The sequence below is a fragment of the Actinoplanes awajinensis subsp. mycoplanecinus genome, from assembly GCF_001509495.1.
In the GTDB taxonomy this organism is placed as follows: Bacteria; Actinomycetota; Actinomycetes; order Mycobacteriales; family Micromonosporaceae; genus Actinoplanes; species Actinoplanes palleronii.
Genome location: NZ_LLZH01000331.1, coordinates 112,114 through 167,964, shown reverse-complemented (window position 1 = coordinate 167,964; position 55,851 = coordinate 112,114). Strand labels below are relative to the sequence as shown.

The 55,851-nt window shown below is 72.2% G+C and carries 52 protein-coding genes and 1 pseudogene (1 of these 53 only partly in view); 28 read left to right on the top strand and 25 right to left on the bottom strand.

All coding sequences use genetic code 11. The features are described 5' to 3' along the window. Positions 1-27: 27 nt before the first annotated feature. Complete coding sequence (locus tag ADL15_RS46235; RefSeq protein ID WP_083972564.1) at positions 28-747, bottom strand: YceI family protein; 720 nt, start codon at positions 745-747, stop codon at positions 28-30. 11 nt (positions 748-758) lie between these two features. Between ADL15_RS46235 and ADL15_RS46230 the strand changes: the two genes are divergently transcribed. Genes ADL15_RS46230 through ADL15_RS46215 form a run of 4 tightly spaced genes read left to right on the top strand, consistent with a single transcriptional unit; the run spans position 759 to position 4,146 of the window. Next, complete coding sequence (locus tag ADL15_RS46230; protein WP_067706243.1) at positions 759-1,643, top strand: hypothetical protein; 885 nt, start codon at positions 759-761, stop codon at positions 1,641-1,643. A gap of 33 nt (positions 1,644-1,676) precedes the next feature. Then, entirely contained in the window at positions 1,677-2,513 is an 837-nt protein-coding gene (locus ADL15_RS46225) for a universal stress protein (protein ID WP_067706241.1), read from the top strand. Then, entirely contained in the window at positions 2,507-3,193 is a 687-nt protein-coding gene (locus tag ADL15_RS46220) for an SRPBCC family protein (protein ID WP_232344964.1), read from the top strand. Before ADL15_RS46225 ends, ADL15_RS46220 begins: the two co-directional genes overlap by 7 nt. Next, the gene (locus tag ADL15_RS46215; RefSeq protein WP_067706239.1) at positions 3,190-4,146 is read left to right on the top strand and encodes an Acg family FMN-binding oxidoreductase; all 957 of its coding nucleotides are present in this window, start codon (positions 3,190-3,192) and stop codon (positions 4,144-4,146) included. The genes ADL15_RS46220 and ADL15_RS46215 overlap by 4 nt, the downstream gene beginning before the upstream one ends. Positions 4,147-4,151: 5 nt before the next feature. On the opposite strand, the gene ADL15_RS46210 is transcribed toward ADL15_RS46215, so the two are convergent. Further along, positions 4,152-4,694 carry a carbonic anhydrase gene (locus ADL15_RS46210; RefSeq protein ID WP_067706237.1) on the bottom strand — a complete coding sequence of 181 codons (543 nt, stop codon included), beginning with the start codon at positions 4,692-4,694 and terminating at the stop codon, positions 4,152-4,154. 64 nt (positions 4,695-4,758) lie between these two features. Here ADL15_RS46210 and ADL15_RS46205 point away from each other — a divergent pair, with 64 nt between their 5' ends. Next, positions 4,759-5,229 carry a MarR family winged helix-turn-helix transcriptional regulator gene (locus ADL15_RS46205; RefSeq protein WP_198171300.1) on the top strand — a complete coding sequence of 157 codons (471 nt, stop codon included), beginning with the start codon at positions 4,759-4,761 and terminating at the stop codon, positions 5,227-5,229. A 6-nt stretch (positions 5,230-5,235) separates the two neighbouring features. On the opposite strand, the gene ADL15_RS46200 is transcribed toward ADL15_RS46205, so the two are convergent. Then, the gene (locus ADL15_RS46200) at positions 5,236-7,767 is read right to left on the bottom strand and encodes a bifunctional acetate--CoA ligase family protein/GNAT family N-acetyltransferase (protein ID WP_067706405.1); all 2,532 of its coding nucleotides are present in this window, start codon (positions 7,765-7,767) and stop codon (positions 5,236-5,238) included. A gap of 405 nt (positions 7,768-8,172) precedes the next feature. Here ADL15_RS46200 and ADL15_RS46195 point away from each other — a divergent pair, with 405 nt between their 5' ends. Further along, positions 8,173-8,712 (top strand): hypothetical protein, encoded by a 540-nt coding sequence (locus ADL15_RS46195; protein WP_157442022.1) that lies wholly within the window; start codon positions 8,173-8,175, stop codon positions 8,710-8,712. A gap of 109 nt (positions 8,713-8,821) precedes the next feature. Here the strand turns inward: ADL15_RS46195 and ADL15_RS46190 are convergent, their stop codons facing one another. Beyond that, positions 8,822-9,976, bottom strand: a complete 1,155-nt coding sequence (locus ADL15_RS46190; RefSeq protein WP_083972561.1) for a carboxylate-amine ligase — start codon at positions 9,974-9,976, stop codon at positions 8,822-8,824. A 381-nt stretch (positions 9,977-10,357) separates the two neighbouring features. Between ADL15_RS46190 and ADL15_RS46185 the strand changes: the two genes are divergently transcribed. Further along, positions 10,358-10,738 (top strand): hypothetical protein, encoded by a 381-nt coding sequence (locus ADL15_RS46185; protein WP_067706233.1) that lies wholly within the window; start codon positions 10,358-10,360, stop codon positions 10,736-10,738. Between the two features lie 80 nt (positions 10,739-10,818). Then, the gene (locus ADL15_RS53710; protein ID WP_157442021.1) at positions 10,819-10,959 is read left to right on the top strand and encodes a metal-sensing transcriptional repressor; all 141 of its coding nucleotides are present in this window, start codon (positions 10,819-10,821) and stop codon (positions 10,957-10,959) included. An 11-nt stretch (positions 10,960-10,970) separates the two neighbouring features. Here the strand turns inward: ADL15_RS53710 and ADL15_RS46180 are convergent, their stop codons facing one another. After that, a complete protein-coding gene (locus ADL15_RS46180) occupies positions 10,971-11,363 on the bottom strand; it encodes a DUF302 domain-containing protein (protein ID WP_067706231.1) in 393 nt (130 codons plus the stop codon). Positions 11,364-11,620: 257 nt separating this feature from the next. Here ADL15_RS46180 and ADL15_RS54775 point away from each other — a divergent pair, with 257 nt between their 5' ends. Next, complete coding sequence (locus ADL15_RS54775) at positions 11,621-11,872, top strand: DUF1614 domain-containing protein (RefSeq protein ID WP_198171299.1); 252 nt, start codon at positions 11,621-11,623, stop codon at positions 11,870-11,872. Positions 11,873-11,916: 44 nt separating this feature from the next. Here ADL15_RS54775 and ADL15_RS46170 read toward each other — a convergent pair whose 3' ends face one another. Continuing rightward, entirely contained in the window at positions 11,917-12,702 is a 786-nt protein-coding gene (locus ADL15_RS46170; RefSeq protein ID WP_067706227.1) for an ATP-binding protein, read from the bottom strand. Between the two features lie 311 nt (positions 12,703-13,013). Here ADL15_RS46170 and ADL15_RS46165 point away from each other — a divergent pair, with 311 nt between their 5' ends. Continuing rightward, positions 13,014-13,631: a nitroreductase/quinone reductase family protein gene (locus ADL15_RS46165; protein WP_157442020.1), complete on the top strand. Its 618-nt coding sequence runs from the start codon at positions 13,014-13,016 to the stop codon at positions 13,629-13,631. Between the two features lie 156 nt (positions 13,632-13,787). Here the strand turns inward: ADL15_RS46165 and ADL15_RS46160 are convergent, their stop codons facing one another. Then, a complete protein-coding gene (locus ADL15_RS46160) occupies positions 13,788-14,198 on the bottom strand; it encodes a PNPOx family protein (RefSeq protein WP_067706399.1) in 411 nt (136 codons plus the stop codon). Positions 14,199-14,383: 185 nt separating this feature from the next. Here ADL15_RS46160 and ADL15_RS46155 point away from each other — a divergent pair, with 185 nt between their 5' ends. The 6 genes from ADL15_RS46155 to ADL15_RS46130 all read left to right on the top strand — a co-directional run bounded on the left by ADL15_RS46155 (position 14,384) and on the right by ADL15_RS46130 (position 19,230). Further along, a complete protein-coding gene (locus ADL15_RS46155) occupies positions 14,384-14,728 on the top strand; it encodes an STAS domain-containing protein (protein ID WP_067706222.1) in 345 nt (114 codons plus the stop codon). A 509-nt stretch (positions 14,729-15,237) separates the two neighbouring features. Then, the gene (locus tag ADL15_RS54770) at positions 15,238-15,966 is read left to right on the top strand and encodes an ATP-binding protein (protein WP_067706220.1); all 729 of its coding nucleotides are present in this window, start codon (positions 15,238-15,240) and stop codon (positions 15,964-15,966) included. A gap of 254 nt (positions 15,967-16,220) precedes the next feature. Next, positions 16,221-16,688, top strand: a complete 468-nt coding sequence (locus ADL15_RS54765) for an ATP-binding protein (protein WP_067706218.1) — start codon at positions 16,221-16,223, stop codon at positions 16,686-16,688. A 230-nt stretch (positions 16,689-16,918) separates the two neighbouring features. After that, complete coding sequence (locus tag ADL15_RS46140) at positions 16,919-17,695, top strand: ANTAR domain-containing protein (RefSeq protein ID WP_198171298.1); 777 nt, start codon at positions 16,919-16,921, stop codon at positions 17,693-17,695. Between the two features lie 51 nt (positions 17,696-17,746). Next, positions 17,747-18,517, top strand: coding sequence for a GAF and ANTAR domain-containing protein (locus tag ADL15_RS46135; protein WP_067706214.1), 771 nt, complete (start codon positions 17,747-17,749; stop codon positions 18,515-18,517). After that, entirely contained in the window at positions 18,514-19,230 is a 717-nt protein-coding gene (locus tag ADL15_RS46130; RefSeq protein ID WP_067706212.1) for a GAF and ANTAR domain-containing protein, read from the top strand. Before ADL15_RS46135 ends, ADL15_RS46130 begins: the two co-directional genes overlap by 4 nt. An 80-nt stretch (positions 19,231-19,310) precedes the next feature. On the opposite strand, the gene ADL15_RS46125 is transcribed toward ADL15_RS46130, so the two are convergent. Further along, positions 19,311-21,428: a transglycosylase domain-containing protein gene (locus ADL15_RS46125; RefSeq protein WP_232344971.1), complete on the bottom strand. Its 2,118-nt coding sequence runs from the start codon at positions 21,426-21,428 to the stop codon at positions 19,311-19,313. Positions 21,429-21,899: 471 nt separating this feature from the next. Here ADL15_RS46125 and ADL15_RS46120 point away from each other — a divergent pair, with 471 nt between their 5' ends. Further along, a complete protein-coding gene (locus tag ADL15_RS46120) occupies positions 21,900-23,690 on the top strand; it encodes a hypothetical protein (protein WP_157442018.1) in 1,791 nt (596 codons plus the stop codon). Positions 23,691-23,992: 302 nt separating this feature from the next. Then, positions 23,993-24,679 carry an esterase/lipase family protein gene (locus ADL15_RS46115; RefSeq protein ID WP_198171297.1) on the top strand — a complete coding sequence of 229 codons (687 nt, stop codon included), beginning with the start codon at positions 23,993-23,995 and terminating at the stop codon, positions 24,677-24,679. A 149-nt stretch (positions 24,680-24,828) separates the two neighbouring features. Here ADL15_RS46115 and ADL15_RS46110 read toward each other — a convergent pair whose 3' ends face one another. Beyond that, on the bottom strand, positions 24,829-25,323 hold the full coding sequence (locus tag ADL15_RS46110; protein ID WP_067706207.1) for a hypothetical protein: 495 nt from the start codon (positions 25,321-25,323) through the stop codon (positions 24,829-24,831). A gap of 295 nt (positions 25,324-25,618) precedes the next feature. Between ADL15_RS46110 and ADL15_RS46105 the strand changes: the two genes are divergently transcribed. Both ADL15_RS46105 and ADL15_RS46100 read left to right on the top strand, forming a co-directional pair. Continuing rightward, positions 25,619-26,545, top strand: a complete 927-nt coding sequence (locus tag ADL15_RS46105; protein ID WP_067706392.1) for an ABC transporter ATP-binding protein — start codon at positions 25,619-25,621, stop codon at positions 26,543-26,545. Continuing rightward, positions 26,542-28,119 (top strand): ABC transporter permease, encoded by a 1,578-nt coding sequence (locus ADL15_RS46100; protein ID WP_067706206.1) that lies wholly within the window; start codon positions 26,542-26,544, stop codon positions 28,117-28,119. Before ADL15_RS46105 ends, ADL15_RS46100 begins: the two co-directional genes overlap by 4 nt. A gap of 54 nt (positions 28,120-28,173) precedes the next feature. Here the strand turns inward: ADL15_RS46100 and ADL15_RS46095 are convergent, their stop codons facing one another. Next, positions 28,174-28,677: an HXXEE domain-containing protein gene (locus ADL15_RS46095; protein WP_198171296.1), complete on the bottom strand. Its 504-nt coding sequence runs from the start codon at positions 28,675-28,677 to the stop codon at positions 28,174-28,176. A 236-nt stretch (positions 28,678-28,913) separates the two neighbouring features. On the opposite strand from ADL15_RS46095, the gene ADL15_RS46090 reads away from it, so the two are divergent. Together ADL15_RS46090 and ADL15_RS46085 are read left to right on the top strand one after the other, a co-directional pair. Beyond that, positions 28,914-30,119, top strand: coding sequence for a BACON domain-containing protein (locus tag ADL15_RS46090; protein WP_157442017.1), 1,206 nt, complete (start codon positions 28,914-28,916; stop codon positions 30,117-30,119). Positions 30,120-30,147: 28 nt separating this feature from the next. Then, complete coding sequence (locus tag ADL15_RS46085) at positions 30,148-31,401, top strand: esterase/lipase family protein (protein ID WP_067706388.1); 1,254 nt, start codon at positions 30,148-30,150, stop codon at positions 31,399-31,401. Positions 31,402-31,508: 107 nt separating this feature from the next. Here ADL15_RS46085 and ADL15_RS46080 read toward each other — a convergent pair whose 3' ends face one another. The 4 genes from ADL15_RS46080 to ADL15_RS46065 form a co-directional block, all read right to left on the bottom strand. Then, positions 31,509-31,736, bottom strand: a complete 228-nt coding sequence (locus ADL15_RS46080; RefSeq protein ID WP_067706201.1) for a hypothetical protein — start codon at positions 31,734-31,736, stop codon at positions 31,509-31,511. 570 nt (positions 31,737-32,306) lie between these two features. After that, a complete protein-coding gene (locus ADL15_RS46075; protein ID WP_067706199.1) occupies positions 32,307-33,587 on the bottom strand; it encodes an alpha/beta hydrolase in 1,281 nt (426 codons plus the stop codon). A gap of 50 nt (positions 33,588-33,637) precedes the next feature. Continuing rightward, complete coding sequence (locus tag ADL15_RS46070) at positions 33,638-34,387, bottom strand: ABC transporter permease (RefSeq protein WP_067706197.1); 750 nt, start codon at positions 34,385-34,387, stop codon at positions 33,638-33,640. Next, on the bottom strand, positions 34,384-35,295 hold the full coding sequence (locus tag ADL15_RS46065; protein WP_067706195.1) for an ABC transporter ATP-binding protein: 912 nt from the start codon (positions 35,293-35,295) through the stop codon (positions 34,384-34,386). Before ADL15_RS46065 ends, ADL15_RS46070 begins: the two co-directional genes overlap by 4 nt. Before the next feature lie 133 nt (positions 35,296-35,428). Between ADL15_RS46065 and ADL15_RS46060 the strand changes: the two genes are divergently transcribed. Further along, positions 35,429-36,367, top strand: a complete 939-nt coding sequence (locus ADL15_RS46060) for an alpha/beta hydrolase family esterase (RefSeq protein WP_157442016.1) — start codon at positions 35,429-35,431, stop codon at positions 36,365-36,367. Between the two features lie 54 nt (positions 36,368-36,421). Here ADL15_RS46060 and ADL15_RS46055 read toward each other — a convergent pair whose 3' ends face one another. The 3 genes from ADL15_RS46055 to ADL15_RS46045 form a co-directional block, all read right to left on the bottom strand. After that, positions 36,422-38,233 carry an amino acid transporter gene (locus ADL15_RS46055; RefSeq protein WP_232344962.1) on the bottom strand — a complete coding sequence of 604 codons (1,812 nt, stop codon included), beginning with the start codon at positions 38,231-38,233 and terminating at the stop codon, positions 36,422-36,424. Positions 38,234-38,367: 134 nt separating this feature from the next. Then, complete coding sequence (locus tag ADL15_RS46050) at positions 38,368-39,513, bottom strand: cation:proton antiporter (RefSeq protein WP_067706188.1); 1,146 nt, start codon at positions 39,511-39,513, stop codon at positions 38,368-38,370. A gap of 95 nt (positions 39,514-39,608) precedes the next feature. Further along, positions 39,609-39,968, bottom strand: a complete 360-nt coding sequence (locus ADL15_RS46045; protein WP_067706186.1) for a cupin domain-containing protein — start codon at positions 39,966-39,968, stop codon at positions 39,609-39,611. Between the two features lie 669 nt (positions 39,969-40,637). On the opposite strand from ADL15_RS46045, the gene ADL15_RS46040 reads away from it, so the two are divergent. Then, positions 40,638-42,929 (top strand): heavy metal translocating P-type ATPase, encoded by a 2,292-nt coding sequence (locus tag ADL15_RS46040; RefSeq protein WP_067706184.1) that lies wholly within the window; start codon positions 40,638-40,640, stop codon positions 42,927-42,929. Between the two features lie 15 nt (positions 42,930-42,944). Here ADL15_RS46040 and ADL15_RS56195 read toward each other — a convergent pair whose 3' ends face one another. The 3 genes and pseudogenes from ADL15_RS56195 to ADL15_RS56730 form a co-directional block, all read right to left on the bottom strand. Further along, positions 42,945-43,613, bottom strand: a complete 669-nt coding sequence (locus ADL15_RS56195; RefSeq protein WP_394326998.1) for a dienelactone hydrolase family protein — start codon at positions 43,611-43,613, stop codon at positions 42,945-42,947. A 210-nt stretch (positions 43,614-43,823) separates the two neighbouring features. After that, positions 43,824-44,345, bottom strand: a pseudogene (locus tag ADL15_RS56190) (phosphoribosyltransferase); the annotation flags it as partial. Positions 44,346-44,376: 31 nt separating this feature from the next. After that, positions 44,377-45,171 (bottom strand): sigma 54 modulation/S30EA ribosomal C-terminal domain-containing protein, encoded by a 795-nt coding sequence (locus ADL15_RS56730; RefSeq protein WP_067706180.1) that lies wholly within the window; start codon positions 45,169-45,171, stop codon positions 44,377-44,379. A gap of 345 nt (positions 45,172-45,516) precedes the next feature. Between ADL15_RS56730 and ADL15_RS46025 the strand changes: the two genes are divergently transcribed. Both ADL15_RS46025 and ADL15_RS46020 read left to right on the top strand, forming a co-directional pair. Continuing rightward, positions 45,517-45,807, top strand: a complete 291-nt coding sequence (locus ADL15_RS46025) for a hypothetical protein (protein ID WP_157442015.1) — start codon at positions 45,517-45,519, stop codon at positions 45,805-45,807. Between the two features lie 76 nt (positions 45,808-45,883). After that, complete coding sequence (locus tag ADL15_RS46020) at positions 45,884-47,260, top strand: MFS transporter (RefSeq protein ID WP_067706175.1); 1,377 nt, start codon at positions 45,884-45,886, stop codon at positions 47,258-47,260. 4 nt (positions 47,261-47,264) lie between these two features. Here the strand turns inward: ADL15_RS46020 and ADL15_RS46015 are convergent, their stop codons facing one another. Both ADL15_RS46015 and ADL15_RS46010 read right to left on the bottom strand, forming a co-directional pair. Further along, positions 47,265-48,131, bottom strand: a complete 867-nt coding sequence (locus tag ADL15_RS46015; protein ID WP_067706173.1) for a universal stress protein — start codon at positions 48,129-48,131, stop codon at positions 47,265-47,267. A gap of 67 nt (positions 48,132-48,198) precedes the next feature. Then, entirely contained in the window at positions 48,199-48,711 is a 513-nt protein-coding gene (locus ADL15_RS46010) for a nitroreductase/quinone reductase family protein (RefSeq protein ID WP_067706386.1), read from the bottom strand. Positions 48,712-48,972: 261 nt separating this feature from the next. On the opposite strand from ADL15_RS46010, the gene ADL15_RS46005 reads away from it, so the two are divergent. After that, on the top strand, positions 48,973-50,208 hold the full coding sequence (locus tag ADL15_RS46005) for an ABC transporter ATP-binding protein (RefSeq protein WP_067706171.1): 1,236 nt from the start codon (positions 48,973-48,975) through the stop codon (positions 50,206-50,208). Between the two features lie 76 nt (positions 50,209-50,284). Here ADL15_RS46005 and ADL15_RS46000 read toward each other — a convergent pair whose 3' ends face one another. Then, complete coding sequence (locus tag ADL15_RS46000) at positions 50,285-51,718, bottom strand: DUF4389 domain-containing protein (protein ID WP_067706169.1); 1,434 nt, start codon at positions 51,716-51,718, stop codon at positions 50,285-50,287. A gap of 202 nt (positions 51,719-51,920) precedes the next feature. Between ADL15_RS46000 and ADL15_RS45995 the strand changes: the two genes are divergently transcribed. Further along, on the top strand, positions 51,921-52,925 hold the full coding sequence (locus ADL15_RS45995) for an Acg family FMN-binding oxidoreductase (protein WP_083972557.1): 1,005 nt from the start codon (positions 51,921-51,923) through the stop codon (positions 52,923-52,925). Between the two features lie 6 nt (positions 52,926-52,931). Here the strand turns inward: ADL15_RS45995 and ADL15_RS45990 are convergent, their stop codons facing one another. Then, positions 52,932-54,248 carry a serine/threonine-protein kinase gene (locus ADL15_RS45990; protein ID WP_067706167.1) on the bottom strand — a complete coding sequence of 439 codons (1,317 nt, stop codon included), beginning with the start codon at positions 54,246-54,248 and terminating at the stop codon, positions 52,932-52,934. Positions 54,249-54,266: 18 nt separating this feature from the next. Next, on the bottom strand, positions 54,267-55,851 hold the 3' portion of the coding sequence (locus ADL15_RS45985; RefSeq protein ID WP_083972556.1) for a bifunctional polysaccharide deacetylase/glycosyltransferase family 2 protein. 593 nt of this gene lie beyond the right edge of the window; 1,585 of the gene's 2,178 nt are visible here — the last part of the coding sequence; its start codon lies off the right edge, out of view — the gene reads right to left on this strand; it ends in the stop codon at positions 54,267-54,269.

Sequence of the window (55,851 nt, the reverse complement as noted above, 5' to 3'; positions counted from 1 at the left end):
GGTCGTGTTCATCGGCTGCGGTGGGGATCAGCGGTGCCGCATCTCCAGGAGCCACTCGGCGGTGCCTTCGGCGTCGAGCGAGCCGAGCGGGCCGTAGTTGCGGGGCGCCCGGATGCCCCAGTCGGTGAACACGACCGGGATGGCGCCGGCGAGTTCCAGCCGGTCGGCGCTCCGGCGCGCGGAGACCTGGGCCACCACCGGACGGGTGACGCCGTGCAGAGAGAGCCGCCCCGCGACCGGCGCGGTGACGGTGGTGCCGGTGCCGAGACCGGTGGCGGCCACCGGACCGGTCAGGTCGAAGGTGGCGACCGGCGCGTCGGTCACCCCGGCGCTGGTCGCGAACTGCGGCTGGGTCTTGCCGTTCACCAGCAGGGTGCGCAGATCCATGCTGAAGTGCGCGACGGTGAGGGTGTCCCGGACGAACGTGGCCGTACCGGTGATCTCGCCGGTCCGGCCGGCGATGCCGCTGCGCGCGCCCAGCACGGTCTGGACCACCCGGAATCCGCCGGTGGAGCCGCCGGCGACGGTCCAGGTGCCGTCCAGGGCCGTGGCGTCGGGGGCCGCGCCGCCCGGCGGGAGGGCCAGCGGCGGCGTCCCCGGCCCGGGGCGTGCGGCGAACAGGGCGAGGCCGCTGAGCAGGACGAGCACGGCCAGCGTGATCAGGATGATGCGGGGCCACCTGCGCCGCCGTCGCGGGGAGGTGTCGTCACGTCCGGGTGTCGAGGTACTTGAGATATCGTGTCTCATAGGAGGACGGTATGAACCAGGCGGACGAACGGGCAGGGCCGTTGGGCCCGTCTTCGCGGCGGCGCAGGATCAGCGACGGCGAGACCGCCCGGCGGATGCTGCAGGCGGCGATCACCCGGGTGAACAGCGCGGGTCTGACCGTCAGTCTCGACCACATCAGCTTCGAGGACGTCATCCGCGAGGCGGGGGTGTCGCGCAGCACGGCGTACCGGCGCTGGCCGTACAAGGATCTGTTCTTCGCGGACCTGTTGCGCGAGCTCGCTCGCGGCGCCGCGCCGGCCTCGACCACCGGCACCGCGGCGTTCGAGCGCGCCCTGGCCGACGGTCTGCTCGCGGCGGGCCCGGCCCTGGACCGCGCGGACCGGCGGCACGCGCTGCTCACCGAGGTGCTGCGGCGCAGCGCCGACGCCGACTTCGACGCGGTACGTGCCGCGACCGAGTGGCACACCTACCTGGCCCTGCAGGCGACGTTCCTGGGCCTGCCGGACGGTGCCCTGCGCGAGGAGATCCGTGCCGGTCTCGCCGCCGCCGACCGGGGCTTCGTGGAACGCATCGGGCGCTCCTGGGCCGCGGTCTGCGCGGTCTTCGGCTACCGTCCGCGCCCGGGGTCCGGCGCCGGGTTCGCGACGATCGCCTTGCAGGTGACCGCGTCTCTGCGTGGCTTCGTCACGATGGCCACGGTCGATCCCGAGGCGGTGACCGCCCGGCTCGTCGCGGACCCGTCGGGTACCGGCGCCGCCGAGTGGACGGCCGCCGGGCTGGCTGTGGCCGCGATCGCCTTCACGTTCCTGGAACCCGACCCGGAGTTCGTGTGGAGCGCCGACCGGCTCGCCACGCTCCTCGGCGAGCTCGGCGCGGAGCGGTCCGCCGCGGTTTTCCGGGACCTTCGGCTCTGACCCGGGCCCGGCCGCGGTGGGCATGGTGGTGGCATGTATCGGTCGATCGCGGTCGGGGCCGGCGGCACGGGCAGCTGGCAGGCGCTGTCCTGGTCCGTCGAGGAGGCGGAGCGTACCGGCTCACGGCTCGTCCTGGTGCACGTCTGCGAACCGGGCTCGCCGCTCGACCGGGGGGACACCGAACCGGCGCCGGCCGAGGTCGAATTGGTCGATCCCGGGCTGGCCCGCGCGCTGATCAGCGTCCGTGCCCGGCTCGGCGGCCGGCGTGCGGTGCTCAAGGTCTACAGCGGCGACCCCGCGACCCGGCTCGTCGACGCCTCGACCGGAGCGGGACTGCTGGTGATCGGTGCGGGCGGCGGCGACCGGACGGTTCGCCAGATCGTGCGGCACGCCCTCTGTCCGGTCGTGATCGTCCGGCCCGGCGCGGCCGGCACCACGGACCGGACCGACCGGGTGGTCGTCGGGGTGGACCGGAGCGTCGCCGGCCGGATGGCACTGGAGTTCGCGGCCGGCTTCGCCGACCAGCACCGCCTTCCGCTCACCGCCGTCCACGTCGTGGAGCCCGGCCGGGAGGGCCGGTCCCCGGAACGGATCGGGCCCGCGGACGGGCCGGAATTCCTCGCCGGTGTCCTGCAGCCGTGGACCGCGAAATACCCCGGACTGGCGATCACACCGGTGGTGCTGCCGGGTCCGGTCGCCGACGCGCTGATCCAGGCCGGGCACGGCGCGCCACTGCTCGTCGTCGGCGACAAACGCCGCGGCGCCGTCGGGCGGATCCGGACCGGCGATGTCCCGCTGACCGTGACCATGGACGCCCCGTGCCCGGTCGCGGTCGTTCCGATCGACCAGCGTGAGGAAGTGCCATGGTGAACGACGTTCCCGCCGGCATGCGGCGCGCGGTCCGCGGGACCGTGCTGTGGCGAGGACTCGGCGTCGCGGCCCTGCTGGTCGTGGCCGCTTGCTCGCCACCGGTGCGCCGCCGGTGCCTGACCTACGGTGCGACCGCCGAGGAGGCCGCCGCAGCGCTGCCCGGCGACGATCTGCTGCCGCGTCCGGACGTGGTGTCCACCCGGGCCGTCACCATCGGCGCCGCGGCGTCGGCGGTCTGGCCGTGGCTGGTGCAGATGGGCAGCGGGCGGGGCGGGGCGTACACCTACGACTGGATCGAGAACCTGTTCGGCCTGGACATGCACAGCGCCGACGAGATCCTGCCGCAGTTCCAGCGCCTCGCCGCGGGCGACGTGCTGCCGCTCGGGCCGGACGGGCCGGGCATGCGGGTGGAGATCTGCGATCCGGAGACCACGCTCGCCTTCCGATCCGACGACGGGCGCTGGGTGTGGACCTTCCATGTGCGTACGAATGAGCAGGGCACCCGACTGATCAGCCGCAACCGGATCGCGTCCGGAGCCGCCCCGTGGCTACGCCGCGTGATCCAGCGCGCGGTGATCGAGCCGGGCAGCCTGATCATGGAACGCCGGATGCTGCGCGGCATCCGGGACCGCGCCGAACGTGGCGCGGCGCCGGTCCCGGTCCCTGCGCGGTCGTCATGAACGACCGCGAGCTGCTCAGCGGCTGTGTCGAGGCGGCCACGCTGGCGCCGTCGCTGCACAACAGCCAGCCGTGGCGGTTCCGGATCGTCGGGGACAGCGTCGAGGTGCGCGCCGATCGGTCCCGCCAGCTGCAGGCGCTGGATCCGGACGGCCGGGAACTGATGATCAGCCTGGGTGCCGCGGTGTTCACCCTGCGCGTCGCACTGCGCGCGGCGGGCTGGATTTCCGGTACGTCCCTGCTGCCCGACCCCGGCGACCCGGACCTGGTGGCCCGGGTCAGCCCGCTACGGCCGCAGGAGCCGTCAGCGGACGCTCGCCGGCTGGCCGCCGCGATCAGCCGGCGGCACACCAACCGTGGCCCGTTCGCCGACGCCGTCGTGCCCGCCGACGCGATCGAGGAACTGCGTGCGGCCGCGTCGTTCGAGGATGCCGAGCTCATCGTGGCCACCCCGGCCAGCCGCCTGATCATCTGCGGGCTGGGCCGGATCGCCGAGGAGCGACTGCGTTCCGACGGCGGCTACCGCGCCGAACTCGGACGGTGGACCCGAGGGCCGCGCGGCCGGCGCGACGGCATTCCGGCCACCGCATTCGGGCCGTGGGATGCGATGGAACGGCTCCCGGTCCGTGACTTCGGCCTGGTGCACCCGCAACCGTCCGGCCGGAGGGAGCGGTTCGAGCCGTACCCGACGATCGCGGTGCTCACCACCGCCGGCGACCGGACCGCCGACTGGCTGCGGGCCGGCCAGGCGCTGCAACGGGTGCTGCTGGTGGCGACCCGGCTGGGCCTGTCGACCACGCCGATCAGTCAGCCGGTCGAGATCCCGTCGATCCGGGAGACCCTCTGCGACCCGGGGGCCGGCCGGTGGGCGCAGATGGTGCTGCGGCTGGGGTTCGCTCAATCGGCGTCAGCGACGCCGCGCCGGACGCTGGACGAGGTCCTGGCGCCGGGATAGCCGGGTCAGGGGTGCAACAGAGGCGGCGCGACGGATGCGACGACCGTGTCGACGAGCCCGGTCTCCAGCCGCAGCACGTGCCCGGAGACGGCGGCGACGAGATCGCTCGCCAGCAGTGGGCTACCGAGGATCTTCGCGACATCGTCGCGCACGGTCACGACCGGATCGGTCACGGCCTTCGCGGCCAGGCCGGCGTCGCCGAGCCCCGAGCGGTCGGCATAGGCCCGGCGGAAGTCCGGATCGGCGAGCAAGCCGGTACCGCACTGGGTGTGGTGGATCACCGCGATGTCCATCCGCACCCCGAAGCGCATGGCGAGGTACGCGATGTCGTCCATCACCCCGTCGTCGACCCGGCCACCCGCGTTCCGCAGCACGCCCGCGTCTCCCGTGGTCAAGCCGAGGAAACCGGCTGGCTCGACCCGCGGGTCGAGGCAGGTGAGCACCACCAGCAGCCGGTCCGGCAGGACCGCGGGCATGGCCAGCCTCCGGAGGTCGACCCGTGCCGCGAAATCCCGGTTCCGTTCCAGCAGCTCACTGATTCCGGCCATGCGATCCTCCTGTGGTGTATCTGCAACACTTGTGACGGGGCTACCCTACAGGTCGGAGGTGCATATGCAACAGGAGCCCGGGAGCGGGATGCGTGAGCAGGCGTTGTGGATGGCCGACCGGTGCCTGGGCCGGCGGATCGCGCGGTTGCACCGGCTGGTCTCCCGCCGTTTCGACGCGGAGCTGCGAGAGTCCGGACTGACGCTTCCGCAGTTCGAGGTCCTTTCCGAACTGGCGCTCTTCGACGCACCGGCTCGCCCGTCGGAGATCGCCGGCTGGCTCGGTCTCGAACGGTCGACGATCAGCCGGAACCTCGACGTCCTGACCCATCGCGGGTACGTGCGCGTCGCCGCGACGTCCTCGACCGGCCGGACGACCCGGGTGGTCGTCACCGAGGCCGGCTATCACGCGCTGGCCGAAGCCGGGCCGGCCTGGCAGCGGGCGCAGGCCTGGATCAGCGGCGCGGTCGACTCCGGCGCCGTCGACGCGCTCGATCGGTGGTTGACCGCGCTCGACCTCGACCAGCAGCGGGGCTGAGCCGGGTCATCGGCCCGGCTGCGGTCCGGTCGTGGTGAGCCGCAGGCGGAGGTTCGCCGCGACGATCCCGTTCGGCCCGGCGTGCAGGGGGTTGAGTTCGAGTGCGGCTATCTCCGGATGGTTCTCGGCGAGGCGGCCGAGTCGCAGCAGCAGGTCCTCGACCGCGGACGGATTGACCTCAGGGATGGCGTCCTGGCCGGTGCGCGAGGACGGCCAGGGCAGGCTGCGGCACATCCGGCCGGCGTCGAGGTCGGTCAATGGCACCAAGTGTGCTGCCCGCCGGCCGGTCCGCGCCCCGTGCTCGTCGGCGAGGCCGAGCTCGACGATCGCACCGAAGACCGGCTCGTCGGTGATCGAGGCGATCAATTCCACCGGCGCGGACGGCTGATGTTGCACGAGGACCTGGTCACTCCGGCAGCCGGACCGGGTGAGTTCCTCGAACGCCGCACGGACCGCTGCGGCGGTGGTGAGACCGCGCCGCACGTGTCCGAGGCGGCACGGCGTCGCGCTGCCGGTGGCGCAGGTCAGCATGACGGGGTAGCCAACACGTTCCGCCGCGGCGATCGCGGTCATCCCGGTGCCGGCCCAGGAGGCCGGCAGCACCGTGATGCCGTACGCGGCCATCAGGTCCGCCGCCGCCCGCCGCGGAACCCAGCCTCGGCTGTCGGCCCGCGCTCGCTCGATCACCGTCGTGGCCCGGCCGGGCTGCAGGCCGCCCAGTGCCGGCCGCCGCCCCAGCGGTTCACGGCGCCAGACCGCGTAACGGCAGGCGCGGGCCAGAGCCCGTAGCGCCCGGTCGGGTTGCCGGTAGACGGGCGTGCCACGGACGCCGATCCGGTGGATGTCGTCGGCGCTGCCGGTGAGCACGACCGCGGTGGTGAGCGGTGGCTGGGCCTTGTCGTCCAGGACGCGACCGAGCGTTCTCATGATCGCGGCGGGGACGTTCGCCCGGGTCCCGGCGATCACGACGAGTACGACGTCGACCTCGCCGCTCCGGGCGACGATGCCGAGCGTTTCCCCGATCATCGGCGCCGTCGCTTCGACGCCGAGATCCACCGGGTTGCCGGCACCGCCGGGCAGTTGCCGGCGCAGGGCCGGCGACAGCGGGACGACGGTGAACCCGAGGGCTCTGGCGGAGTCGGCGGCGAGCCGGGTGAGCCCGCCGGCATTACCGACGATGCCCAGCCGATCACCCTTCGGCAACGGCTGATCCACGAGTAGCCGCGCGGTGTCCGTCATCTCGTCCACACTGGCCACGTGGATGACGCCGGCCTGAGCGAAGAGCTCCTCGTCGCGGTCATGGGTCGGTCCCGTCCCGATGCTCCTGCCCGGGATCACCAGGACGGGTTTGCGGCGGGACAGCGCGCGGGCGCCCCGGGCGAAGGCGTGGTGGCTGTCGGGGGTCTCCAGGCACATCGCGACGGCGCGCACCCGTGAGTCGCTGTACCAATCGGTGATCAGGTCGTCGACGGCGACGTCGAGCTGGTCACCGAGGCCGACGAAGTCGGCGACGCCGCACCCGTTGCGGGTGGCGTGCTCCAGCAGCGCGATCCCGACAGCGCTGGACTGCGCGGCCAGGGCCAGCCCGCCGGCGGCGGGGCGGGCCGGGGAGAGGCTCGCGTTGAGCCGGACCCGCGGATCGGTGTTCAGGACGCCGAGGCTGCCGGGGCCGATCAGGCGCATGCCATGCTCGTGGGCGATCCGCAGCAGATCCCGCTGAGTTTTTCCGGCGTCGCCGGTGACCGGGTATCCGGTGAGCACGACGGCGCTGCCCACGCCGTTCTTGCCGGCCTCGCGCAACGTCTCGGCCACCTCAGCGGCGGGTGTCGCGATGACCAGCAGGTCGACCGGTTCGGGCAGGTCGGCGATGCTCCGGAACCCCGGTACGCCGTACACCGGACGGCCGGAGTCGTTCACCGGGTACAGCCGGCCGCGGAAGCCGTAGTCGCGCAGTGCCCGGAGCACCTCGAAACCGGTGCTGCCGTGGCCCCGGATGGCGCCGACCACCGCCACCGACCGCGGGGCCGGCAGCGGGCGCCGCGTGGGTTGCCATCCGGCGCGGTCACGGGCCTGCACCGCCTGCTGGACGGCGTCGCTGCCGATGAGCGTCACGCCCGGTCCCGGCATGGCGCTGCCGGAGGAACGCACGTCATCGAGGAACCGGGTGATCCCGGCGTGGCGCGCGCGAGCGGTGAGATGCTCCACCAGCACGGTGCCGATGCCGCGGCTGCGATGTGCCTCGGCGACCCGGACGGCGATCGTCGCGGTCGTGCTGTCCCCGCAGTGTCGAGTGCAGGAGGCGACGCCGATCAGGTCGGGGCCGTCGGCCGCGACGTCCACCAGCCGGTGCGGATCCGGCCGGCACAGGTCGTCGAGCTCGGTCGCTGTCGTGGCCGGGCCGGCTCCGGTGACGAACCGGGCCGTCAGCACCGCCCGATCGCCGGGCTGGACCGGCCGTACGGTGATGATCGAGCCGTCGCAGATCAGGATGTCGACGCCCTGCTGGCCGTCGACGGCGGTGAGCGGTGATGTCGTCACCACGACCTTCCTCTCCAGCATCGATTCGGCGGCGATGGTCTGCACGCACCCGGTGGCCAGCAGCCCGAGCCGCCGTGACGGGGCTCTGATCGTGCCGTCCCACCGGTCCGAGAGATGGGTGCCGAGTGAACCCCCACCACCGACTATTCGCCACCGGGCACCGTGGTCACCTGGGCTGGTGTCCCTGACCGCGACGGGACGATCGGCCCTTGACCCGGTCACCGGAACACCATTGCCAGGATCGGCCGGGGCCGGTCGCCTTGCTGTCGGATCGAGGACTGCGCACCGCGCAGCGCTGCTCGGCGGAGAACGGGGCACCGGTCAAGGGCCATTGTTCTCTGTCGATTGCTCAGATGTTTCGGGCACGGTCGGCGGCAGTGCGGTCGTGTGCCGGAGGAGGCAGCTATGCGAGTGCAAACGTCGTCCGTCGCTGATCCGGGTGCCCGCGGCGTCGAATCGGCCACGCGGCGCCCCCACAACCTGGTCGGGATCCGCAGCACCGTCGAGCTCGGCGCCCTGCACACGTTCCCGCGGCTCATCCTCCCGGTGATGACGTCCGCACTACGCAGGACCGGGAAACGCCCGGCGGGGCCGCCGACCGCCGTGTTCCGTCCCCGCGTCGACGGAACCTTCGAGGTGACAGCCGGGTATCCGACCGTGGGGCGTCACGTCCTGGGCAGGCCGTTCACGAGTGAGCGGTTGCCGGGTGGCGACATGGTGCAGATCATGCACTGCGGGTCCTGGAGCACCCTGCTGTTCTCCTACGACCGTCTGAACGAGTGGCTGTCCGCTCGACGCGTGTCGCTCGTGTCCCTGATGTGGGAGGAATACGTCGTCGGGCCGGACCTGGTCGCCGACTCGGCCGCGTGGCGCACCCGCATCGTGGTGCCGCTACCCGCGCGGCCCGCCAGCCGGTCGGCCGCCTGCCGTTTCAGATCGGCGTGAGCCGGCCGCGCCGTCACCGCGACGGTCCGCTGACCCGGCCTTGCGGTCGCTCAGCCGGTGTCCGTTCACTGGCCGCGACAGGCGTCCGCGGCCACGATGTCTCCGGCCCTCAGTCCGTGGCGTCGGTGATGGCGGCGAGTCCCGCGACGATGTCAAACGGCGTGGCGGCGCGTTTCCACAGGCGGCGCTGGCGTTCGGCTCCGGTGCCGTGCTCGCGCAGCCGGGCCAGCTGGGTCGCGACGGTCGCGGTGTCCCCGAGGGCGGCCAGCGCCGCACCGACGTGGCCGACCAGGACGGAGACGAGGTCCCAGGCCGGTACGGCATCACCGGTGAACGGGTCGATCCCCGGGCCGGCCAGTCCGTTGTGAGCCGCGGCGAGCAGGCTCCCGATCACCCACCGGGGTGCGGCCGGCGGCGGGGGCAGCCCGGCCCGGACGTCCGCGGTGGCGGTGACCACCAGAGCGCGTACCAGCGCGGCGAGCAGCAGCGTCGTTCCCCGATCCAGGCAGGTGTCGGCGACCCGTACCTCGACGGTCGGGTACCGCGGCGACAGCCGGGCGAGGAAATAGATGCTGCGTTCGTCCATCGCGGCCCCGCGGCGCAGGAGACGCTGGACGGCGCGGTCGTAGTCGGCGGCGTCGCGCCATTCGTCCGGCGGCCGGGCGGTCGGCCACTGCGAGACGAGGTCGTAGCGGTGGCTGGCGTAGCCGGTGTCATGACCGCCGGTGAACGGGGAGTTGGCGCTGATCGCGAGCAGGGTGGCGAGCCAGGGGCGGAGCCGGGTCAGAACCTGTGCGCCGAGGTCACGGGAGGGCACGCCGACATGGACCTGGCAGGCGCACACACCGGAGAGCGCGGTCAGGGTGGGATGGCGTGCGGCGAGCCCGTGGTAGCGGGGCGCGTCGGTGATCGCCGACAGCGCGGGTGCTCCGTAGGGCGCGACGGCGGTGGCGACGAGCCGGCAGCCCCGGGCGCGGGCCGCTTCGGCGGCGAGGGCCCGCAGCCGTCGCAGCTCGGCGCCCAGCTCGTCGGTGCCGGTGCAGACCGCGGTGGCCGTCTCCACCTGATAGTTCATCAGCTCGGCGCGTGGACCTGTCTCGTTGCGCAGCATGCGCAGCACCGCCGGCGCGGCCGGCACCGGCCGCCCGTGGATCGGATCGAGGAGCAGGAACTCCTCCTCGACACCGAACGTGGGGGCCGTCAGCGGATCACCGCCGGGCGCCGTGCCCGGCGCCGCCGCGTTCGGGAGCTGTCCGGAAGTCATGACTGTCACGTGACCGTCCCTCCGAGGAAGTGTGGTTCGCCGTCTCCAGCCTGTACGGCCCGGTGGTGCGGTTCCCAGGGTCCAACGGCCTGTCAGTGGCCGCCGCGCCGGTCACGCGTGGGCCGGCTGCCACCGCCCGAGGAGCACCCGTTCGCGATCATGGTGCGACGGCGCGCGCAGCAGTAGTCCGCCGGCCGAGACCAGTGTGGTCAGGCCCAGGATCACCACGCGATCTTCTCCGTGGGTGCCCCCTCTGGCGATGGCTGCTATTCCCAACGTCCGCCCGCCGGGGTTGAGTGAACAGGGTCAAGGGTCCTCACGGATCCGAGCCGGGCTCCTCCGGCCCGGCCGGTCCGGGCCGCCGAGAGGAGTGACCGTCCAATGCTGATCATGGTGCGCGTCGTCACCGGGCTTTTGTTGCTGGCACATGGGCTCGTACACCTGCTCTACCTCGCCCCGGGAGTCCCGGAGTTCGCCATGGACCGGTCCTGGATCCTCCCGGAGGCGGCTCGCCGGCCGTTCGGACTGAGTCTGACCGCGGCGACGGTGGCCGCCTTCGCGCTCCTGGCCCTCGCGGTGTGGGGCGTCCCCGGACTGACCGTGGTCTGGCCGGTGCTCACCGCCGTGGCCTGCCTGCTCTCGGCGCTGCTCCTCATCGGCTTCTGGAACAGCTGGCTCGTGCTCGGCGTCGCCATCGACGTCGCCCTGCTGGTCGCCGCCGCGACGCGCCCGCACTGGGTTCAGCAGCTCTTCGGCGGGTAGGTCTGATGCACGGCTACGCCTCTCGTGCATACCCAGCGGGGTATAGTTCGGCCACTGGGCAACGGCGCGGGAGGCACGGCATGGAGCTGGAGAAGGACGCCCTCGGTGATGTCATCAAGCGTCTTCGGCGTGCGGAGGGTCAGATCCGCGGTGTGATCGCCATGCTGGAGCCCAGCCTGGACGTGGCGCGGCTCGAGAAGCTCTTCCTGTCCCTGGCCTGACCGCGCTGTTTTCAGTTCTCGAGCGTGGCCAGGGCCGCCCGCAGGCGCGCGGTGGCCTCGTCGGCCACTTCCTTGAGTTCCGGCCGGCCGGTGAGCTGCACCATCGTCTGCGGGTCGAGGGCCTGCACCACCGTCGAGCCGGGACGGTCACCCCGGACGACGACGTTGCAGGGCAGCAGCAGGCCGATCTCGCGGTCGACGCCGAGGGCCCGATGTGCCAGCGACGGATTGCAGGCGCCGAGGATCAGGTAGTCCTCCATCTGCTCGCCGAGCTTCTCGCGCAGCGTCGCCCGCACGTCGATCTCGGTGAGCACGCCGAATCCCTGCTCCTGGAGCGCGGCGCGAACGCGTCCGACCGTCTCGGTGAAGGGCGTCGCCACCCGCACCGTCATCGCGTAGGTCATCGCGTCATCACCTTTCCTCGTCGGTCCTTGCCCTCACGATACCTCCAGGGGTATCGCGCCGGAGCGAAGCGGAAACGAACCCGAGGGGTCCGCTCGCCGGACGCCCCACGTCACGGCGTGGCGAGGTGTGCCGTGAAGAACGCCGGGATCCGCCGGCGGGCGTCTTCCGCTGACGGTTCGTGATAGCCGGACGGTCCGCCGAACGCGCCCATCATCCGGAAGACCATCGGGTACGGGTCGCCGGCGCCAGGGTGGTCGTGGCGATCGGGCAGGCGCCGGACAGCGTACGGCCGGTGTACACCTCCCGCGTTCGTCCTGCAGCCGGGCTACGGGATCGGCGCGGTCGCCTGCGTCGCCGGCGCGCGGGCACGCTGATCGGAGCCGACCTCACTCACCTGTCCGCGATCCGCCGGATGGGTGCGCCGCTGGCGTCGATCGGCGGTGCCGGGACCTTCGACGGAGTATTCCTCTCCGGCGTCATCGCCGTTCTGCTCGCCGCGGCCATGTAGGGCGGCGGTTACCCCCGGCGGTGTCACCATTCCCGCGGATCGGCCTACTCGTCGAACAGGACAGCCCAGACGACCTTGCCGGTCGGGGTCGGTAGCGCGCCCCAACGTCGTGCGGCGGCGTCGATGATGCGGAGTCCGTACCCCCGTTCCTGCCCCAGCTCGAGGTAGCTCATGTCCGGCGTCAGAAGGTGAGGTAGACGCGGGTCGCGGTCGTACACGGCCACACGTAGCCCGCGGGGACCGCGGACGAGGCCGCGCTGTCGTGGGCCCAGCCGGGTGACGACGAGATCGATGAGAGTGCCGGCATGTTCTATGGCGTTACCGACCAATTCGGATACCACGAGCCGGGCACGAGACAGCGACGCTGTGATGCCCCACTCCTCGCAGGCTGTCCTGATCACTTCGCGGGCCACCGCCGCGGCCGTCGGATCGGGAGCGAGCTGGAGGTGGACCTGATCGGTCGGAGGCCGGCGGCTACTCAACGCGGTGCGCGCTTGCTCACGATCGGCGTGCACGCCGAGACCATAGTGTCTGCCCTTGCGCTCCAGCCGTGCGGCCAGGGCGGACCCGGCCGGCAGGCACGTCGCGATCGGGATCGATGGCTCCAGATGGGTCGTCTGCAGGCCCGCATGGAGCCACAAGGGTGCGCTGCCCGCGGAGTGATCCGTCAGGCGCATGAGGTCGAGCAGCAAACCGGCGGGGTATGCCGACAGGCTCCTGCGCAACATGTCACGGGCTTGTAGCCAGAGGCTCCGGCTCCACTGCCCGGTGACCGTGACCTCGATGATCGCCGACTCGCGGTCTCCTACCGCAACGACCTGATGCTGCATTCCAGGGCCTCCGGCAGGTGATGACGACCCGGCTCTGGCCGGGCCGTAATCACCGAATCACATCGACGTAAATAGATGTAACGGGGTGTCGCTGATCCTGCAGATCGTCAGAGGCGTCGGTGAACACACCCGGAGCTACCGCTGGTGCCCGAGGGGACGGGCGTGCGTCATCGAGCACCTCTCCGCGCCTGCCCGTGTCGGCCGGGCGGAGAACACGGCCACGGTCGGCGTCGCCAGGGGCGTTCGGCCCTGGATGTCGCCACCGTCGTGTGCGGAGGCTGGAAGATGACAGCTCGGAGCGAGGTGACACGATGAGAGGACTTCGTGGTCTGGCCGACATGATCGGTGCGAGGCTGGGTGGCCTGGCCGGGATCCTGGGTCCGGTGGACTACACCGCACCGGTGCGGTACCGGCGGACCCCGGCGCTGTACCGGCGGTTGCAGCCGTTGGGAGTGACATTCGTGCGGCACGGCCTCAGCCCCCGGTATGCCGTGGTCCTGGAGGTTCCCGGCCGGCGCACGGGTGTGATCCGGCGGACCGTCCTTGTGCGGGTGTCCCTGGACGGCACCGACTATCTGGTGTCGCTGGCGGGCGAATCGGAGTGGGTACGCAACGTGCGCGCGGCCGGCGGTCGGGCGACCCTCGGCCGCCGGGAGCGCCGGTCCGTCCGGCTCGTCCCGGTACCGGAGCACCAGCGCCCGGCGGTCATCCGGGCGTATCTCGACCGTGGCGGGCGGCGGGCCCGGTCCTGGGGGACGGCCGCGGAGGCGCGGCACTACTTCGGCGTACGCCCGGCGGCGTCGCCGGACGAGGTGGCAGCGGTTGCCGATCGGTATCCGGTGTTCCGTGTCGTCGAGCAACTGGGCTGGACCGGAGCGGCGTCGAGGCCCGCGGCAGCGCAGCAGGCCGCCTCGACGGCGAACGGATAGGGCTCGCGCCGACCTGCACCGGGTGGCGTCAGGTCCGGGATCGTCGCGACTCGCGGCTCGTGGATCACACGGACCCGCACGCTTCCACCGCCCGCCCTCCCCGCCGTCGGGGTCCTCAGCCCGTGTCGGGTGACCTGCTCAGCGGCCGACGGCCGATCAAGCCGGTGACAGGGTGGTGACCTGCAGGAACTGCGCGATGCCCAGTCGTCGCCACACGCGGCGGCGGCTCGGCCGGACGAGCGGCAGGGCCTCGGCGGCGTCGATGACCAGTGGCTGGCCCACGGTGAGGTGGCGGCCGTGGATGTCGAGCGTCGCCGTCCCGGCAGCCTCCAGATTGCGCAGCCAGTCCACTGCGGTGCCGTACGGCAACGGCACGACGAACCCGCCCGGCACCGGCTCGGCCACCACCGGGGTGAGGTGGACGTGGCTGGTGCGACGGCCGGTGGTGTGCAGCACCGACGCATACCAGTACCGCCGGCCCGCCACGGTCAGCATGACCGGGTTCAGGACCTTCTTGTTGAACCTCTTCACCGCCTCGAGGCGGTGCTGATCGCGGGTCTGTGTCATGGCGATCCCTCCGATCCCGTCGATCACCTCTCTCCAGCGCACCACCGCGGGACCCGGGCCGCCAGGGTCCAGCGTCCCGAGTAACCGTGCGGGCCGTGGCTGTCCGGGCTTTACTGGTAAATGTTTCCGGAGTAAAAACGGGTTGAGTCCGAGTCCCCGGTGGACCCCGACGGCGGGAGCACGTGATGGACCACGCGAAGCAACGCCTCACCGCCACGGCCACCCGATCATCGCCGACCGTCGTCGTGGTCGCGGTGACCGGTGAGCTCGACTTCAGTACGGTGACGTCCCTCGGCCAGCAGCTGAGCGCCGTGGTCACCGGCCAGCGGGATCGGCTGTGCCTCGACCTCTCCGGACTCGAGTTCTGCGACGTGGCCGGGCTTCGGGCGCTGCTGGAGATCGGGCGTGTCCGGCCCGGCACCGAGGTCACGGCGGCGGGCTCCGCTGTGGACACGGTGATGCAGCTGTGCGATCTGCCCACGCTGCTGGGCTACTCCCCGGGGCGTCACCCGCACGGGCTAATCCGATGAACCGGCGTCCGGTGCCGCGATCCGCACGGTGAACCGGCCCGATCGTCGGTCCGCCGGATCGAGCGGCCGAGATGGCGAGACCGGCGCCCTGACCACCCCGGGAGGGGCCGCCGGCTCATCGGCGTCTGCGTCGCGTCCCAGGCCGCCCTAGGGCGACCTCGCCGTCCTCGGCTTCCTCAGGAGCTGGCTTGACCAGGCATTGCTCTGGTCGTATCGGAAAAACTCCGGAACCGGCGGCGGTGGCGGTGCCGACCGCCGGCAGTGATGGGAATCGGTGTCCGGTCCTGGTGATCACATCGACGGGGGCCGGTCGTTCCGGGTTGCCGCAAGCGCCGCCCGATCATCGACGCCCCTGACTCTGTCGGTTGATGGACTCGTGACAAGGGGTTGTGATCGTGGACTTCCCGGCGTTTGGTGTGACTGGTGCGGGCTGAACTCGATGAGCACGATCTCTTGGCGACGTTGTCGGACACCTTGCATTCGCCAGGGGCCTGCCAGTGTTGAGGGCAGTGACCGAACAGAATGTGACCACCGGCGTCACCAAGGTGTGCCTCGCCGGTGAGCTGAGCCCGGCCACCGTGCCGACCTGTCGCAATGTCATCGGCAAGGCGGCCGCGCAGTGCCCGGTCGCCGTGATCGTGGACCTGTCCGACCTGGACCGGGCCGAGACCCGGTCACTCCGGGTGTTCGCCAAGGCGACGCTCAAAGCACAGCAGGAGTGGAGCGTGCCGGTGCTGCTGTGCGAGCCAGGCGCGGAGATCCGCCGCGGCCTGGAGACGTTCCGCACCCTGGTGGCGGTCTACGACCATCACTGGCAGGCGTCGCTCGCGGTGCGGGCCTACGTCCCGCGCTGGGTCCGGCAGCGCTTCGCGCCGCTGCCGGAGAGCGCGGCCGACGCCCGGTCGCTGATCGGGCAGGCATGCCTGGACTGGGGGTTGCCGTCGTTGCGGGACACCGCGCGGCTGGTGGCCTCGGAGCTGGCGTCGAACGCGATCCGGCACGCCGCCACCGACTTCGACGTCATGGCCAGCTTCACCGGGCGGTACCTGCGGATCGCGGTCCGGGACGGCAGCCCGGTGATGCCGGCACTGGTGGAGCGGGCACCCACCCGGAGTTCGATCATGCCGGCCGGGTCGGGCCGCGGCATGCGGATCATTTCGGCAGCCGGTTCCCACTGCGGTGTGATCCGTGTCGCGGAAGGGAAGACCGTTTGGGTACTGATATCCGCCGATCGATGACCGCCGGGCGGGCCCGGACCCGCGGACCCGTGGTTACCCTCAAATGTGTACATGCCGCCGCTGGTACGGACCGTCCCGGGTGGCTACCATGTGCTGGTAGTGAGCCGTGCCGCCGAGAGTCGTCACATCGGCCTTCCCGGCAACGGCCATGGCGCTGCTCCAAACCCCGGCGGCTGCCTTCGTGGTTCGTAGGCGCGTCCGTTTGTGGAGCGGTCATGGATCCGTCACGTCATCCGGCCAGACCGGACGATCAGATGCGCCGAGTGGATGGCGCCAACCTCAATGAACAGGCCGACGGCGGCCCAGGCGATCAGTGGGACGACGCCCTTCTGCTGATCGTCGACTTCGGTATGGCGGACATGCGCGAGTTGCGTTCCGCGGTGCGGGACCGGAGCCGCAGCTGGGGGCTGACCGGTGAGGAGCTGGCCCAGTTCGTCCTGGCGGTGCACGAAGGGTGCGCGAACGCTGTGCAGCACGGCGGAGGGCAGGGCCGGCTGGCGCTGTGGCGGCAGGGGCACCGCCTGCGCTGCCGGATCACCGACAAGGGCGCCGGCCTGCCACCGGATTGGCAGCTGGACGGTCACCGCGGACCGCCCGAGGTGCTCCCGTCACGCGGATTGTGGCTGATCAACCGGGTGTGCGAGCAGGTGGAGCTCAACAGCGACCACACCGGCACCTGCCTGCTGCTGAGCTTTCGCCTACCGGCACCCTCCGGCGGGTAGCAGCGTGGCGTGAGTATTCGGGACGGGCGGCGTTGCGGAGTTGCCGTGCGTCTCGCCTTTCAGCATGCTGTCCGTTGTGCGATGGACCGGCCCGGACGTGACTCCCGCCGGCGAGAGCGTTTGCCAGGAGTCGGGTCTGACGTGACAGGCGTAAAGTGGGAAAATCCAGGTGATCTGGCAGGCCTGACAAGCTCCAGACCGCGGTGCACAACCAGCGGACGGAGCCAGCCGTGAACTCTCAGCCGAGCACACCACCCGATGACCGAAATCGGTTGATCGCCCGGGCGTTCGTCGAGCTCACGGCGACCGGCAGCCAGGGTGGTCACGTGCTGGACGTCGCGCACACCCTGGCGCGGTGGAGTCTGCGGCTCCTCGACGTCAGCGGCGCCGGAGTGATGCTGCCCGACCGGCGCGGGAGGTTGACATCGATGGCGGTGTCGTCGGAGGCCGTGCGAGTGCTCGAACACGAGGAGCTGGCCGCCGGGCGAGGTCCGTGCGTGGAGTCGCATCGGCAAGCGCGTGAGCTGGTGTTCGCCGACGTCGACATCACCGATGCGCGCTGGCCGGATTTCGGGGGGTCGGCCCGGGCCAGCGGGATCCGCGCGGTGCATGCCTTCCCGATGCTCACCGAGGACATGGCAGTCGGGGTGCTGAACCTGTTCCGGCCGAGCACCGGTGGGCTGGCCGGCCCGGATTCGCACCTGGCCCGGTCGATGGCGGCCGCGGCCGGCGACACCGTGCGACGGCTCCAGCGGGAAGCCCAGGCCCAGGTCAGGATCGACGAGTTGACCACGGCGCTGGCCGAGGCCACCAGTGTCGAGCGCGCCAAAGGCATGCTCGCGGTCCAGTTGCGCCTCGATCTGGACACCGTGTCGGCGGTGCTGCGGCACACCGCCCGCGCCCGGGGCCTGCGGGTCGGTCAGCTCGCCGAGGCGGTGCTCGCGGGCACCGCGACGATCGACTTTCCCCTGGTGGTGAGCCCGACGGATGACGACGATGGTGCGTGACCGGGCTGCTGCCGCACGGAGGGCCACGACCGCACCGGGGAGGGGGCGGCGATGACGGATGACGCGACCGCGGGCGTATCGGGCCCTGATCACCTCAGCTCCGCTCTGCTGGAGATCATCACTGCCGGTGCCGGGGGCGACGACCAGCTCGAACCGGTACGCGCGCTCCTGCGGTCCAGCCGACGGCTCCTGCACGCCACCGGCGCCGGCGTGTTCCTGGCCGACCCCGAGGACCGGCTCCGGGTGGTCGCGGTGACCTCCGCGGCGGTCGGCCGCCTCGAAGCGACCGAACTGGCGAGCGGACGCGGACCGTGCGTGGAATCGCACCGCAGGGCGGTACCGGTGGCGTACCCCGATGCCGACGTCGTCGACCCGCGCTGGCCCGGCCTGGGACCGGCGATCCGGGCGACCGGCGCCCGCGCGGTGCACGCCATCCCGATGCTGGGCGGCCAGGGCCGTCCGTTCGGGGTGCTGAACCTGTTCCACACCGAGCCCGGCCGGCTCGACGACGAGACCATCACCGTGGCCGGCGCTCTTGCCGAAGCCGCCGCGCACACCGCGCGCCACCTCGACGCGCTGCGCCGCAGCCGGCTGCGTATCCAGCACCTGGAGACCGCGCTGGCCAGCCGGGTGACCATCGAACAGGCCAAGGGCATGCTGGCCGTGCACTGGCGGATCAGCCCGGATGCCGCGTTCACCCGGATCCGTCAACTGGCCCGGGACACCAACCAGAACCTTCACGAACTTGCCGGGGAGATCGTCTCCGGAAGGTTCCCGTTACCCGCGGATGACGGCGGCCCGGAACCCGGGCAAAGTCCATGACGACATCCGACAGCCGCTCAGCGCAGCTGCTGCATCAGTTGGTGTCCGGGCTCCGCGCTCGCGGCGGCATCACCGCGCTGGCCACCGACTGCCACCAGCAGTTACCCGACCTCGGCGGGGTCACCCTCAGCGTCTCCGCCGGTTCGCAGGGCTGGCTGCTGCTCAGCGACAGCGGCACCCGTTCCGAGCAACTGGAAGACCTGCAGAACCAGCTGCATGAGGGACCACGCTTCGACGTCGTCGCGCTCGGTGAGCCGGTCGTCGCGGCGGACCTGGGCGCCCCGGCGGCCGTGCGACGCTGGCCGGCGTTCGCCCCGCAGGCGCTGGCCAGCGGCGTTCGTGCGATGTTCGCCTTCGCCGTGGTGCACGACGGCCATCCGGTCGGGGTCCTCACCCTTTACCGCGCTACCGCCGGAGCGCTGACCGCCCTGGCCGGTGAGTGTGCGGCCCGCTACGCGCTGGCCGCCGCCACCCTGCTGCTCGATGCCGTCAGCACCAACGGCGCCCGGCACCCGGCCGTGACCATGCCCGCCGGCGTCGCCGCGGTGCAACAGGCGGTGGGCATGGTCATGGCGTACACCGGTGCTGACGCCGAGGTGGCTCTGCACCTGCTCCGCGCTTATGCCGAGGAGCACGCGCGGCCGATGCACGAGGTCGTCGCCGAGACCCTCGCCGGCCGATTGATCTTCGGTCCGGGTGCCGGGGAAGAGTAGAAACGACGCCAGCACCGGGTGGCTGGTGCCTGCGGGGCGGGCCGGTCGGGTGCTCGCAGGGATGGCGCCGGTCGCGGGTCTCAGCCCCCGCCGGACTCGGACCGGGTGTCGCTGGGCGTCCTGAACTGGATGCCCGGTTCACCTCTCATGTAGTCGGCGACGGTGTTCCACACTGCCGGATTCACGATGGTGTGGCTCATGTGCTGGGTGGTGCTGGGCCAGTCGGGGTCGGCCAGGTAGCCGGCGACGACGAACGAGGTGGTGCCCAGGACCAGCGCGGCGGTCCGCTGGTTGTCGGTGGTGCCGGTCTTGCCGAAGACCGGGTGCCCGACGGCGTCGCGGGCTTGCGGCGCGGTGCCGCTACCGGCGCAATCGCCCAGTTGGGCGTCGTCGCCGACCGGGCAGCGGGCGGCGTCCAGCGCGGTGCGTGCGACGTCGGGTGTGGTGGCCTGCCGGCAGGTCGGCTCGCCGGCGTGCAGGATGCCGCCGTCGGCCGTTTCGATGCTGGAGACGGGGGTCGGCGCACAGTACCGGCCATCGGCGGCCAGCGTCGCGTAGGCGCCGGCCAGGTCCAGGGGCGTGGACGCGGAGACCCCGAGGGTGAACGCCCCCCATTGGGCGGCGGCCCGTGGATCGTCCGCGATGGCGGCGTCGCCGGGTGCCCGGAACTGGATGCCGAACCGTTTGGCCACGTCCACGACCTTCTGTGCGCCCACCTGTTCCTCGAGGGGGACGAAGTAGGTGTTGACCGAGTGGCCGAAGGCGGACCACATGTCATAGACGCCGGCTTCGCTCTCCCCGGCGTTGCCGGGACAGTAGAAGTGGGTGCCGGGGCATGCGGCCGGATTGGCCGGGTCGATCGGATAGTGCGTCCGGGCCCGGGTGCCGGCGGTGATCGTGGTGCTCAGCGGGAGCCCGGCCTCGAGTGCGGCGACGAGTGTGAACAGTTTGAACGTCGAGCCGGCCTGGTAGCCGTCGACGCCGCCACCGCCGGTGATGATCGGGTTGACGGTGTCGGGGTAGGTGCCGCGCAGCCCGCGCGCCCGTTTGGCCGGGTCCGACGACAGCTTGTTCGCCGGCCGGCCGGGGTCGTCGACCGCGAATCGCCGGTTCGCCGCGAGCGCGAGCACCCGCCCGGTGCCGGGCTGGACCGCGGCCAGCATCAACGCGTCCCGGTTGTGGTCGGAGATCTGCTGGTGGATCCTGCGGAACGCCGAGGCGGTGGCGGCCACGTCCATGGTGGTGGTGATGCGGTAGCCGCCGTTGCGTAGTAGTTGCTCCCGCTGGAAGGTTGTCGCGCCGAAGGCAGGCTGGCTGTCCCACCACCGACGGAAGTAGTCGCAGAAGAACCCCCACCGGTGCGATGCCGCGACCAGGCAGCCGTTGCCGACCGTGGCGACGTGGCGTGGTATCGGCTCGGCGAGCGCTGCCGTGGCTTGCGCCGGGGTGATCGCGCCGGTCTTCACCATCGCGTCGATGACGTAGCGGCGTCGTTGCACGGCTTGCGGGTAGCCGGCCGTGGTGGTGGGGTCGAAGCCGCTGGGGGCCTTCACCATGCCGGCGAGCAGGGCGGCCTCGCCGACGGTGAGCCGCTGCGGGCTTTTCCGGAAGTAGATCCTGCTGGCCGCGTCGACGCCGTAGGCGCTGTTGCCGAACGGGGCGAGGTTCAAGTACCGGTTCAGGATCTCGCTCTTGCTGAGCTGTTTCTCGACCTGCACCGCGTACGCCATCTCGCTGACCTTGCGGCCGAGCGTGTCCTGGCTGGCGTCGAGAACCTGCTGCGGCGTTGTCGCCGCCGCAACTCGGACCATGCGCACATATTGCATTGTCAACGTCGACGCGCCCTGCCGTTGCCCACCTTTCCCGTTGTCTACGAAAGAACGGAACACGCCCCGAAGGTCGACGCCATGGTGGTGATAGAAGTTGCGATCCTCGGCGGCGACGATAGCGTTCTGCATATTCTGTGAAATGTCGCCAAGTGGGACGTCGGTGCGAAACTCGTTGAAGAAGACCGCTAGGGGAGTGGTGCCGTCAGCGGCGTACACCCGGGATGCCTGCGGAGGCCTGAAGGTCAAGAAATAGCTGGGCAGGCTGTCGGCGGCGCCGCCCGCCGGAGAAGCGAGCCGCGGCGACATGACAGCCACGGGAAACAGTGCGGCGGCGAGGAACAAGCCGATCAGGCCACCGCAAAGAATCATCGAGGCGGCCTTGCCGGCGAAGCCGCGGCCGCTCCGGCGCATCCGGGCATTCACCAATCCAGCCTACGGCGGCCTCGTGGCCCGGCAAGAGTCCGATCGCTGTTTATCGACGTCAGTGAACGGTGCCGCTTTCTCATTGTGGTCTCATGTCCGCGTAATGGCCGGAGCCGGTGATCGCCGAACTGCCCGGGATGGGTACTCCGGGTCCGGATTGCGGGACCAATGGCTCTGGGCGGCCGGACTGATGCCGCTGAGGATCGGGCCATGGGGCAGGCCTTCGCGGACGGACTGCGCAAGGACAGTGGACGTTCCGCGTGGTGGACGGCCTCAGCTTCGGCTCCGTCACCCATCGCCGGCGGTCTGGTCCACCCGCGACCTCGATCGCGGACGATGTCCCGGATCGTGCGCTGGGTGCGCCGGCCGACCGCGGTCTTGGCGGCGCGCACATCCGGGCGAAGCCACCTCGTCGCCGTGACCTACCTGCTGCTGGCTTTCTGGGTCATGCGTGACCTCTGGGCCGGGCCGTCGGGCCGGACACTCTCCGGCAACCGCGGTGACCACACGTTGTTCCTTTTCCTGCTGGCGCACGGAGAGCGAGTGGTCTACCACGGCGCCGCCCTGCTGCACTCGGAGCAGTTGAACGCGCCGGCCGGGGTGAACATGATGGCCAACACCTCCGTGCTCGCGCTGAGCGTTCCGCTGGCGCCCGTCACGCACCGGTACGGCCCCGGCGTCACGGCGGCGCTGTTGCTCACGCTGGGCCTGGCGGGTTCGGCACTGGCCTGGTACTGGCTGCTGCGGCGGCGGATGGAGCTGGGCCGACCGGCAGCCTGGATCGGCGGGTTGTGGGGCGGCTTCGCGCCCGGCTGGTTGTCCCACGCCAGCGGTCACATCAACCTCGTCTGCGGGTTCGTGCTCCCGTTCGTCCTCGACCAGGTGCTGAGGCTGCGGTTGCCCGGGCGGGTGTGGCGTGGTGGTGTCGCCCTCGGCCTGCTGATCATCCTGCAGGTCTTCATCAGCGAGGAGACGCTGCTGCTCATGGCGATCGCCCTGGTCGTCTTCCTGATCGCCTACGCGGTGATGGATCCCCGCACCGTGTGCGCCTGCGCTGGTCGCTTCGGCGCCGGGGGAGCGGTGGCGGCGCTGGTGGCGGGGGCCTCGCTGAGTTATCCGCTCCACTATCAGTTCTACGGTCCTGGGCACTACCGCGGGCAGCCGTTCGTGCTCGACCGGTTTGCCACCTCGCTCGGATCCCTGGTGACCCTGCCGCGTGAGTCGCTGTTCGGTTCCGACGCGGTGGCGTCGCGATTCAGCGCCAGCGCGACCGAGGACACCGTGTTCTGGGGTCCCGGCGCCGCCCTGATGTTCCTCGTTGCGATCGTGGTGTTGTGGCGATCGGTGGCGGCGCGAGCCGCGGCCGTCACCGCCCTGGTGTTGCTGATCGTATCGTTCGGGTCGCACTTCCGGATCGACAGCCGGCCTGGCGGCAGGGCCTCACCACTGGCCTGGACCATGCGCGTTCCGCTGCTCGACCTGGTGACCACCCCGCGCTACGCCCTCGTCTCGACCGCGATCGTGGGCATCCTGCTGGCGTGGGCCTCCGACAAGGCCTTCCGGCGCAGGCGGTGGCGGGCGAACGCCCACGCCCCCACCGGCACGGACAGGGTGCCGGCGTCCGGGCTGGCGAAGTCCGTCCACGTCGCCGGTCTGATGGCCGCCCGCGTGCTCTCGCCACGGGTGCTGTTCGCCGCCGGTCTGATCGCGGCCCTGGCACCGCTTCTACCCCGACCGGCACCCACACAGGCCGAACCGCCCGCGCCGGCCTTCTTCACCCAGGCGATGTGGCGGCCCTACCTGCGCGGCAGCGACCGCAGCATGGTGATCGTGCCGTTGCCCAACCGGGACGGCGGCCGCGAAGCCATGCGCCTGGCCGCGTTGAGCAACTCGGCGTTCCCGATGCCGGGCGGCTACTTCATGGGTCCGGCAGACCCGCCCCGCGACATGACCGGCGCCTGGACGTCACCGCCCCGATACACATCGGCGCTGCTGAACACGGCGGTGGCCACGGGCCGGGCACCGACGACGCTGACCCTGACCGACCGCGCGAAGATACTCGACGACCTTCGATATTGGAACGCCGGACTGCTCGTCCTGCTGCCCGACACCCCGCACTGGGCGACACTGTTCCGGCTGCTGACCCAGTTGCTGGGACCACCGGTCGGCGTCGGTGGGGTCACGCTCTGGGCCGACCTGCCGCGGTGAGCAGCAAACGTGAGCGCCACGGCGGCCGGCTGATGCCGGCCGTCGCTGTGACCGCGAGTTAGGCTGGAAGTCCGGCGAGCCGGAGCTTTCTGAGTGACCGGCATGCCGCGAAAGGCGGCGGTGTCATGACGAACCACGTTGCCGGGACCACGGACTCGCCGACTCGTGCGTGGACACCGGGAGCCGCGCATCCGGGCCGTCACCCGCAACCGCACGAACGGCCCCCGTGCTGGCTGTTGTCCGGTACCGACGTCGGACGGGCCCTCGGAGGGTCCGGTCTGAGCGCGCTCGGGTATCCCATCATGTGTGCCGCCCCGCGCGGTGACGGCCATCCGGTCCTGGTGCTGCCGGGACTGGGTGCCAGCGACGGTTCCACCGTCGTCCTGCGGCGCACCCTGCGGCGGCTGGGATATGCGGTGCACGGCTGGGACCTGGGCCGCAATCGCGGCCCGACCAGCGAGGTGCTCGAGCAGATCCCGGGGCAGGTCGTCACGCTCGCGGAGCGGTACGGCCGGCGGGTCAGCATCATCGGCTGGAGCCTCGGCGGAATCTACGCCTACGCCGCGGCGCGCGCCCATCCTGATCTGGTCCGTCAGGTGATCACCCTCGGCAGTCCGGTCCGGATGTCGCATCCCGCACAGACCCGGGCGATGGCCTACTACCGGTGGAACGCCGACCTGCACGTGCCTGAGCACCTGCTGCCTCCCTCGGAATGGGAGCAGCCGCCGCTGACCGTGCCGGCGACGTCGATCCTGTCCCGCTGGGACGGCATCGTCGCCTACCGGGCATCGCTGCTGCCGCCGGGCGGGAACCGGGAGAACATCGCCGTCGTGAGCAGCCACTTCGGTCTCGGACAGCATCCCGCGGTGTTCTGGGCGGTCGCCGACCGGCTGGCCCAGCCGGAGGGCGCCTGGCGACCCTTCCGGCCACCGGCGGTGTTGTGCCTGTTGTTCCCGCCACCGCCGGATGCGGCCGTCGAGGGCGTCTGACCGCCACCGTGACCGTCAGCGGAAATCACGTCGGCTGGCGCGTGACGTCAGCGATGTCCGACCGCGAACGGCTGATCATCGGAACGAGAGGGTAAGTGCCACCGGCGCCGGGAGCGGCGGGTCCGTCCATGTCTGAGGCTGACGGCGTGCTACCCACCCACGCCGGATCCGATGATCACGAAGGTGGCGCCGGTCCGGTCGCTGCGTGCCTTGCCCGCCGACGGCAAGCGCATCATGGTGAGTGCGACCTCGCGTGGCCACCACCGGGTCGGCTCCCGCCAGGTGCACTCGACGATCGTGGCCTCGAGGTCGTCGGCGCAGTCGCCGACCTGCTCCCAATGATCGAGCTGCGTGGCGACGAGCTCGCGCGACTGAAGCCACGGTGAGCCGGGCGGCATCGCGTAGCTGCGCACAGTCGCCCGCCCGCGATCGCTGCGCAGCCGGAGCGCGATGAGGGCGCCGCGGTCGGCGACGTCCCTCTCGTACTCCGGGCCGAGAAAGGACGGTGTCGCCGCCCCCGTGGGCGGGACGAGTGCGTGTGCGACGCCGGCGGCTTTCCACCGCACCAGAGCAATCGCCCCCAGAGCGATCACCAGTACCAGCCCCGCAACAGCAACGCCCAGAAGCCGCCGACCGATCCGCACCGCCGCAGTTTAGGAAGCACGCGCCATCCTTCGTGGATCCCGGCCCGGCGATTTTGCAACGGCATTCCCGCGTACGTGTGCGGAGGAGACCCCGGACGCGAACCGATCTGACCGATGGGCGACGTTTCCGGTGCCGACCGGCGCAAAGCCTTGCCGCGAGCGGGTGAGTGCAGGACCCTCGACGGCGAACTCCATCACCACGTCGGACGGACGGGCGGGCGGGCGGCCGGTGGATGCCGCCGGGTGGGTCGCCGTCGCCGATGCGATGGTGGCCGTGACGCATCAGGGAGGTTCGATGAACGCGTCGCCGGAAGTCGCCCTGCGGGTCTCCGCTCTCAGCAAGTCCTTCGGCAGGGTCACCGCCCTCGACGGGCTCGACTTGACTGTCATGACGGGTGAGGTGCACGGCTTCCTCGGGCCGAACGGCAGTGGCAAGACCACCACCATCCGGATCCTGCTCGGCCTGTTGCGTGCCGACTCGGGCACGGTGTCGATGCTGGGCGGTGATCCCTGGCGCGACGCGGTCGACCTGCATGCCCGGCTCGCCTACGTTCCCGGCGACGTGACGCTCTGGCCGGGCGTCACCGGCGGTGAGGTGATCGATCTGCTCGGGCGGATGCGCGGCCGGGCCGACCGGCGCCGCCGTGACGATCTGCTGGAGATGTTCGACCTCGACCCGAGCAGGAAAGCCCGCACCTACTCCAAGGGCAACCGGCAGAAGGTGGCCCTGATCGCCGCGCTCGCCTCGGACGTCGAACTGCTGCTGCTCGACGAACCCACCTCCGGACTCGACCCGCTGATGGAGTCGGTGTTCCAGCAGTGCATCCAGGAGGTCCGGAAACAGGGCCGCACCGTGCTGTTGTCCAGCCACATCCTGGCCGAGGCGGAAGCGCTGTGCGACCGGGTCAGCATCATCCGGCGGGGCCGGACGGTGGAGACCGGCACGCTGGCGGAACTGCGTCACCTGACCCGGACGTCGATCACCGTAGAGACCCGGGACCCGATCACCGGCGTCGAGACGATGCCCGGCGTGCACGACGCGGTCCTGGAAACCCGGCACGCCCGCTTCGACGTGGACACCGCGCAGCTCGAGGCGGTGGTGTGTCGGCTCGCGCCGCTCGGTGTGCGCAGCCTGACCAGCACGCCACCCACCCTGGAGGAAATGTTCCTGCGGCACTACGGCGCCGACCCGGCAGACGGTGGGGCAGGCGGGGCGTCATGACCGGGACGCTGGGCCTGCTGCGGTTCATGCTGCGCCGGGAACGTCGCGGGCTGCCCTGGTGGCTGCTGGGTGTGGCGCTGCTCTGGCTGACGCAGTCCGGGCAGAGCCAGAATCTCTATGGCACGCCGGAGGACCTCGCCGAACTGCGCAGCACGGCCGAGGGCAACGCCGCCGTCGTCGTGATGAGCGGCCCGACCCGGCTGCTCGACTCGATCGGCGGGGAGATCGTGTTCGAGATGTTCGGGTTCGTGGCGGTCGTCCTCGCCCTGATGAACATCTTCATGGTCGGCCGGCAGACCCGCGGTGACGAGGAGACCGGGCGGGCCGAGCTGATCCGGTCGGCCCGGGTGGGCCGCCGCGCCCCGCTGGCCGCCGCGCTCGCCCTGGCCGGTGCCGCCGACCTGGCCGCCGGGGTGATCGTCTGCGCCGTGGTCGTCGGCACCGGCCTGCCGCTGGGCTCGTCGGTGCTGCTCGGCGCCGCCACGGCCGTGGTCCCCGCGACCTTCGCCGCGCTCACCGCGGTCACGGCCCAGCTGTTCGAGAGTGCACGATCGGTGTACGGGAGCGCCGCGGCCCTGCTGGGCGGCGCATTCGCTCTCCGCGCGGCCGGCGACGCGGGCAGTGGCGCCCTGTCCTGGCTGTCGCCGATCGGCTGGGGTCAGCGCACCTACCCCTACGTCGCCGACCGGTGGTGGCCGCTGCTGCTGCCCCTGGCCGCGATCGCGGTGTTGACGACGATGGCGGTCGCGCTGCTCGACCGGCGCGACTTCGGTCACGGCCTGGTGGCGCCGAGGCCCGGCCGGCCGGTGGCCTCGGCGGCCTTCAGCAACGCGTACGGGCTGGCCTGGCGGCTGCAACGCACCGCGCTGACCGGATGGCTGGCCGGCCTGGTGCTGCTCGGCCTGGCATACGGGTCGATGGGCGACAGCATGCAGCAGTACGTCGACGACCATCCGGAGATCGCGGAGTTCCTGCCCGGCGGTGCGGCGCGCGTGCTCGACTCGTACCTCGCCCTGACCATCGCCCTGTCCGCGCTGATCGCCTCCGCGTACGGGGTCAGCAGCGTGTTGCGCACCCGCGGCGAGGAGACGTCGGGGCACGCCGAGTCAGTCCTGGCCACCCGGACCAGCCGTCTGCGCTGGCTGGCCGGCCACCTCAGCGTGACTCTCGCCGGCACGACGCTGGCGCTGGTGGCGATCGGCCTCGGTGAAGGCGTGGCGTACGCGCTGAGTGTCTCCGACGCCACCCAGGTGCCCCGAGTCGTCGGGGCCGCGCTCGCCTACCTGCCGGCGGTCTGGTCGGTCGCGGCGGTCGGCGTGCTGGCGATGGGCTGGCTGCCGAGGGCGGCGGCCGCCGCGGGGTGGACGGTGGTCGGATACTGCGCGATCGTCAGCCTCTTCGGCGACTCGTTCGACCTGCCGGGCTGGACGAGGGCCGCGTCGCCGTTCGACCACACGCCGCAGGTGCCGCTCGACGCACTCGATGCCGCCCCGCTCGTGGTGCTCACGGTGATCACCGGGGCGCTGCTGGCGGCCGGATACGCCGGGCTGCGCAGGCGGGACATCGGCTACTGAGAGTTCGTCGGCGGGCCGGCCGGTGCGCATGGCTGCGGTGGGCTCCTGGCCTGCTCAGTCGTGCGTCAGCCGGTAGGTCAGCGCGTGGACGCCCATCAGGATCGCCGGGCCCGCGATCGCCACGGCGGCCGCGGGCCCGTCCACCTCGGCGATGCCGTGCCGGGCGAGTTCGCGCCGGGCCCACAGCCAGTACGGGATGACGATGACGGGTGCGGTGGCGGCCCCCGAGACGTACCGGCCCGCGACGGCTGCCATGCCGAGGTGGCCGAAGCCGTGCAGGCCGTAGGCGAGCAGGACCCCGCGGAAGATCGGCGAGCGGCCCTGCGACCGGACGCCCTCGGCCGCGGCGGCGCCGATCAGCAGACCCATCGCGGCGATGCCCAGGGCGACGTGCCGCTGCGAGAGACCGTCGCGGCGCAGGCGCGCCGGAACGGGCAGCGCCGCCGGCAGGCGCGGCAGCAGGTACCGGCTGCTGCGGCTCATCGTCCACAGTTCTTCCAGGTCGCTGAGCGCCCAGGTGCCGAAGAGCCCGGCCGCGACCTTCGTCATCGGTGTCATTGTCGTCACCTTCCCCGGTTCACCGGGCTCGGACCGCTGGGGGAGCCACGAGGCACTTCGAGCATTCCGGTTGGTGCGAGAGCGGGGAAGGGTCCTTGGTACCGGTGAGTCAGGACGGGATCCCCTGGTTCCCGCACGAGCACGGCGGACGATGGTGAGGCGTCACCCATTGCCGTTCATCGATCTCACGGCTTGATCTCGGGACGGCTCAGCGCCACGACGAGGAGGGATCATCGATGTTTTCGCGAGCGATCATGGCGACCGCGGTGGTGTCGGTTCTGTCGATACCGCTCAGCGCTGTCACCGGGAGGGCGCCCGGCGAGGCCGCTGGTGCGACGCCACCGAGCGGTGTCGTGGCGGTGAGCGCCGGAGGACTACGGGTCACGCCGCAGAGCCTGGCGGTGACGGTGGAAGCCGGGCGACGACAGCAGAGTGCGGTGCAGCTGACGAACGTCGGCGGCTCCACCGTACGATGGTGGATCGCCGACGGTGAGGGTGCCGCCTCGCGGCCGGGACGCCTCGGTGACGTGCAGCGGTCCTGGGCAGTGACGGGTATGGCGGTCGGCTGGGGCATCGGAACCGAGTCCGGCAATGTCTGGATCTCCGACGTGGACCTGCTGCGCAACGACAGCTACACGCCCGACGGGATCCGTCGTAGCGAAGGGTGGCCCACCCCCTGGGCCAACATCAACCCCGGTCCGCTGGACATGGCCTACGTGCCGAGCCGTTCACTGATGTGCCAGGTCAAGACGGGAGCCGAGAACGGCATCTCCTGCTGGGACCCGCGCACCGGTGATGTCCGCGCCGACATCGTGGGGGAGTTCGCCTGGACGGCGGCCCCGCAACGCGGGCTGGCCTACCGCCCGGACGACGACAGCTTCTACGTGGGCGGCTGGGACCAGGGCAGGATCTACCACATCCGCGGGCTGGGGAGCCCGCGCCCGGGAAGCGTGATCAGCAGTTGTGTGCCGCCCGACCGCGCCGTCGCCGGGCTCGGCTGGAGCGCCGGCTTCGACAGGCTCTGGGTCGCCACGCAGAGCCCGCGCGACCTCATCTACGCGCTCGATCCGGACACCTGCCGGACGCTCGCCACGGTGGCACCGCCCGACGCGGATCCGTCCACCGGAGCCGGCCTGGACGTCGGCCCGGACGGCAGCCTCTGGATCATGTCCGCGGGAGTCGGCGCACCGCCGGCGACGTCGGGAACGGCCAGCCAGATCGGCAGCGGCCTGCCGGTGTTCGCCACCGCCCCGTGGCTGGCGGCTGAGCGCTCCTCGGGCTCGCTGCGGCCCGGCGGGTCCCTGCGGATCGGAATCCGCGTCGATGCCACCCGGTTGGCACCGGGACGGTACGAGGCGACCTTGTACGTGCTCAGCGACGAGGCGCAGAATTGTCTGACGGCCGTTCCGGTGCGCCTGCTGGTGCGGCCCGCACAGCACTGACGGCCATCGGGTCCACCGGGGAGGCGTGGTGACGACCAGCGGGGCGGACGAGATCCGGGCGGCCGGACGGCTGACCGGTGATGCGCTGGCCGGTGTGGTGAGCGTGGTCCGCGACACCCATGAGGCGATCGCCGACCGGGTGTTCCGCGCCGTCGGCCCGGTCGGATGGCCGGTCCGTGCCGCGCACGGCGTGATCGCCGGCGGGGTGTACGCGATCGTCCGGGGCGCGCACGCGGTGCTGCCCCGGATGATCGGCGCCGCGGCGGGCCGGGCCTGGCGCGCGGAGCAGGCACCACTGTCGGTGCACCTGGCCGGCCGGTCGGGTCTCGCGGTGGTCAACGGCGTCTGGGGCGACATGCTCAGTGGCCGGCACCCGGACCTCGCGACCCCGATGGCGGTCCGGTCACGGGGTGAGGACGTCCCGCTCACCACCGGGGCGCTCCGGCAGGCGTTCCCCGCGGCGACGGGACGGATCGTGGTGTTCGTCCACGGACTGTGTGAGACCGAGGAGTACTGGTCGCTGTCCGCCCGCCGGCACCACGGAACGGCCCGGCTGACGCTCGGCTCCCGGTTGCGGCGCGACCTCGGGTACACCCCCGTCTACCTGCGGTACAACTCCGGTCTGCACGTGTCCGACAACGGCCTGCGGCTCTCGTCGCTGCTGACCGAACTGGTCGATCACTGGCCGGTCGCCGTCGACCGGCTCACCCTGATCGGGCATTCGATGGGAGGTCTGGTGATCCGCAGCGCGGGTCAGCAGGGCGCGGACTCCGGACAGCGATGGGTGCCGGCGGTGCGACACGTGGTGTGCCTGGGCACCCCGCACCTGGGTGCGCCGCTGGCCCGCGGCGTGCACGCCACCGCGCGGCTGCTGGCCCGGTTCCCGGAGAGCCGGCCGATCGGCCGGGTGCTCAGTTCACGCAGCGCCGGGGTCCAGGATCTCGGGTACGGCGCGCTCGTGGAGCAGGACTGGCGCGACGTGGACCCGGCCGCGCCGCCGCGCGACGTGTGCACCGACGTGCCGTTCCTGCCGCACGCGGAGCACTACTTCATCGGCGCCACCCTCACCCGGCGGCCTGACGGGCCGCTGGCCGGCGTGCTCGGCGACCTGCTCGTTCCGTACGCCAGCGCGGCCGGCCGCGGGGAGCGGCGGTACCTGCCGTTCGCCGCCGGCCACGGCCGTCATTTGGGCGGTATGCACCACTTCGACCTGCTCAATCATCCGGCCGTGCACGACCAGGTGGCTGCCTGGCTCGCCGCGGAACCTCGGCCCGCTGACTAGTGCTGTGTCCGCTAACGTTCACCGGGTTGGGCCCGGGTGTCGTTGTGGATCCTCGCCACATCCGGTGGATGTGGGCGAGCGACTTCCCACCGAGAGTGGGGCGGGCCTCAGCCGGCCAACTGATCCTGGTGCCGCCTGGCGGCGGCGTGGATCACGCCGGGACCGGCCGGCACCGGGCAGGTGCCGACCGGCTCGACGGTGCGTGACCATCCCGGCCAGAGCGGCTTGTCCTGCAAAATCTGCAGGGACCGGCCGATCTGCCACTGCCGCACCCGCAGGTTGTGCCGCCGGCCAGCTTTGCGGTCGAGGTCCCCGCGTGGGTCGCCGACGGTCAACGTCCCGACCCGCTGCTCGACCGCTACCGGCGGCGGTCGGCAGCCGTAACCGGCGACCGTCGAGGCCGAACGTGCCGTGATACCAGCGCACCGGCATCAACCCACGACGACGCCGCGGAAACCGCACCTCACCGTGCCCGGCCTTACGACGCGCCGCGGCCGAGAACCACGCATCGGAATACCGGCGCAACACCGACCGCGCACCAGTGCTGTCGAGCTCACCGAACGTGCCCGGCCCCGACGCGGCCAGCAACCGGCACAACTCCTGACAGCCCGCGATCGGAGCGTCCTGCCGGCGGCGGCGCCACCCGTTCAACTCCAGCACACAGGCCCACACGTCACCGGCCGAACGCAGCAACCCGAAACACCGCTCCCGCTGACCACGTGTCAACCGCAACCCGACCCGGGCAGTACGCACCACCACCGGTGGGCTCGAAGGATCCCGACGCCGAGGCATACCTGGCATCCCAGCACGAGGTATGACAAGAACGAACCCGGCGAACATTAGTGGTCACAGCACTAGCTGGCCGGCCGGATCGGGCATCGGGCGGCGTCACCCCGGCCGATCCGTCACGTCTGCGGGCGCAGTGCGGCGTCCAGGAACGCGGTCACCCGCCGCTGCCAATCGTCCGGCCGGGTGGACAGCCCACCGGTGTGGCCGCTGCCCGGGACCTGCCAGACCTGCACATGGTGGTGGCCGTCCCTGAGGTACTCGGCGGCGAAGGTCTCGTCTGGAACCCGGCCGGCGGTGATGAGCAGGACCGGTCGGGGCGCGATGCCCGCCGCGGCGGCCCGCAGAGAGATCGGCGGACCGGCGTCGGTGAGCAGATCGGCCGCCGCGTACGTCACCTCGTCGACACGCTGCTGGATCCGGCCGCGGGCGCCGTACACCGGGGCCAGGAAATCCCAGTCCGCCGTCGTGCGGGCGGTCGCGCCCTCGGCCACGACGGCGCGGATGCCGGGCTGGCCCGCCGCGGCGCCGATGACCTCCTCCGCGCCCATCGACTCGCCGAGGGCGGCGATCCGGGCGGGGTCGACATCGGGACGCTGCCGCAGGTACGCCACCGCTGCGGCGACGTCCTGATCGCCGTACCAGCCGAAGTCCATCGCCCGTCCGCCGCTGCGGCCGTGGCCGCGGGCGTCGTAGAGCAGCACCCCGTAGCCTTGCCGGGCGAGCACCACCGCGTGCTCGAGGACGTCGGAGCGGGTGCAGCCGGCGCCGTGTGCCAGGAGCACCGCGGCGCGGTTGCGCGCCGGGAGGTACCAGCCGGACAGGATGACCCCGTCGGCGGTCACCAGCCGTGCGTCCAGGTAGGAGAGGCCCCGGTCGGCCGGGGTCGCCGAGCGCAGCCCGGTACGGGGGACGTTGGTGGCGGCCACCGCCTGACTACCGGTGAACAGGCCCACGACCGTGACGAGCAGTACCGCCGGTCCGGTGGCGAGTCGCGACCAGCCGGGACTGCTCCACACGGTCCCGACCGCACCGTATCCGAACAGGAGGAGACCGGCTGTCAGCAGCACCAGGCCCGCGACGGCCGCCGGGGACCAGCCCGCCTTGCTCAGGTGCGGCACCGCGATGCCCGCACCGGCCGCGACGCCCGCCAGGCCCAGGACGAAGGTGGTCACCGCGCGCAACACCGGCGGTCCCCGACGGATCACGTACATCGCGAGCGCTGTCACGACCAGCACCGCGGCCACCCGGACGACCCGCCAGGCGGCCGACCCGTCCGCGCCGACCAGGAACGCCGCCCCGGCGCCGGCGGCGCCGGCCGCGGCTGTCAGCACATCGACGACGAGATGCGACCGGTCCGCGGGGTGGGCACCGGCCTGCTGACGTGCGGTGCCGATCATGACACTCACCTCATCGGGGCGTTCGAGCGGAGGGGCCGGACGGAACCGGGCTATTCCCGGCGCCGCAGCGCGAGCGTGGCCAGTGCCGACGCTGCCGCGCCGCCGACCAGGAGGACGCCCGACTCGGCCCAGTTGACGCCGAATCCGAGCCAGGGATCCTGCAAGGCCACCACGAGATGCTTCAGCGGCAGCAAGTCGCCGATCGTGGCGAGGGCCGGGCTGAGCACCTCCGGTGGCGGGCCCGCGCCGCAGACCATCATCATCAGGAACCAGAGCAGCAGGCCCACACCCTGCGCCGCTCGGGCCGTGGGCATGAGCGCGCCGAGCAGCATGCCGACCGCGGCGAACATCACGGTGCCGAGCACTGCCGCGAGGACGACACCGGTCCAGGACGCCGGCCACCTGACGTCCCAGGTCAGCGATGCCAGCACGGACAACAGGACCGCACCCGCGGCCACCCCCGCCGCCAGGACGACCAACTGGGACGCCAGCAGGGCGCGGACCGGGACGCGGGCGGCCTGGAACCGGCGCAGCACGCCGCGCTCCCGATACGCGGCCAGGTGGACCGGAAGGCCGATCAGACCGAGCGAGGCGACGACCAGGCCGATGTAGGCGGGCAGGTAGTAGGTGGCGCCACCGACCCCGCGGAAGACCGTGCCATCCGGATCCGGCACGTCGCCGAAGACCTCGGAGAGCACATAGAGGATCAGTGGAGGCAGCGCCAGCGTGAAGACCACCGTCACCGGCTCGCGCAGGAAGAGCTTCATCTCGATCCAGGTCAGGGCCCGCGTCGCGGTCATGGCGCCACCTCCCGCCGGAGCAGCCGGACATAGGCGTCCTCGAGGCTGGGACTCGCCACGTCGAGTGGGGTCCGGGACAGCCCGGCGACGGTGAGCGCATGGCCGAGCGCCACCAGGAACGGTCCGTGGCCACGCACTTCGATCCGCCCGTCAGAATGGTTGACGGTCTGCACGCCGGGAAGATCGCCGAGCCGGGGTACGGCCTGGCCCGGCGGAACCGGGAAGCGGACCACCGTGCCACCGCCGTAGCGGTTGACGATCTCCGTCGGCGTCCCCTCAGCGATCTTCCGGCCCCGGGACAGCACCGCGAGCCGATCACAGAGCCGCTGCGCCTCGTCCATGAAGTGGGTGACCAGGACGACGGTCGTCCCACCCCGGCGGACCTCCTCCACCAGATCCCAGACTTCCCGCCGGGCGTTCGGGTCGAGGCCGGTGGTCATCTCGTCCAGGAAGACCAGCCGCGGGCGGGCGACCAGGGCCAGCGCGACCAGCAGGCGCTGCCGGTAGCCACCGGAGAGACTGCCGAAGCCGGCGCCGCGCCGGTCGGCGAGCCCCCAACGGCGCAGCGTCTCCGCCTCGTCCACTGGCCGGTGCGCCAGCGCGGCGAACAGATGCACCGCCTCCCCGACCTTGATGCGGTCGGGCAGCGCCGAGTCCTGCAGCTGGGTGCCGACGAGCCGGGCTACCCGTCCGGGCTCGGCGCGCGCGTCCAGGCCGAACACCCGGACCGTGCCGGAGTCGGCCTTGCGCAGGCCGTACGCGCATTCGACGGTGGTGGTCTTGCCCGACCCGTTCGGGCCGAGCAGACCGACTATCTGCCCCTCCTCCACCCGCAGGTCGAGGTCGGACACCGCCGTCACCGTGCCGTACGACTTGCACAGGCGATCGATGAGCAACGCCGGACTCATCTCTCCAGCATCACGCCGCGGCGCGTGCCGTCGCGGGGGCCGTTCCGACTGTCCGGCACGGGTCTTCCGGCCCGTATCGGCGAGCTGACGACGGACACTAGGCTGGCGGTGTCCCCGGCCCCGGGAGGGTGTGATGGCTCGGCACAGGTGGCAGGTGGCCCGGGCCGTGACCGCCGTCGTGGCGGTCATGGTGACGGCGGCCTGCGGCGCAGCGGACCGGCCCGGTCCCTCGTCCGGCTCCCCGCCGGTATGGCCGGCGAGTGGCACCGGCACGGTCGAGATCGGTGGCCGGCCGGTGACCGTGCACGTCCCTGACTCCTACGATCCGGCCCGGCCCGCGCCGCTGGTTCTCGCATTGCACGGATACACCTCCGACGCGCCGGAGTTGGAGACGTTCCTGCGGCTGACGCCCGAGTCGGACCGGCGAGGGTTCGTCTACGTCTATCCCGACGGGTCGACCGACGATCGCGGCGACCGGTTCTGGAACGCCACCGACGCGTGCTGCGCTCTCTCCGGCGCGAAACCTGACGACTCGCGGTACCTCAGCGACCTCATCTCCACGGTCCAGGGCTCGTACCGGATCGACCGCGCCCGGGTCTACCTGATCGGTCACTCCAACGGCGCGTTCATGGCGTTCCGGATGGCCTGCGATCACGCCGACCAGATCGCGGCGATCGTCGCCGTCAACGGCGCCACCTGGAACGACCCCGCACGGTGCCGGCCGTCCGAGCCGGTGAGCGTGCTGGCCGTGCACAGCACCGACGACGAGGCGATCGCGTTCACCGGCGGCGCCATCGACGGCGTGGCGTACCCGTCGGCGGCCACCACCGTCACCCGTTGGCTGGGCTACGACCGGTGTGCGAGCGCCGGCCGCGATGCTCCCGGCCTGGACCTGGTTACCGACCTGCCGGCCGCTGAGACGTCGGTACGCACGTACCGGCAGGGCTGTGCCGGGGGATCGAGCGTGCAGCAGTGGACGATCAACGGCGGTACCCACGTACCGCATCTGGGCCCTGCTTTCGCTCCGGCGGTGACGGACTTCCTGCTCTCCCAGGCCGAGCCGGCCCGGTAGGCGGTCACCGTCCGCGCGTCGCCGACGGCGCCACCGGCCGTATCCGCCGGCAGGTCAGCCGACGTGGACGTGTGGACGGCGGCCCGGGTCGGGTTCGCACCGGCGCAGCATCTCCCGGGTGGTCGGCGCGATCTCGCCGTGGCCGAAGATCAGGAATCGCCAGAAGTTGATCGCGGGATTGCCCTCCGTCCACGCGAAATAGATGTGCGGGCGCCGACGGGTGCGCCGTTCGATGTCGAGCAACAGCGCGGCGAGCGCGTTGGCCACCGATGGGCTCCGCAGGGTGAGCAGCCGGAAACGGTCGTGGGCCACCCGGCCGTGGACGAACAGTTCGGTCTCGAAATCGGAGGCGTCGGTGACCTCGACCGTGACGAGGATGACGTCGCGGGTGTCGGTGAGGTCGTTGTCGGTGCTGATCTGCCGCAGTTTGGCCTGGTAATCGGCGAGACTGCCGGCCGGGTGCTGGTGGGCGATCAACCGGATCGTGCGCTGGGCGCAGTCGCGGACGAACCGTTCGGCCATCGGATCCAGGTGGACCGCGGTGACGCGCAGTTCGAAGGCGCGGTTGATTCTGGACAGGATCGACACGACCAGGATCGCGGCGACGAAACAACCGGCGATCTTGATCCCGTCGGGCCTTTCGACGACGTTCACGACCGTGGTGTAGGCGAACACCGCCGCGATGGCGGCGAAGCTGACCGTCCTGCGGTGCTCGCGACGCCGGTGAGCGGACAGGGTGGCCGCCACCCCGGCCGAGGTGATCAGGACGAGTACGCCGGTGGCGTAGGCACTGCCCTGCGCGTCCACGCCGGCGTCGAACAAGACGGTGATCAGCGCGGCCGCGGCCGTGAACACCAGCACCAGGGGGCGAACCGCCCGGGTCCAGGCGGGGGCCATGCCGTAGCGGGGCAGATAGCGGGGTACGAGGTTGAGCAGTCCCGCCATCGCGGAGGCGCCGGCGAACCACAGGATGGCGATGGTCGAAAGGTCGTACACGGTCCCGAAGGCGCTGCCGAGGTTCTGGTGCGCCAGATAGGCCAGCGCCCGCCCGTTGGCGGGGCCGCCGGAGCGGAACGCCGGGGCCGGGATCAGCACGGTGGTGATGACGCTGGTGGTGATGAGGAAGACGCTCATGATCGTCGCGGCGGCGGTGAGCATGCGCCGGGTGTTCCGCACGCGCCCGGCGGGGTGCCGCTCGCTGTCGGCGGTGTCGCCACGGACGTGCGGCATCACCGCGACGCCGGTCTCGAACCCGGAGAGGCCCAGCGCCAGCTTGGGGAAGACGATCAGAGCGATCGCGACCATCGCTACCGGGTTGCCGTGCTGGGAGGTCAGTGCGGTGATCCAGTCGTGAACGGCGGCGGGATGCGTGATCACCTGCCACAACCCATCGCCGACGACGATCAGGTTGAGGGTCAGATACGCGGTGACCAGACTGACCGCGATGCCGATCGCCTCGGTGAAGCCGGACAGGAAGACTCCGCCGAGCAGGGCCAGCAGCGCCAGGGTGACGGCCACCTCGTGATCGTGCAGGGCGGCCGGCCAGAACGGGTTCTCGTCGAGGTGCGCGGTCGCGTCGGCGGCTGACAACGTCATGGTGATGATGAAGTCGGTGGCGGCGAAACCGAGCAGCACCAGCACGAACAGTTTGCCCTGCCAGAACGAGAAGAGCCGGGTCAGCATCGCGATCGAGCCCTCGCCATGAGGGCTCTCCTCGGCGACACGCCGATAGACCGGCAACGCGCCCAGTACCGTGACCAGCACGAGGATCACGGTGGCCAGCGGTGACAGCACGCCGGCGGCGAGCGCGGCGATGCCGGGCTGGTAGCCGAGAGTCGAGAAGTAGTCGACGCCGGTCAGACACATCACCTTCCACCAGGCGTGCCGTCGTTCCCCCTCGGGACGGGAACCAGGGCCCTGATGGTGCAGGGGCCGGTCGGTGATCCCCGACAACAGCCAGGTACTGAAGTGGCGCGGTGCCGGGGCACCACGGTCGGCCCTCACGGTTGCCTGGGCGCGGGCGGGAAGGCCTTCGCCGCGTGCGGGGCGGCGACCGCGGCGACGGCGATGGTGATCAGGGCGCCGAGGATGAGCGCGGCGGGTTCGCCGGCCGCCAGCAGGTGCGACTGGGTGCCGAGGGCGGCGGCCGCGACCGGAACCCCGAGCTGCGCGCCGGACAGGGACGCCAGACTGAACGGCTGCCCGAGCAACCGTGGCAGCAGATGGGTGAGGACGGCTGCGACGCCCAGCGCCGCACCCAGGCCGATCAAGGCGGGCCGGTCGGCGAGCGCGTGCAGATCGAGCGAACTGCCCAGCCAGACGAAGAACACCGGGCCGAAGAATCCCTCGGCGACGCCGAACAACTGCCGGGCCAGCCGTCGTGGTTGCCCGACGGCCGCCACGGCCAGGCCGAATCCGAACCCGGCGAGCATGATCGAGACTCCGGTGGTCTGCGCGATCGCGGCGAGGCCGAAGAGAACGGCCAGGTTGATGCGCAACTCGAGGGCGAACTTGCGCCGCTCCGACCGGTGGTGAACGGTCTTGAGCCAGCCGCGCCGCCCGGCGGCCCGGAGCGTGGCGTACACGACGACAGCGCACGCCACCACCGCGAGGGCACCCAGGGCCGCTGTCCCGGCGCGGGCCGGATCGATCGCCAGGGGTAGTGCGACGATGCAGGCGGCGTCGGCCAGCGCGACCTGGGGGAGCAGTTGCAGGACCGGGGTGCCCTCGAGCCGGGACGCGGTGATGATCGGCAGGAGGAGAGCGGCCGAGGAGGACGAGAGCAGGACCGCGTACAGGATCGCGTGGCCGGTGTCGAAGAGGTGGGCGATGAGCAGGGCCATCGGTACGGAGGCGGCGACCACGGTGACGGCGCGGAGCAACCCGACCGGCAGAGCCTGGCGCAGCCGGGGGTCACCGACCGGCACGTGGGAGCCGGCGACGAACATGACGAGGGCGAAGCCGATGGTGGCCAGCAGTGCGAAGGTCGGTTCGGCGGCATCCAATCGGTCCAGCGCCATCGGGCCGAGAGCCACGCCGGCCAGGAGTTCACCGACGACGACGGGCAGTCCCCACCGGCGCGGGAACGCCAGCAGCGGACCGATGATGCCGGCCGCGCAGATCAACGCCAGTAGAGCGAAACTCATCTCCGGCCCTCGATGCCGACGGTGGGCCGACCACCCTGGCGAGGCTGGACGAGGCTGGCCGGCGACGGCAGCCCCGGGCGCACCGGAGGATGGCGTCACCCGAGCGTAGGCGGATGTTCGCCGCCGTGGGGTAGCGGACGGTGTATCTGCAGCAACAGGCACCCTTGCGGTCCGGCGGTGATGGGATGGGCCGTGCGCGGCGGCACGTGCAGGTAGGAACCCGCGGCGGCGGTCCTGCCCGCGATCATCGCCGAGCCGGCGACCACCCAGATGTGCTGATGGGCCGTCAGGTGCGGCCGTCCCGGCGTGCAACAGCCGGGCCGGTAGGAGATCAGCGCGTCGTGCTGGTCGCCGGCGGACCACAGGTCCTTCGCGGCGACACCGGGACAACCCGGCACCGGCCACCAGGGCAGCCGATCGATTTCCGCTGAATCGAGCATCGTCAGCCGGTCCACTACCGTACGACGCTGGGCGGTCGCTGGTGTCATGACCTCTCCTCCGTCCGCAGGCCGCTACCGCTGCGCCCGGATGATCGGATTTCGGCCGCATCGATGACCACCTGGTCACCATCGCGGACATCGCTGGTGTGGGCCCGCAGCAATTCCTCTCTCGCTTCACCTTCGCCCGATGCGGTGCGGCGGGACAGGGCCCATCGACCCTGGTGCGCAGGGGCAGGGCCGAAGGTCCTCTCGTGGTCCGCCGTGCGAACGCCGGGCAGGCAAGTCTTCCCCGCGACGAGCAGGAGAATTCCGAGGAGATCGATCCGGGTGCTGACTCATCCCGACCTCACCGCCGCTGGCGGTCACCGCGGTCCAGAGGCCTTCCGTACGGCATGGAGCCGGAGCAGCAGCAGGAGCGCGCTCGCCTGGGTGATCGCGACCGCGGTGCTCAACGCGGTGCGGGAATGCTGGTACAGCGCGCCCGCGGCCACGCCACCGATGAGCGCCCGGCGCCTTGCCCGGCCGCGAACAGGCGTAGCCGGTGGCGCGGCACCAGGTCGGTCAGCGACCGTGGCCGACGTGCCGCTGTCAGGGTCTTGCGGCCCTGCCGTTGCGTCGGCCGGAGTCCGACGGTAGAGGCGTGGCGGTGGGCGCGCGGCCCGTCGGCGAGGTGTGGAGGACTCTATGCGGCAGCAGCGGGAGAGGGCGCTGTTCCTGGCCACGACGGTGTTGTTGCTGGTCGGCCTGGCGGTGACAGCGGCGGGTGCCGGGCAGGCCGCGGAGGTGGTGTGGGGGGCCGCGACGCTGCTCGGTCTGCTGTACTCGACGGCGTCGCTGATCACGGCGGCGCGGCGGCGCGAGGCCAGCGTCGACGTGATCGCCTGGCTGGCGCTGGTCGGTGCGCTGTGGGTCGGTGAGGCCTTCGCGGGCGCGATGATCGCGGTCATGCTGGCCAGCGGTGTGCTGCTGGAGGCGCGGGCCGCGGCCCGCGCCCGCCGTGAGCTCAGCGCCCTGGCGGCCCGGGCTCCGCGGACCGCCCGGCGCGACACCGCGTCCGGTCCGGTGGAGGTGCCGGTCGGCGAGGTGGCCGTCGGTGACCGCCTCGTGGTCGGCTCCGGGGAGATCGTGCCGGTCGACGGCCGGCTGCTCGGTCCCGCGGTGCTCGACGAGTCCGCCCTGACGGGGGAGCCGCTGCCGGTGGAACGGCACGCTGGCGAGGACGTCCGCAGCGGAGTGGTGAACGCGGGCTCGCCGGCGCGGCTGACGGCCACCGCGACGGCGGAGGCCTCCACGTACGCGGGCGTGGTGCGTCTGGTCGAGCAGGCCCAGGCGGGCAGCGCCCCGTTCGTGCGGATCGCGGACCGTTTCGCGGTGGCGTTCGTGCCGGTGACACTGCTGCTGGCCGGCCTCGCCTGGGCGTTCACCGGAGATCCGGTACGGGCGGTGGCGGTCCTGGTGGTGGCCACGCCCTGCCCGTTGCTGCTGGCCGCACCGATCGCGATCATGTCGGGGATCTCCCGGGCGGCCCGGAGCGGGGTGATCGTCAAAGGCGGAGGAGCCCTGGAACAGCTGGCCGCCGGCCGGGTCCTGCTGTTCGACAAGACCGGGACGCTGACCGCCGGCCGGCCGGTGCTCACCGACGTGGTGACACCCGTCGAGGCGCACCTGCCGGCGGCCGAGGTCCTGCGCCTCGCCGCAAGCCTGGACCAGAGCTCCGCGCACGTTCTGGCCGGTGCGATCGTGACCGCCGCCCACGATCGCGCACTGGCGTTGGCCGCGCCGGAGGAGGTGCACGAGCGGCACGGCCACGGTGTGGAGGGCGTGGTCGACGGCCGCCGGGTCCGGCTGGGCAAGGCGGCGTTGATCGTCCACGGTCCCCTGCCGGGATGGGTGCGGCACGCCCGGCGGCGGGCCGCGCTCGACGGCTCGCTGAGCGTCTTCGTGGCGGTCGACGACGTGCCCGCCGGGGTGCTGCTGCTGGAGGATCCGGTACGCCCGCAGGCGCCCCGCATGATCCGGGCGATGCGTGCGGCCGGTGTCACCCGCGTCGTGCTGGTGACCGGTGACCGCGCCGACACCGCGGAGACCGTCGGACGGATCGTCGGCGTCGACGCGGTGCACGCCGACTGCGACCCGGCCGACAAGCTGACCCTGGTCCGCGCCGAGCAGGAGAGCGCCCCGACGATCATGGTCGGCGACGGCGTCAACGACGCGCCGGCGCTGGCCGCGGCGGGGGTGGGGGTCGCCCTCGCGGCCCGCGGGGCGACCGCGTCGGCCGAGGCCGCCGACGTGGTCCTCATCGTCGATCGCCTCGACGCGCTGGCCGACGCCATCCTCACCGCGCGGCGCTGCCGCACCGTCGCGGTCTGGGCGGTAACGGTCGGGATGGGCCTGTCGGCCGTGGCGATGCTGGTGGCGGCGGCCGGCTACCTGCCGCCCGCCGCCGGTGCGCTGCTGCAGGAGGGCATCGACGTGGCGGCCATCGCCATCGCCCTGACGGCATTGTTGCCCGCGCCGTCGCACACCGTCGCGATGACACCCGCCGACGTCGTCACCGCCCAGCGGCTCTACGCCGAGCATCGTGACGTGCGGCCGCTGGTCGAGCAGGTGCGCACGGTCGCGGACGCCCTGAACCGGGCGCCGTACGACCTGGGCCCGGTTCGTGACCTGCTGGCGCAGCTGGAGGCGCGGTTGCTGGCGCACGAGCAGGCCGAGGAGGCGGAACTGCTGCCGATCATGGCGCGGGCGCTCGGCGGGGTGGAGGCGACCAGCGGGCTCAGCCGCACCCACGCCGAGATCGAACACCAGATCGGGCGCCTGCGCCGGACGGTGGACGACCTGGTGCAGCAGGTGGAGCCGGAGGACGTCACCGACGTACGGCGCCTGCTGTACGGCCTCTACGCGATCCTGCGGCTGCACAACGCCCAGGAGGAGGAGGGCGCGTTCAGCCTGGTTCCCGATCCGGGTACGCCGTGACGTCCGGTGCCGGGGTCAGCGGACTTCGCCACCGCGGGACCCGGCCGGGAGCGGGTCGGCCGGCGTCGCGGTGAGATGGTCGGTGAACCATCCAGCGGCCAGCCGTGCCGCCCGGTCGAGGGTGCCGGCCTCCTCGAACAGATGCGACGCCTCGGGTACGACGGCCAGCCGGTGGGCACAGCGCAGTCGCGTGGCGGCGACCCGGTTCAGGTTGAGGACCTGGCGGTCCAGGCCACCGACGATGAGCAGAGTCGGCGCGTGGACCTGCGCCAGGCGGGGCCCGGCGAGGTCCGGCCGGCCGCCGCGGGACACCACCGCGCGAATGGCCGTACCCGGAACGGCGGCCGCGCACAGTGCGGCGGCCGCACCGGTGCTGGCGCCGAACAGGCCGACCGGCAGGTCCCTCGTCGCGGGCTGAGCCCGCACCCAGGCGACCGTCCCGGTCAGGCGGCCGGTGAGCAGTCCGATGTCGAAGACGTTCGCACGCCGCAGCTCCTCCTCGGCGGTCAGCAGGTCGAACAGCAGAGTGCCGTAGCCGGCCCGGTGCAGCACCTCGGCCACGTGCCGGTTACGGGGACTGTGCCGGCTGCTGCCGCTGCCATGGGCGAAGACCACTATTCCGGACGCCGACGGCGGAACGGTCAACCGGCCCGCCAGCGACGCTGTCCCGGCGTGCACGGTCACGTCCTGATCCGCTGGCGGCCCGGGACGGGCCGGGTGCTGTCCGGCGGCGGGGCGCGGTGTCGCGGCGGCCTCGGTGAGCAGCCGGGACACCTCGTGATCCGGGGTGGGCCGGAAGTCGACGTAGAACTGTCCCACCGATCCGAGCCGGGTGGCCCGGTGGAGACACACCACCTGGTCAGCGACGGCCGCCAGCGAGTCCAGCGCGTCGGCCGCTGCGACCGGCGTGGCCAGCACGATGTGGTCAGCGCCCTGTGCCCGGGCCACCCGGCACGCCGCTCGCGCCGTCGCTCCGGTGGCGACACCGTCGTCGACCAGCAGGGCGGTCCGGCCCGCGAGGCGCACCCGCGGCCGGTCGCCACGGAGGACCTGCACCCGTCGTTGCACCTCCACCCGGGTGTGCGCCCGCGCCGTACTCAATTCCTGGGGGTTCACCCCGGTGGCGCGGACGACACCGGGGTTGAGCACGCTGACACCGCCCTCGCCGAGGGCGCCGATCGCCAGCTCCGGCTGCCACGGCACGCCGACCTTGCGGACGACGATCACATCCAACGGCGCTGACAGGACCCGGGCCACCTCCGCTGCCACCGGTACCCCGCCGCACGGCAGACCGAGCACCACGACGTCCTGGCCGCGCAGGTACGTCAGGGCGTGCGCGAGCCGTTCCCCGGCGTCGACCCGGTTCCGGAACGGAACGGCGGTACCGGTCGTGATCGTGTCCTGCCCCGTGGCCATCTCTTTCTCCTCCGGTGCCGGGTCCCGGTGTTCAACCCGCAGGGGTGACCAGGCCGTAGTGGCCGTCGTAGCGGTGGTAGAGCAGCCGGCCGCGTCCATCCGTCACGTCGGCGAAGAACAGGAACGGCTGATCGGTCAGGTTGAGGCGGTCGACCGCCTCGGCGAGGGTGAGCCGGGGAGCCGGGCGGTCGCTGACCGTCAGCGGCACGGCGGTCGCCGGGGCCGGCCGATCGGCCGGGCGCAACCGAGCCAGCCGGTAGCCGGTGGGGCCGGCCCGGTAGACCACGGCGTCCTGCCCGGTGGTCTCGTCGGTGAACAGGTGCACGTCGTAGTCGAGCAGGTCCATGTCGAAAACGGCTTCGTCGGGCGTCGTCCGGGCCGGCTCGTACGACTTGTGCCGCACCACCCGGCGTTCCTGAACGGGCCGTGGGAAGTACGCGAGCGGGTGCCGGCCGGCCGAGCCGTGCCGCCACCCCTCGGGCCCGGGCCGGGAGCCGCGACGTGCCTCCCAGTGCCGGGCTGCCCGGGCCAACCGGCGCCGCAGCCGATCCTCCAGCAGGTCGACCGCCTCCCGCATGGTCGGCGCGGTGACCTCACCCCGCAGCAACCGGCCGTCGAGGTCCACGTTCGCTTGTGCGCGGGCGGGCCGGGACACCGGCGTGTCCTCCCAGTAGCTGAGTTTCAGGCGTACGTGCGGGATCGGCCGCCGGGTGTGGCGGCAAGCCTGGAGAACCTTGTACCGGGCGTAGGCGACCAGATCGGCGGGCACCCGGCCGTGCGTCACGACCTCGATGCCGGTCGCCGTGGTCGGTTGCGGTCCGCTCATGCGTATCCACCCCTGAACACGGTCAGACACCCACCGGCGGGTCAGGCCGGCCACCGATGGCGGGGGTGACCATCATGGCGGTGCGTGGTCGTTGGCCCGAGAGCCGCTTTCCGTCGCCACCGAGGTGCTACACCTGCGCGCCGGTGGGTGCATCTCCATGGTTGCTCGGTTGCCGGCGGGCCGGGCAGGGGCACAAGTCCCGACCTCGTCCGGTGCCGACGCCCCCGCGGCCGAGGAGAGGACCGCCCCCGGGGTCCGGGTGGGTCGGCTCCGCGGACCGGGACCTTCGTCCCTGCTGATCGAGACGGCTCGCGTACCAGTGTGGGCAGTACGGAGGTGATCCCCATGCTGTCACTGGTCATCGTCATCCTGAGCCTGTCGGCGCTCGCCTACTTCGCTGCGCGGCCCGCCTTCCGGGCAGCGAAGAACCGGAAGCCCGAGGTGGACGCCACCCCGCGGTCTGCCACCTCGGTACCGGAGCCGACGACACTGGAAGGTGCGTTGAGCGGGCAATTGATGCGCGGTGAGATCAGCCGCTCGCACTATCGCAGTGTGATGCAGCGGCTGGCCTCCCGCGATGATCAGGAGCATCCGTTCGTGGTGCCCGAAGCGGGCGATTCCGGCATCGCCGAGTGAGAACAGGTGCCGGGCCACCGGTGTTGGGGTCGTTCGGCACTGGGCCCGCCGCCGGCTCGGCGCGGATGGTGAAGAGGTGACCGCCACGGCGTCCCTGTCCCGGTCGGCGCTCGCCGAGGTCGTGCGCCTTCGGCCGTTCCGCCGGCTGTGGCTGGTGTTCGGGCTCTCGTCGCTCGGTGACTGGCTCGGACTGCTGGCGACGTCCTCGTTCGCGTCGGCACAGCTCAGCTCGCCGGCGGCGCAGGGGGCGGCCTTCGGTGGGGTGATCGTCGTGCAACTGCTGCCCTGGCTGCTGCTCGGCCCGCTCGCGGGGGTGCTGGCCGACCGGTACGACCGCCGGCACATCATGGTGTCGGTCGACGTGACGCGCTTCGCGCTGTTCGCCTCGATCCCGGCCGTGGCGGCGCTGACCGGTGAGCATGCGGTGGCGGTCGGCTGGGCGGCGGTCGCCTCCTTCACCGCCCAGGTCGGCGCGATGTTGTGGGCCCCGGCCAAGGAGGCGGCGGTGCCCAACCTGCTCCCGGCACGACGGTTGGAGACCGCCAACCAGTTGACCATCATCACCACGTACGGCGTCACACCGGTGCTGGCCGCGCTGGTGTTCGCCGGGACGTCCCGGCTGCCGGCCATCGGTGACGGCGGTGCGGCCGTCGCCGCCCTCTACTTCGACGCCTTGACGTTCCTGGCCTGCGCGGCCGTGGTCGGGTTCGGGGTCCGCGAGATCTCCGGGCGCGGCCGGGCGGCGCACGCCGAGGACTCGCGGGCGGCGATCAGGGCCGGCCTGGGCTACCTGGCTCGTACCCCGTTGTTGCGTGGCCTGGTGGTGGGGCTGCTCGGGGCGTTCGCCGGTGCGGGCATCGTGGTCGGCGCGGCGCGCTTCTACAGTCGATCCCTCGGTGGTGGTGACGCCACCTTCGGGCTGTTGTTCGGTGGCCTGTTCGTCGGGTTCGGCCTGGGCGTCCTGGTCGGTCCGCAGGTGGTGGGCCGGCTCTCGCGGTGCCGCGTGTTCGGTCTGTCCGTGCAACTGGCTGCGGTGGGTGTGGTGCTGCTGGCGGTCACCCCGTCCCCGGCCGTGGCGCTGCCCGAGGTCGCTCTGGTCGGTGCGGGCGCCGGCATGGCCTTCCTGTGCGGCATCACCCTGATCGGGGCAGAGGTGCCCGACGACGTCCGGGGCCGGGTGTTCAGCCTGATCCAGTCCATGACCCGAGTCGTGCTGCTGCTGACCGTCGCGGCCGCCGGCACGCTCGCTGGGCTGACCTCCGCCCTGCGGATGACCGTGGGGCCGGTGGACGTGCCCGTGGACGGCAGCCGGGCGCTGTATCTGCTCGCCGGATTCTGCGGCATGGCGGTCGGCCGGTTCGCGCTGCGGCGGATGGACGACCGGAGCGGCATTCCGTTGCCGCGGGATGTGTGGCACGCCGTGACGCGGCGAGCGGACCGGGAACGCCGGTAGCAGGTCAGCTGCGGGCGATCAGCACCGGGCAGTCGGCGTGGTGCAGCAGCTGCTGACCGACCGAGCCCAGCAGGGTCCCGGTCAGCGTGCCGTGGCCGCGGCTGCCGACCACCACCAGCTGAGCGTGGTGCGAGGCACCGACCAGCAGGCCCGCGGCCGTGCCGGTCGCGACCTGGAGTTCGACGTCGACGTCTGGGAACTCACTGCGGAGACCGGTCAGCAGTCTGTCGACCTCGTTGGTGTGCGACTTGGCCACCGCCTCTGGGTCGGGCGGCAGGATCGGTGCCATGCCGGGGGTGACCGGCGGCAACGGCTCGGCGTAGGCGTGCACGACGAGAACCGGCGCGCGTCGGCGGCGGGCGGCGGTGAAGGCGGCACGCAGGGCGGGCCGGCAGCCGGCGGAGCTGTCCACACCCAGCACGACGGGCCCGTCGATGGCCAGGGCCCGGCCACGCACCACCACGGTGGGGCACGGCGCGTGGGTGGACACCCGCTGGCTGACCGAGCCGAGCATCAAGCTGGTGAAGCCGCCACGACCGCGATGGCCGACCACGAGCAGAGCGGCATCCGTGGCCTGCTCGATCAGCACCGCGGCCGGGTCGCCGGGAACGGCCATGGTGTGCACGGTGACCCGGGGCGCCAACGTATTGATCATGCGGAGGGCGTCGGCCACGATGGTCTCCGCCAGGTCGGTGGCGTGTGTCAGGTCGCGGCGCGGCAGCCCTGGCGTGGCGGCCCAGGTCGGGTCGTAGGCGTTCAGGACGGTCAGCGTGGTGTCGCGGCGTTGTGCCTCCACGGCGGCCCAGCGGACGGCCGCGTCGGCCGGGGCGGAACCGTCGGTGCCGACGAGAACGGTTTCGGATGTGTCCATCACGGGTCCCCTCCTCGGTCCTGCCCGGGCCCCGGGTCACCGGCCCGCGGCTCACCTGTGGTCCAGATTAGGCCGATGGCGGCGGGCCGGGCAGGGTCGTTCGGTCCGGGCCGGGGGTCAACGGTTCCAGGACGACCACGGGGGTCTCCGACGGACGCAGCGCCGCGTACGCATCCAGATTCTTGTCGATCCTGCGCCAGCGCTCCCACAGCCGGGCCCGCTCGTCGCCGGTCGCGACCCGGGCGATCACCCGTTGCCGGCCGTCCCGGGTGATCACGGTCGCCTCCGGGTCGGCCCGCAGGTTGAGCCACCAGGCGGGCGTACCGGCACCCCACCCGTTCATCGCCAGAGTGACCAGGTGAGCGTCGTCCTCGAGGTAACCGAGGATGACGCTGCGGGTCCGTCCGGTACGCCGCCCGGTGGTGGACAACCGCAGCGCACCCCAGCCGCCGGCGCGCGGTCGCCACAGCCCCACCCGACCGTTGGTGGCCCGATACAGGCCACGGTGTGCCGACCACGCCACACGGATGAACCAGCGTGGCGGCAACCACGGCTTGCGGCCCCGGGACTCGATCGGCATCGCGACCTCCCGCACGACTTCCGACTGCGGTCATCCGTACCGGACGCTAGTCGGGCCCCGGGCCCGCCTGGCAGGGCCGGGGGACCGGTCGACGAGGAGTCGTTCGGCCCTGCCGCCGGACGGTCGACCGGGTTCCACCGGTGCGGGACCTATGTCCCGGGCCGGACCCGCCCGGCGCCTCTGGCCCGCCGGCGCCTCGCGCGCTGCACTGAGGTCGCAGGCCGGCTCAGTCGGCCGGCTGCCGGTATCCGAGGAGGCGGCATGTCCATCGTCCGGCTGGAACATCTCACGAAGACTTTCGGCGGCAGGACCGCGGCGGTCGACGATGTGAGCCTGAGCATCGACGACGGCGAGTTCCTGGTGCTGGTCGGACCGTCCGGTTGCGGTAAGTCGACGATCCTGCGCATGATCGCGGGGCTGGAGGAGGTGACCTCCGGTGACGTCCTGATCGACGGCGAGCCGGTCACCGCCTGGCCGCCCAAGCAACGCGACATCGCCATGGTGTTCCAGAACTACGCGCTCTACCCGCACATGACGGTGCAGGAGAACATGGCGTTCGCGCTGAAGCTGCGCCACGTCCCCGCCCCGCAGCTGACGACGCAGGTGGCGGACACCGCTCACCTGCTCGGACTGTCCGAGTTGCTGGACCGCAAACCCAAGGCGCTCTCCGGAGGCCAGCGGCAGCGGGTCGCCATGGGACGCGCACTGGTGCGTAAACCGCGGGTGTTCCTGCTCGACGAGCCGCTGTCCAACCTCGACGCCAAACTGCGGGTGTCGATGCGGGCCGAACTGGCCCGGTTGCACCAGCGTTACCGGATCACCACCGTGTACGTCACCCACGACCAGGTGGAGGCCATGACGCTCGGCGACCGGATCGCGGTGCTGGACCAGGGCCGGCTGCAGCAGGTCGGCAGTCCGGAGGAGCTCTACCTGGCGCCGGCGAACCGCTTCGTCGCCGGGTTCATGGGCTCGCCCAGCATGAACTTCGCCACCGTGCGCCTGCGCGGTGGGGAGCGGGTCACGGCCGCGCTGGACGGTCTCGAGCTGGAGATCCCGGACGCGGCGCGGCGCTATCCGGGCCTGGCCGAGCACCTCGGGTCGGCGGTGGTGCTGGGGCTGCGCCCGGCCGCGTTGTCGCTGGCCGGACCGGGCGACCCGGCGGTGATCGAGGTCGTACCGCTCGGTGTCGAGGCGCTCGGCGACGAGAAGCACGTGCTGTTCGAAGCACCCCGGGATGGGAGCCGGGACGAGCAGCGGCAGACCGGTGTCGTGCCGGTCGCGGTCGAGGACACCTCCGGTACCAGGCTGTGGACCGCCAAGGTCACGCAGCAGGCCGACCTGGCCATCGGCCGGCCGGTCCGGCTCGCGATCGACGTGAGCAAGGCGTATTTCTTCGACGCGACCAGCGGTCAGGCCATCGCGCAGGTGGGACCGGACGCGGCGACCGGGGCGGGTGCACCCGGACCGCGGACGGCGGACGCGGGGCTCGCGGTGTAGCGGCGGGTGGCGCGGCGGCCACCGAACAGCGGATCCGGCCCGGCGGTGAGCACCGCCGGGCCGGACACGTCGCCGGTCAGGAACCGGTCAGCACCGGCGGCACCGACGGTGTGGGCGGCTGCCCGGCCAGCGGGGGCGGGCTGTGCCGGCGGCCGAGGCCGACCCCGCCGAGAATGATGAGCGCCACCGCGAGCAGGAACAGCAGGACGCCGGCGATCAGCAGACCGGAGCCCAGCCCGGCCAGCCCGGGCACCTGGACCGCCCCGGTGACGTCCGCGGTGACCGCCGGGGAACCGTCCAGATTGGCGATGACGACGGCGTACCGGCCGTCGGTGACCGCCCACTGCAGGGTCGCGGTGCCCGCACCCGAGGACTGGGCCAGCCAGAAGGACTGGTCCACGGGCCCGGTGGCCGGCCGCAGCGGACCGGGGGCCCGCTCGTACCGGGCCCGGCCCGAGGTGAAACCGACCAGTTCGTCGTGCGCGGTTCCGGTGAGCCAGGTGTCGACCGCGGACTGCGGCGCGATGCCGACGAACAGGGCCCGCCCGGTCGGCGAGATCGCGGACACCCGGAGCCCGCCGACGTCGGCGGCCGTCCGGGTCCACACCCCGGCATCGGTGATGGTCAGGTTCTCCGCGGTGATGGCCGCGGTGCTGCTCTCGACCCGCAGTTCCGGGCTGGTCACATACCCGGCGCCGTCACGGGCGGCGTCGAGGCCGAGCAGCACACCGCCGCCGATCCCCAGCCCGATCCCCGGGGCGAGCATCAGGACCCCGACCACCAGGGCGATGACCGATCCGACCGCCGACGGGCGCGCCGGATGCACCGGCGGGTCCGCCGCGACCGGGGCGTCCGGCACCGGGTCGGGTTCGGTCGCGCCCTGATCCAGGCGCAGCGGCGGGTAACGAGGAGTGAGCAGCATCAGGTAGGCCGCCACGCGCAGACCCCACCGGGCCAGGCCGAGCAGCAGATCATGAAGGCCACGCGGGTAGCGTCCGGTGAACAGCAGGGCGACGGCACCGATCAGCACCACGGTCAGGGTGATGCTGAGCGGCGCGTACCAGTAGGCGTCACCGACACCGGCCGACCGGCTGGCCGCCCCGTTGAGCGCACCCAGAATGAACAGGTGCGGCATGGCGAACAGCCAGGCCACCAGCGGCAACCAGCGCGGGATCCGTTCCGGCGGGTCCAGCCGCAGCCGGGCCGGGTAGTCCGGGACGTCGGCGAGGGTGAACGGCGGATAGACGTCCGTGCCGAGCACCTCGTAGCCGTAGTAGCCGACCCGCCAGCTCCAGCGCAGCACCCCGAGGTTGTAGGCGCGGATCGACGCCGGATAGCGGCCGGTGAACAGCACGGCCAGGTAGGCCGCCAGGGTGAGCACCACCACGCCGGTCCAGAGGACCAGCAGCACGACGAAGTGCGGGATCAGCAAGAGCCACTTGATCAGCCAGAGCCCACGGCTGAGGGGTTCGTCGCGTCGCGCCTCAACCTGTAGTGGATAGCGGTCCATGACACCTCCCTTTTCCCCTCAGCACACCGCTGGTCCCGACGGCCGGGCAGGGCCGAAAGTCCCGGCTCGCGCGCACCGGGAGGTCCTCCGGCCCTGCCCGAGCCACCGGGACCGACCTAGCGTGGTGACATCGGGACCGTGTCTCGAGGTGCACGTCCGTCGAGCCGGCCACCGCTGGGCGGCGGCCGCGAAAGGAGGGGCGATGACCATGTCTGTCCCGCCGGCGCGGGGAATCCTCACCGAATGCGTCCGGGTCGCGACCGCCGCGCCGTCGCTGCACAACAGCCAGCCGTGGCTGTTCCGGATCGTCGGCGCGGCGATCGAGGTGTACGCCGACCCGAGCCGCCGCCTGCCGGTGGCGGATCCGGACGGCCGCGAACAAATGCTCAGCGTAGGCGCGGCCGTCTTCACCCTGCGGGTCGCCGTCCGGAGCGCCGGCTACGCCGTACGGGTGGAGGGTTTTCCGTCCGCCGAGAATCCGGCACTCGCCGCCCGGGTCACGGCCGTGCGCCCGACGCGCGCCGACCGTGACACCGAGACCCTCGCCGCCGCGATCCCGCACCGGCACACCAACCGCGCACCGTTCGCGAACGTTCCGGTGCCCCCGGAGCCGCTGCGGCAGATCCGCGCGGCGGCCCGCCGGGAGGGTGCGGCGCTGACCGTCGCGGACGCGCACGCCCGCGACGCCATCCTGGAGATGGCCCGCTCCGCTGATCGCCGGCTGAAGGCCCGGCCGGACTACCTGGCCGAACTCAGTCACTGGACGGGCAGCCAGGTGCGTCACGACGGCGTGCCGAGCTGGGCGGTGGGTCCGTGGGACGCGCTGGAGACGGTGCCGATCCGTGACTTCGGGCAGTTCGTGCCGGGACCGCGGACGAGCGAGCCGTTCGAGCCGCACCCGACGATCGTGGTGCTGGCCACCGACTCCGACACACCCCGTGACTGGCTGCGCGCCGGCCAGGCGCTGCAGCGGGTGTTGCTCACCGCGACTTGGCTGGGGCTGGCGACCACTCCGATCAGCCAGCCGGTCGAGGTGCCGTCGGTGCGGCGGATGCTGACCACGCCGCCGGCCCGGGCACAGATGGTGCTGCGGATCGGGTACGGCCGGATGGCCGGGCGCACCCCGCGGCGGCCGCTCACCGAGGTGTTGCTCGCCGGTGACAATGTCACCGGCCGGGGCACCGGCGGCGTGGCGACCGCCCGGTGACCGGCGTTACGAGGACGCCGACGCCCGCGGGGACGCCGTGGGCTCACTGGTGGGCGTGGTCGTGCTCGGACGGGTGGATGGCGACGGGCCGGCCGAGGAGGGCGCGGCGGAGGCACTCGGCGACGGACTGGAGCCGGATGACGACGAGGGCGACGACGAGGGGGAAGGGGACGGCGGGGAGGGCGAGGAGGCCGGCGCCGACGGGTGCGTGCTCGGGTGACCGGGCGCCGGGCCACCACCACCGCCCGGTGCGGTCGAGACCGGTGCCGACGGCGTCGTGGAGATCGAGGTGCTGGGCCGCGGGGTGCTGGCCGGGAACCAGCCGAACGGGTCGGCGAGCGCGAGTGCGCCGCCCACGCCGAGCACCACCAGCACCGCCGTCAGGAGCGCGATCAGCACCGACCGGCGCCGGGACCGCTCCGCCGGCGGTTCGGCGGGGGGCGACGCACGGCCCGTACGCAAGGAGTCGATCCGGACCGTCGTCGCCGCCGTGGTAGCCGGCGCCGCGCCCACGGCGTGGTCGGCGGCCACGGCCATTGCCGCAGCCGACGGGAACCGGGCCGCCGGATCCTTGGCCATCGCGGTGCTGACCACGTCGCGCACCGGTGCCGGGACATCCGCCGGCAGCGGGGGCGGATCGTCCTCGAGGTGCTGCATCGCGATCGCTACCGGGTTGTCGCCGAGGAACGGCGGGTGGCCGGCCAGGCAGTGGTACGCCACCACGCCGAGCGCGTAAAGATCGGCGGCCGGCCCCACGGAACGCTTGGCGACCTGCTCGGGCGAGATGTAGACGGCCGTGCCCACCACCTCGTTCACGCCGGTCAGCGCCGCGGAGCGAGCCGACCGGGCGACACCGAAGTCGACCAGGACGACGGTGCCGTCCGGAGCGATGATCAGGTTGGCGGGTTTGACGTCGCGGTGCACGATGCCGGCGTCGTGGGCGGCCTGCAGCGCGCGGGCGACCTGCGCGACGATCGACATGGTCTCGGCCGGGCCGAGCCGGCCCTGTGCGGCGATCCGCCGGTCCAGCGGTTCACCCTGCACCCGGGCCATGACCAGGTAGGCGTCGTCACCTCGGCCCCCGCCGAAGTCGTACACGTCGGCGATGCCGGGGTCGTGCAGGGCGGCCATGGCCCGGGCCTCGTGCTGGAACCGGCTCTGGAACTGCGGATCGACCGCCCGGTCGGCGTGCAGCGTCTTGACCGCGACCGCGCGGTTCAGCACCGTGTCGGTGGCGTCCCACACCTCGCCCATCCCGCCGGCGGCGATCCGGTCGTCCAGCCGGTAGCGGGCGCCGAGCAGCTCTCCAGTGCGGTGCGGCATCTCCGGCCTCCTCTCGATTCATCGGCCGGTGCCGGCCGGGACGGCCACGCCGCCGACGCGGCGCAGCTTCTGCCAGCGCTGCCTGCGCCCGGTCAGGGCGGTCAGCGCGGAGTGAATGAGCACCAGGTACATCAGCTGGCGGTAGGCGACCTGCTGCAGCGGCAGGGTCCACAGCGGGTGCAGCGGCTCGTGGTCGAGCCGGAACGCCACCACCGCGGTCACCGTCTGCACCGCGGTCATGGCGAGCCAGGCGAGCCCGGCCTCGCGGTGGCCGAGGACGGCGAAACCGTAGAGCGCCATGATGTCCAGCAGCGGTGCCAGCAGCGGCAGGAGCACGGTGAACAGGGCGATGAGGAGCAGGCCACGCCGCCCGAACCGCCCGGACCGGCCGGGTTCGACCACCGCACGCCGGTGCTTCCACAGCGCCTGCATGGTGCCGAAACTCCACCGGAAACGCTGCCGCCACAGCTGGCGCAGCCCAGTCGGCGCCTCGGTCCAGGCGCGTGCGACGTCCTCGAACACCACCCGCCACCCGGCGCGCTGCACGGCGATGGTGAGGTCGGTGTCCTCGGCCAAGGTGTCGACCGGCAGGCCACCCGCCTCGGTGAGCGCCCGCCGGCGGAACGCGCCGAGCGCGCCCGGGACCGTCGGGATGCAGCCGAGCCGGTCGTAGAGCCGCCGGTCCAGGTTGAAGCCGATCACGTACTCGATGTGCTGCCAGGTGCCGAGCAGGCCGTGCCGGTTGCCCACCTTGACGTTGCCGGAGACCGCGCCCACCGAGGGATCCGCGAACGGCTGGACCAGGCGGTGAACTGCGTCCGGCTCGACCAGGGTGTCCGCGTCCACCATCACGATCAGGTCGTGCCGGGCGAACGCCACACCGGCGTTGAGCGCGGCCGCCTTGCCGCCGGACGGGACCCGGATCACCCGCACGTTGCCCAGGCCCAGCCCGCGCACCACGTCACCGGTGGCGTCGGTCGAGGCGTCGTCCACGACGACCACCTCGACGCCGGGATGTGCCGACAACGCCAGGGACCGTACCGCCGGCCCGATCGTCGTCGCCTCGTTGAAGGCGGGCACCACGATCGAGACCGGGTCGGTGACCGGCCGGCCCCAGGACCAGGACGCCGAGCGGCGCCGGCGAGCCTGGCCCACGGCCAGCGGCAGCAGCAGCGCGGTACGGGCGAGGATCAGTGAGCCGGCGGCGAACAGCAGCACGTCGAGCAGCCGCAGGGTCAGGTCGGCGCTGCGGACCATGCCCACCAACGCCCACCCGCGCGCGGATTCCGCCGTCGTCGCGGCCGGGTTGGCCGGCGGCACGACGCCGGCCAGCGCCGCGGAGACCGTGGTGAACCGGTAGCCGCGTTCCCGCAGCCGGGGGATGAGCAGGTCCAGGGCGGCGACGGTCTGCGACCGGTCCCCGCCGGCGTCGTGCATCAGCACGATCGCGCCGGCACCGTCCTGCGGGGTGGCGTGGCGCAGGATCTCCGCCGTGCCGGGCCGGCGCCAGTCCTCGCTGTCCAGGTCGTTGAGCACGGTCCGGTAGCCCTGCCGCCCGGCCTCCCGCAATCCGGGCATGTCGGTGTCGGCGACCGCGTCGACC

Excerpts from the sequence above, each read along its gene's own strand:
- ADL15_RS46100 (WP_067706206.1), top strand. The coding sequence starts at position 26,542 with ATGACCGGGACGCTGGGCCTGCTGCGGTTCATGCTGCGCCGGGAACGT.
- ADL15_RS46230 (WP_067706243.1), top strand. The coding sequence starts at position 759 with ATGAACCAGGCGGACGAACGGGCAGGGCCGTTGGGCCCGTCTTCGCGG.
- ADL15_RS46160 (WP_067706399.1), bottom strand. The coding sequence starts at position 14,198 with ATGACACAGACCCGCGATCAGCACCGCCTCGAGGCGGTGAAGAGGTTC.
- ADL15_RS46215 (WP_067706239.1), top strand. The coding sequence starts at position 3,190 with ATGAACGACCGCGAGCTGCTCAGCGGCTGTGTCGAGGCGGCCACGCTG.
- ADL15_RS46165 (WP_157442020.1), top strand. The coding sequence starts at position 13,014 with ATGAGAGGACTTCGTGGTCTGGCCGACATGATCGGTGCGAGGCTGGGT.
- ADL15_RS56730 (WP_067706180.1), bottom strand. The coding sequence starts at position 45,171 with ATGAGCGGACCGCAACCGACCACGGCGACCGGCATCGAGGTCGTGACG.
- ADL15_RS46135 (WP_067706214.1), top strand. The coding sequence starts at position 17,747 with ATGACGGATGACGCGACCGCGGGCGTATCGGGCCCTGATCACCTCAGC.
- ADL15_RS46185 (WP_067706233.1), top strand. The coding sequence starts at position 10,358 with ATGCTGATCATGGTGCGCGTCGTCACCGGGCTTTTGTTGCTGGCACAT.
- ADL15_RS46050 (WP_067706188.1), bottom strand. The coding sequence starts at position 39,513 with ATGAGTTTCGCTCTACTGGCGTTGATCTGCGCGGCCGGCATCATCGGT.
- ADL15_RS46090 (WP_157442017.1), top strand. The coding sequence starts at position 28,914 with ATGTTTTCGCGAGCGATCATGGCGACCGCGGTGGTGTCGGTTCTGTCG.
- ADL15_RS46000 (WP_067706169.1), bottom strand. The coding sequence starts at position 51,718 with ATGGACCGCTATCCACTACAGGTTGAGGCGCGACGCGACGAACCCCTC.
- ADL15_RS46070 (WP_067706197.1), bottom strand. The coding sequence starts at position 34,387 with ATGACCGCGACGCGGGCCCTGACCTGGATCGAGATGAAGCTCTTCCTG.
- ADL15_RS46225 (WP_067706241.1), top strand. The coding sequence starts at position 1,677 with ATGTATCGGTCGATCGCGGTCGGGGCCGGCGGCACGGGCAGCTGGCAG.
- ADL15_RS46205 (WP_198171300.1), top strand. The coding sequence starts at position 4,759 with ATGCAACAGGAGCCCGGGAGCGGGATGCGTGAGCAGGCGTTGTGGATG.
- ADL15_RS46055 (WP_232344962.1), bottom strand. The coding sequence starts at position 38,233 with ATGTGTCTGACCGGCGTCGACTACTTCTCGACTCTCGGCTACCAGCCC.
- ADL15_RS46220 (WP_232344964.1), top strand. The coding sequence starts at position 2,507 with ATGGTGAACGACGTTCCCGCCGGCATGCGGCGCGCGGTCCGCGGGACC.
- ADL15_RS46025 (WP_157442015.1), top strand. The coding sequence starts at position 45,517 with ATGCTGTCACTGGTCATCGTCATCCTGAGCCTGTCGGCGCTCGCCTAC.
- ADL15_RS46075 (WP_067706199.1), bottom strand. The coding sequence starts at position 33,587 with ATGATCGGCACCGCACGTCAGCAGGCCGGTGCCCACCCCGCGGACCGG.
- ADL15_RS46155 (WP_067706222.1), top strand. The coding sequence starts at position 14,384 with ATGGACCACGCGAAGCAACGCCTCACCGCCACGGCCACCCGATCATCG.
- ADL15_RS46195 (WP_157442022.1), top strand. The coding sequence starts at position 8,173 with ATGCGAGTGCAAACGTCGTCCGTCGCTGATCCGGGTGCCCGCGGCGTC.
- ADL15_RS54765 (WP_067706218.1), top strand. The coding sequence starts at position 16,221 with ATGCGCCGAGTGGATGGCGCCAACCTCAATGAACAGGCCGACGGCGGC.
- ADL15_RS46095 (WP_198171296.1), bottom strand. The coding sequence starts at position 28,677 with ATGACACCGATGACGAAGGTCGCGGCCGGGCTCTTCGGCACCTGGGCG.
- ADL15_RS46210 (WP_067706237.1), bottom strand. The coding sequence starts at position 4,694 with ATGGCCGGAATCAGTGAGCTGCTGGAACGGAACCGGGATTTCGCGGCA.
- ADL15_RS45990 (WP_067706167.1), bottom strand. The coding sequence starts at position 54,248 with ATGCCGCACCGCACTGGAGAGCTGCTCGGCGCCCGCTACCGGCTGGAC.
- ADL15_RS53710 (WP_157442021.1), top strand. The coding sequence starts at position 10,819 with ATGGAGCTGGAGAAGGACGCCCTCGGTGATGTCATCAAGCGTCTTCGG.
- ADL15_RS46010 (WP_067706386.1), bottom strand. The coding sequence starts at position 48,711 with ATGCCGATCGAGTCCCGGGGCCGCAAGCCGTGGTTGCCGCCACGCTGG.
- ADL15_RS46180 (WP_067706231.1), bottom strand. The coding sequence starts at position 11,363 with ATGACCTACGCGATGACGGTGCGGGTGGCGACGCCCTTCACCGAGACG.
- ADL15_RS46040 (WP_067706184.1), top strand. The coding sequence starts at position 40,638 with ATGCGGCAGCAGCGGGAGAGGGCGCTGTTCCTGGCCACGACGGTGTTG.
- ADL15_RS46015 (WP_067706173.1), bottom strand. The coding sequence starts at position 48,131 with ATGGACACATCCGAAACCGTTCTCGTCGGCACCGACGGTTCCGCCCCG.
- ADL15_RS46130 (WP_067706212.1), top strand. The coding sequence starts at position 18,514 with ATGACGACATCCGACAGCCGCTCAGCGCAGCTGCTGCATCAGTTGGTG.
- ADL15_RS45995 (WP_083972557.1), top strand. The coding sequence starts at position 51,921 with ATGACCATGTCTGTCCCGCCGGCGCGGGGAATCCTCACCGAATGCGTC.
- ADL15_RS46105 (WP_067706392.1), top strand. The coding sequence starts at position 25,619 with ATGAACGCGTCGCCGGAAGTCGCCCTGCGGGTCTCCGCTCTCAGCAAG.
- ADL15_RS46115 (WP_198171297.1), top strand. The coding sequence starts at position 23,993 with ATGTGTGCCGCCCCGCGCGGTGACGGCCATCCGGTCCTGGTGCTGCCG.
- ADL15_RS46190 (WP_083972561.1), bottom strand. The coding sequence starts at position 9,976 with ATGACTTCCGGACAGCTCCCGAACGCGGCGGCGCCGGGCACGGCGCCC.
- ADL15_RS46060 (WP_157442016.1), top strand. The coding sequence starts at position 35,429 with ATGGCTCGGCACAGGTGGCAGGTGGCCCGGGCCGTGACCGCCGTCGTG.
- ADL15_RS46125 (WP_232344971.1), bottom strand. The coding sequence starts at position 21,428 with ATGATTCTTTGCGGTGGCCTGATCGGCTTGTTCCTCGCCGCCGCACTG.
- ADL15_RS46235 (WP_083972564.1), bottom strand. The coding sequence starts at position 747 with ATGAGACACGATATCTCAAGTACCTCGACACCCGGACGTGACGACACC.
- ADL15_RS46065 (WP_067706195.1), bottom strand. The coding sequence starts at position 35,295 with ATGAGTCCGGCGTTGCTCATCGATCGCCTGTGCAAGTCGTACGGCACG.
- ADL15_RS46170 (WP_067706227.1), bottom strand. The coding sequence starts at position 12,702 with ATGCAGCATCAGGTCGTTGCGGTAGGAGACCGCGAGTCGGCGATCATC.
- ADL15_RS46005 (WP_067706171.1), top strand. The coding sequence starts at position 48,973 with ATGTCCATCGTCCGGCTGGAACATCTCACGAAGACTTTCGGCGGCAGG.